The organism is Agrobacterium sp. CCNWLW32, from assembly GCF_037083425.1.
In the GTDB taxonomy this organism is placed as follows: Bacteria; Pseudomonadota; Alphaproteobacteria; order Rhizobiales; family Rhizobiaceae; genus Agrobacterium; species Agrobacterium radiobacter.
In genome coordinates, this window is sequence record NZ_JBAOJM010000004.1 from 171751 (window position 1) to 229150 (window position 57400).

Genomic DNA, 57400 nt, shown 5'->3' on the forward strand with positions numbered 1-57400 from the left:
CGCTTTGCCATTCTCGCACCAGCGGAGGCTTGCGCCTCCGCGAGCCCCAAGTGGTGAAGGCAAAGCGTCGGCAGGGCCATTCCACCGCAACATAAAACGAAAATTCAGGCGGATAATGTGAGCAGCACGAGCGAATTTCTCTGGTACATCCCCAATGACATCAAACCCGGCCACCGGGGCGACGCCGTCAGCGAAAACCACAACAGTCTCGATACATTGACGAGCCATGCCAGGGCGCTTGAAACCCATGGCTGGAAAGGCGCGCTGATCGGCACCGGCTGGGGACGTCCGGATACATTTACGGTGGCGGCGGCGCTTGCGGCGCGCACCACCACATTCGAGCCGCTGATCGCTATCCGTCCCGGCTACTGGAAGCCGGCCAACCTCGCATCGGCCGCTGCCACCCTCGATCAGCTTTCCGCCGGCCGGGTGCGGATCAACATCGTTTCCGGCAGGGATGAGCTTGCCGCCTATGGCGACGAAGAAGATGATCAGGCGCAGCGTTATGCGCGCACGAAAGAATTCATGCGGCTGGTACGGCGGCTCTGGACCGAGGAAAACGTCACGTTTAATGGCGACCATTTCCGGGTGACGAACTCCACCGTCTCACCACGTATCACCGCACGCGAAGGCCGACCGCATCCCAAACTCTATTTCGGCGGCGCTTCCGAAGCAGCCGAGCAGGTTGCCGCAACCGAGGCCGATGTGCAGCTTTTCTGGGGAGAACCGCTCGCCGGCGTGCGCGAACGGATCGAGCGGCTCAGGCACTTCAGTGAAAAGCTCGGCCGCGATCTGCCGCCGCTGCAATTCGGCCTGCGGATCACCACGCTGGTACGCGAAACCACGGCCGAGGCTTGGCGCGATGCGGAAGCGAAAGTTGCCGAGATGGCCGCAAACAGTGGCGTACGCTGGAACGACCACCTTCAGGCCGTAGCTGTCGGCCAGCGCCGTCTGCTGGATTTGCACCGTCAAAGCGACGTGCTGGACGACAATCTTTATACCGCGCCGGGCAAATTCGGCGGTGGCGGTGCGGGAACCACATGGCTTGTCGGTTCGGCGGAGGATGTCGCCGCGTCACTGCGTAAATACCGCGCGCTGGGCATCACCCATTTCGTGCTTTCCGACACGCCCTATCTCAAGGAAATCGAAAGGCAGGGCGACAGCTTGCTGCCGCTGTTGCGGGATTGATTGGCGTGGCTTGAACATGGGCGGCCCGCCCCAGACAAGGCCGCCCTGTTGCTTCATTGATCAGCCACCCGCCGCCTTGATGCTCTGACGGCCAAGAATCGTACGGATCATATGGCTCTGCGGCGCATGTGCCCTTGCCGTGATGGCATCGCGGTGATGGCGTTCAAGGTTGTAGTCCCGGCGCAGGCCGCGATTGCCGCCAAGCTCCAGCGCCAGATCCGTCACCGCCACCGCATTGTCGATCACCACATGGCGAACGGCGAGCGCATCGGTTCCCACCCTCTCGCCCGCATCGACGTCGCGGGCGACGGAGAGAAGGAGGCGCCGGTTCGCCGCCAGCAGCACCTCGATCTGGCCGAGACCTTCCTGAATCCGAGGAATGGAGGACAGGGGTGCGCCAAGGCTTGCCGGAACATGGCCGTTCAGATGGCTCAACAGATCGTCCCGCGCCGAAAGCGCGACACCGTGGTAGACGGAAGCCAGCAGCACGAAGAAATTATAACCATCTGCCTCATCGCGCCGCAGCGGCTCATCCGCCGGCTGTTCGGCAACGACGTCGGCAAGCGGCACCTTCACCTCTTCCAGCACCAGATCATGGCTGGCGGTGGCGTACATGCCGGTCGCTTCCCACGCTTTTTCCTCGGCGATACCAGCCGCATCGAGCGGCACCAGAAGCTGGACGAGGCGCGGCGTCTCTTCCATCGTCACGGCAAGCACGATCGCCCATTTCAGACCCGGCAGGCCGGTGACGAAGCTCTTGCGGCCATTGACCACCCAGACATCGCCCTCGATCCGCGCCGTCGTTTCCGGCAGGCCGCCATGGGCCGGCGAACCGACACCCGGCTCCGCCTGCGCATTGTTCAAAAGCGCCGGCTCCGTGCTATTGGCGGCCAGTACCTTTGCAGCAAGTGCTGCCGGCCACTTGCCACGCCGGATCGCGGCATGAACGCTGTAGTGCATGGCGAGAATGAGAGCGGTCGACGGATCGCCCTTGGCGATGGCCGTAATGACGGCATGGGCCGTTTCCATACCCTCGCCCCAGCCGCCATCCTTTTCAGCCGTGACGAGACCAAGCAGGCCTGATTTGAAAAGCGCCTCGAAATTACCGGCGGCGAATTCGCCGCTCTTGTCGTGGTCCGCAGCCGTCAGGCTGAAATCCCCGGCCAGCGCGGTTGCGATGGCAACGGGATCGGGCCGCTGCGCCGGCGTGTTCGCAACGGCGGAAAGTGCAACGCTCATGCCACCGCCCTTTCATTTGCCGTGACGAAACGATCGTCAATCCAGTCGCCAAGATCGAAGTCGTTTTCAAGGAAGCCCCATTGGTGCAGGAAGTCTTTGTAATGGCCGACAGCGCCAACAAGATCGGCATCGAGGCCGAGACCAAGATGACGGTGAACCTCAGCTCCGTTGGCAGCCAGAACCTGTTCCTCCGTCGCGCCGGCCTCGCGCGCGATGAAACGGCGCGTTTCTTCCGGATGTTGCTCCGCCCAGAGAGAGGCCCTGGCGATGGCGTCAACCAGCCGCTCCACCAGATCGGGGCGCTCATCGGCAAGCCGTCCGTCGACCGTCAGCACCCGGGGCGAACCGGAATTGATGCGTATTTTCGGATCGGCATGAAAACCGAACTCCGCCACCTGCACCGCACCGATCAGGTTCGCGGCGGCAATGCCGGCCGTTCCCTTGATGAAAATCGCATCGACCTCGCCACGCAGCAGCGCGATGATTTCCTCGCCGAAGGATTGCCGGCGCTTCAGGCCGAACAGCGACGGCCCTTCCTGCGAGGCTAGCACCGAATCCTTGATGACAATATCCTTGAGCTCGACATCCTCGACCTTCAGCCCTTCCAGCGAAAGCGCCGAGACGATACCCTTCAGCGCCGTCGCGCGCATGAAATCAACGATGCCCTCCGGCCGGCGCGGCACACCGAAACGGCGGCCGACGAGATCGGCAAGCGAACGGATACCGGTTTCCGGCAGGGTGATGATTGCCTGAAACTCGTCCGTCCAGGTAACCCCGATGAGACGCGTATTGCGCCCTTCCGAGCGGGCGCGGATGGGAGGTACATTGCCGCCGTGGCGGAACGACCATTCCAGCGTGTGGTTGAAATGGCTCTGGCGAACGGAACGGTCAGGCGAATCGATGATGGATTTCAGCGCTATGCCGACCTCCTCGAAGGTCTGCGAAAGATAACCGAGCTGTGCCGCCAGCCCTACTGGGGTGGGCACCGGGCAGCGTGTGTACCAGATTTCAGAAAGTTTCGTGCTCATGGCTTTGGCCTCGATGAAAACGATGGCACCGGAAAGCGATGCTGCGGCGCCTGTCGACTGAAGGGACATCCCGGCCCGCACCAAAGGGCGAGCCGGGTTTGGCGAGACGATCAGGATGCGGCGATATGCGCGAAAGCGAGGCTTCCCGCCACGCCTTCTGCGCCGATGGTGTGATCGGAAATGCGCTTGTTGAAGATGGTAATCTCAGGTGCCGCGACGATGTCGATGGCCGGCACGTCTTCAACCAGGATCTGCTGGATTTCCTTCCATTGCGCGACGCGCTTGTCCGGATCAATCTCGATGGCGGCGGCTTCGAGAAGCGCATCCACCTTGGGATTGCTGTAAGCCGCGCCATTGGAGAAAGGCACGCCCTTCTTGAAGTTCTTGGACCAGTAAAGCCGCTGCACGCCGACGGTCGGATCGAAGAGATTACTCATGCCCTCATAGGCAAAATCGAAATCGCGATCCGTGTAGATGCGCTTGGTATAGGTGGCGAAATCCTGCGTCCGCACCGTCACATCCACGCCGACCTTCGCCAGCGCCTGGCGAATATAGTCCGCACCACGCGGATAGGCTTCGGTGCTCGGCACGTAATCCAGATTGAGCTTGAAACGGATGCCATCCGCGCCGCGCTTGTATCCGGCCTCATCCAGCAGCGCTTCCGCCGCCTTCAGATCGATCGGATAGGTCTTCAGATCATCCACGAACCATTTCGTCAGCTTCGGATTGATCGGGCCGGTGATCGTCGCGCCATAACCGTAATTGACCGTGTTGAAGATGACGTTGCGGTCAATCACATGCGCGAAGGCGCGGCGAACGCGCACGTCCTTGAATACGTCCTTTTCGAGGTTGAATTCCACGCGGCTGATCGAGTTGGTATATTGATAGCCGTTGGTCTCAAAGCCGAGGCTCGGCAGTTCTTTGAGACGGTCGAGATCGCTATAGGCGACCGGCGTGCTGGGGGCGAGATCGATCTCGCCGGTTTCTATGGCAATCGCGCGGGCAGAAGCGTCAGGAATGAAGCGGACGATGAGCTTGTCGAGATAGGGGCGCGGCGCATCCCAATAATCGGCATTGCGCTCGAAAACGATATGGCTGCCGCGCACCCACTCCTTGAACTTGAACGGGCCGGTGCCCACAGGCGCGAGATTGACCGGGTTTTCGGTAACCTTCGTACCCTCATAAAGATGTTTCGGCACGATTGGCGTTTCGGCCGCCGCGAGCGCCGTTATGAGGTACGGCGCGGGTTTGGAAAGAACCAGAACCGCCGTCAGCTCGTCCGGCGTCTCGACAGCAGTGAGGTTCAGGAATGTATTGCGGCCGCGCGGATGCACTTCCTTGATGGTGTTTATGGAGAATGCCACATCGGCGGAAGTGAAGGGCTTGCCGTCATGCCATTTCACGCCGGGCCTCAGCTTGAAGGTATAACGAAGACCATCTGCGCTCACGTCCCATGATTTGGCCAGCAGCGGTTTGGGATTGAGATCGAAACCATAGGTCAGCAGCCCTTCTGTGACCTTGGGCGATATATAGACGGAATTATAAGCCGTGTGCGCGATCGTCGTCAGCACCGGCGGCTCTGACGAGATCAGCAGCGTGGCCGTGCCGCCACGGGCCGGCTCTGCAGCCTCTAGCTTCAGCCCCGGCAATGACACCACGCCAAGCGCCACCGACGCCAGCAGAAATCCACGCCGCGTCGTCTGGTTGAAAACAGTCATGCGATACCCTCTCCTTGATTGAACCGGCGAAAAACCGACAAATCTCAACAGTTGCGCTTAGGAAGAAGTTTGTTCCGCAGACGAGAGCGAGCTTGGCATGAAGAACCAGTCGTTCTCATAAATAGGAATTATCTTTTCTTTATTGCGCTTATTTTCGTAAATTTCAGAAAATAATTCTATTACTCTTTGACAAATTCCATAAAATTAGTCAACTAATACCAACGCCCCAGCGGGGCCGATTTCCTGATTTCACGCTTACGGACTGGAGCCGATGTCGAATTCGAAAAGGATTTTATCGCAGGCGAGGCGGGTGGCCATTCAGGCCATTCCGACGGTTCTCGGTATCGTCATCCTGAACTTTTTCCTGCTGCAGCTGGCGCCGGGCGATGCCGCCGATGTGCTGGCCGCGGAAGCGGGTTCGGCGACGGTCGAGACCATGGCGGAAATCCGCAATCGTTTCGGACTGGACCTGCCGGTTCTGCACCAGCTGATGAATTATCTCGGCAATCTCGCGCAGTTCAGCCTCGGCTTTTCGCCCCGTTACGGTATGCCGGTTGCTGATCTCATCGGCCAGCGACTGCCCGGTACGCTTGCGCTGATGGGAGCAGCGCTTGGCATAGCAATTTTCGTGGGCGTGTTCCTCGGCTCCATCATGGCGCTTTTCTCAGGCAAGCTGCCGGACCGGATCATTTCCATCGGCTCGCTGATCTTTTATTCCGTGCCGGGCTTCTGGATCGGCCTGATGCTGATCCTGACCTTTTCGGTGAAGCTCGGCTGGCTTCCCTCGGGCGGCGACAGCACCATCGGCAGCAGCCTCACCGGTTTTTCCGCCCTGCTGGACCGGTTACGTTACATCGTTCTTCCCGCCCTTTCGCTGGCGCTTTATTTTCTGGCGATCTATGCCCGCCTCACCCGCGCGGCGATGCTGGAAGTGAAATCGCAGGATTATGTGCGCACGGCCCGCGCCAAGGGCGTTTCGCCGATCAGGCTCACCACACGCCATATCCTGCGCAACGCGCTCATCCCCATCACCACCATGGCCGGCATGCACATTGGCGGCCTGCTCGGCGGCGCTGTCGTGGTTGAAACCGTCTTCAGCTGGCCCGGCCTTGGCCGTCTAGCTTTCGAAGCCGTCATGGCGCGCGATTTCAGCGTGCTGCTCGGCATTCTGCTCCTCTCTTCCCTCGTCGTCATCATCGTCAATGCGGCCGTGGACCTGTTGCAGGCATGGCTTGATCCCCGCATCGGAGAAAGCCGATGAATTCCTCCCATACGTCAGCGGTTCTCGACACGGCCGAACTCGGCACTGGAGAGACCAATCCCAAACCGAAAAAGCCGGAAGAAAAGGTCTGGCCCTATATCCACGCACCGGATGCGCTTTCGGCCCGCTCCGTCTCCGTGCCGCGGCGCGGCCTGCGGCGGGAACTGAAGATTTTCCTCACCAATCCCAACGCCATCGTCGGCCTGCTGTTTCTCGCCACCGTCATCATCACCGCACTGATCGCCCCCTTGATCTATCCCGGTGATCCCTTGGAAATGGTGGCCCGCCCGTTCCTCTGGCCCGGCCAGAATGCCGCCTATCCGCTCGGCACCGATTCCATGGGCCGGGATGTTCTGGCCGGCATCGTGCATGGCGCGCGTATCTCGCTCACCGTCGGCGTCGTGGCGACGTTGATCGGGCTCACCATCGGCATCGCCGTCGGCGCCTTCGCCGGTTATTTCGGTGGCGTCATCGACGATATTCTCGTGAAGCTGATCGAAATCTTCCAGACCCTGCCGAACTTCGTGCTGCTCGTCGTGCTCGTCGCCATCGCCCAGCCCTCCGTCACCACGGTCACATCGGCTATCGGCATCATCACATGGCCGCTGGTGGCACGCCTTACCCGCGCGGAATTCCGCGCCATCCGCGAAAAGGACTATGTGCTCGCCGCCCGCAGCCTCGGTTACGGCCATGCGCGGATCGTCTTTCAGGAAATCCTGCCCAACGCGCTGCCGCCTATTATCGTCACTTCCTCCGTCATGGTGGCGGGTGCAATCCTCATGGAAGCAGCCCTTTCCTTCATGGGGCTTGGCGATCCCAACCGCGTCTCCTGGGGATCGATGATCGGGTCCGGCCGCGATGTCATCCGCACCGCCTGGTACCTGACCGCCCTTCCCGGCCTTGCCATCGTCTTCACCGTCATTTCGCTGAACCTCATCAGCGACGGTCTCAACGATGCGCTCAACCCCCGCTTTTCGGAGGAACGCCGATGAGCAAACTGATTGAAGTCCATGATCTGTCCGTCAGCTTCGGCTCGGCCCAGCCTGTCAAAGGCGTCAGTTTCGATGTCAGCCCGGGCGAGATGCTGGCAATCGTCGGCGAAAGCGGCTCCGGTAAATCCCTGACAGCGCTCGGCCTGATCGGCCTCCTGCCATCACACGCCAAGACCGGCGGGCGGGTTCTGCTCGAAGGCCGCGAGCTGCTACCGCTTTCCGAGCGGCAATGGCGCGGCATTCGCGGCCGCGATATCGGCATGATCTTTCAGGAGCCGATGACCTCACTGAACCCGGTTTTGACGGTCGGCGAGCAGATCATCGAGGTACTGCGCATCCACGAAAAGATCGACCGGCACCAGGCGCGCAAACGTGCCATCGAGCTTCTGGAACTGGTCAATATTCCCGATGCCCCCCGCCGTGTGGATGATTATCCGCACCAGCTTTCCGGCGGCATGCGCCAGCGTGTCATGATCGCCATCGGCGTCGCCTGCAATCCGAAACTGCTGATCGCCGACGAGGCAACGACGGCGCTCGACGTGACGATACAGGCGCAAATCCTGCAACTGCTCGACAATCTGCGCCGCGATCTCAACATGGCCGTCATTCTCATCACCCACGATCTCGGCATCGTGGCGCAATGGGCGGACCGGGTGATGGTCATGTATGCCGGCCGCAAGGTGGAAGAGGGATTGCCGGAACCGGTTTTCTCCAATCCCTACCATCCCTATACGCGCGGCCTGCTTGCCGCCTCGCCGCGCGCGGAAGACGGCCAGCATTATCGCGATGGGCCGCTCATTGAAATTCCAGGCTCCATCGTTTCCGCCACGGGGGAACGCGGCTGCGCCTTCCGACCGCGCTGTCCGAGCGCCCGCGGCTTTTGCGGGCAATTCGTACCGCCGCTGAGGCAGGTTTCGGAAGGCCGTTACGCTGCCTGCCCCTTCGTTGCTCCCACATCCCAGGAGGTGCCCGATGGCGCTCTTGTCAGTGCATAGCCTGTCCACCCACTATTCGGGAGGGCGCGGCACCGTGCGCGCCGTCGATGACGTCTCGCTCGATATCGAGGCTGGCGAAACCGTCGCGCTGGTGGGCGAATCCGGCTGCGGCAAGTCTTCGCTCGGCAAGTCGCTGATGCGTCTGGTTGAGCCATCTTCCGGCCGGATCACCTTCAAGGGCGCCGACGTCACGGCAATGACATCGTCCGAACTGCGCGGCATCCGCCGCCGCATCCAGATGATCTTTCAGGACCCCTTCGCCTCGCTCAACCCGCGCCAGACCGTGCGCACCATTCTGACCGGGCCGCTGAAGGTGCACGGTATCGGAGACCGGGCGCGCCAGCGGGAAATCGTCGAAGCCATCGTCACGCAGGTCGGTCTGCCGGCGGATTCGCTCGACCGGTATCCGCATGAATTTTCCGGCGGCCAGCGCCAGCGCATCGGCATTGCCCGCGCGCTGGTTCTGGAACCGGAACTGGTGGTCTGCGACGAGCCGGTTTCAGCGCTCGATCTGTCGATACAGGCGCAGATTCTCAACCTTCTGGTGGAGATGAAGAAGCGGCTTTCGCTCTCCTATCTCTTCGTTTCCCACGATCTGTCCGTGGTGCGTTATTTCTCCGACCGCGTGCTGGTCATGTATCTTGGCAAGATCGTGGAAAGCGCACCGACATCGGAACTCTGGGCCTCACCCAAACACCCCTATACCCGCGCGCTTCTCGCAGCCGTTCCCGATCCCGCGCGCCGCAAGCAGGCAGCCCCCATTTCCGGCGATCTGCCGAGCCCGCACGATCCGCCATCCGGCTGCCGGTTTCACACCCGCTGCCCGCTCGCCACCGATCTCTGTCGCGAAAAAGCGCCGGATTACACCCTCTTCGGCAAGAACCACGCCGTGGCCTGCCACCATGCCCAATAAACTGAAGGAGCAACCATAATGGTCGACTATCGCTATCTCGGACGCAGCGCGCTGAAAGTGTCACCGCTGAGCCTCGGCACGATGATGTTCGGAGGCCCGACGCCGGATGACGTGGCCTTCCGCATCATCGACAAGGCGCGCGAGCAGGGCATCAACTTCATCGACACAGCTGATGTCTATCACGACGGCAAGTCGGAAGAAGTCGTCGGCCGCGGCATCAAGGCCAATCGCGATCACTGGGTTCTGGCAACGAAATTCGTCAATTCCCACACCAAGGGCCCCAACCTCGGTGGGCATTCCCGGAAGTGGGTGATCGAGACCGTCGAGAATTCGCTGCGCCGTCTCAACACCGACTATATCGATATCCTCTATTTCCACCGCGCCGTCTTCGATGCGCCGCTGGAAGAGCCGGTGCGCGCCATCGCCGATCTCATCCATGCAGGCAAGCTGCGTTACTTCGGCGTGTCGAATTTCCGCGGCTGGCGCATCGCTGAAATTTCGCATCTGGCCGACCAGCTCGGCATCGACCGGCCCGTTGCCAGCCAGCCGCTCTACAATATCGTCAACCGCACGGCGGAAGCCGAACAGCTGCCGGCCGCCAACCATTATGGCCTTGGCGTGGTGTCCTATTCACCGCTCGCACGCGGCGTGCTGACAGGCAAATATCAGCCGGGCGAACAGCCGGGCGCCGATACCCGCGTCGGCCGTGGCGACAAGCGTGTTCTGGAAACGGAATGGCGTCCGGAATCGGTCGAAATCGCCCAGAAGGTCGCGGCCCATGCCGCATCGAAGGGCGTTTCGGCGGCGGATTTTGCGCTCGCCTGGGTGCTGAACAACAAGTTCGTCACCGCCGCGATCACCGGCCCGCGCACCGAGGAGCATTGGGACGGTTACGTCCGTGCGCTCGATGTGAAGATCGATGCGGAAGATGAGGCGCTTATCGATAGCCTCGTCACGACAGGCCATCCCTCGACGCCGGGCTTCAACGATCCGAGCCACCCCGTCGAAGGCCGCGTGCCGCGCAATCTCGAACCGGCACACCGCCCGGCGCTCAAGCCGCGCGCGGTCGCCTGATCGTCCAGAAGTACAAATGCCTGCGGCGCGACCGCGCCGCAGGCCTTCACATCCGCTCAGGGAAAAGCGCAATGTCCAATCCGAAACTGCAGACAACCACCACCGACAATGCCGGCGTGCCAAGCCGGGACGAGATTCTGGCCCGGGCAAAGGACATTGCGGCTATTGCGGCAAAGGATGCCGCCCGTCGCGAACGCCAGCGGGAACTTCCCTTCGACATCTTCGCCCTTATCAAGGAGGCGAAGATCGGTACGCTGCGTGTTCCCGAAGCCAAGGGCGGACCGGGCGGCTCGATTGCGGACTACATCGAGGTGCTGATGATCCTTGGCGAAGCCGACAGCAATATTCCGCACGCACTTCGCAGCCATTTCAATTTCACCGAGAACCTCGCTCTCTCCCCCATCGAGCTGGAGGACCGGCGGCATCTTGAACATGTTCTCGCCGGCAAGCTCTTCGCGGGCGCCAGCACTGAACAGGGCACCAAGCGCCCCGGCGAAATCACCACGCGTCTCAGCGCCGATGGCGAGCGTTATCGCCTGAATGGCCGCAAATGGTATGCGACCGGCACGGCCTTTGCCGATTTCGGCACCTTCAGCGCCATCGGTGACGACGGCCAGCCGATCGGCGTGCTCATTCCGCTTGATCGCACCGGCATCACCATTCTCGATGACTGGGACAGCATGGGCCAGCGCATGACGGCAAGCGGCGGCGTCCTGCTTGAGAATGTCGAAGTGTTGCCGCATGAGTTGACGACCCGCAAGCTCGGCAGCCAGATCGGCCGCCACAGCTCGGCCATGCGGCAGCTGCACCTTGCCGCCTCCGCCGCCGGCGCCGTTCAGGGCGCGCTCAAGGACGGCGTCGATTATGTCTTGCGGCAGGCGCGCACCACGCTCCACAGCAGCGCGGAAACAGCCAATCAGGATCCCTTCGTGCAGAAGATGCTCGGCGAAATCAGCGCCGGCGCTTTCGCCGTCAAGACCCTGATCCGCGAAGCGGCCAGGACGCTCGACCGCACCGCCATCGCGTTTGCCACCGGCGACGAAGAGGCCATAGAGGCAGCCCTGCTGGAAGGCTCGCTCGCCACCGCCCGCACCCAGATCATCGCCTCGCAGCTTTCGCTGACGGTCGCCACCAATCTCTACGAACTCGGCGGCGGCTCGGCGACGTCAAGCGAGTGGAATTTCGACCGTCACTGGCGCAACATCCGCACGGTCTACAACCACAATCCGCTTGCCCACAAGGCGCGCGTGATCGGTGACTATTACCTCAACGGCACCACGACGCACCTTAGGGAAGGCCGGGTATTCTGACCATGCGGAGGATACAGGCGGCAATGGAGAATCAGCAATGAGAACGGAGTTTGTCGCTCCCGCCGGGAGCCGGACGGCTTTTCGCCTGCCGACACTTTCCCGGCTGCCGCCGCTGACGGCTTTGCGCGCCTTTGTCGTGGCCGCCCGCCACGCCAGCTTTTCGCGGGCGGCGGAAGAACTGCATGTTTCGACCGCTGCCATCGGCCAGCAGGTCCGCATTCTCGAAACCCATCTCGGTCAGCCGCTTTTCAGCCGCCAGCGCGGAGAGTTGCTGCTGACTGATGCCGGCAGCGCGCTTTATCCCGGCCTTGCGGATGCCTTCGAGACCATGATCGGCAGCCTTTCCGACCTGATGGTTTCGAACGCCCGACCGCAGCTGAAGGTTCTGGCCGAGGGCTGCTTTGCCGCCCGCTGGCTGGCGCCGCGGCTAGGAAATATCGTTCCGGCGCTGGGAGACGTCGAGCTTTCCATCGAATCCCTTGATGGTGAAACCATCGACCTCACCCATTTCGATGCCGATTGCGCGATCGTCGCTACCCCGGTGCAAATTCCCGGTTTCATCCATGAGCCACTTTTCACCGATACGGTCAGCGCCGTCTGCACGACGGATTTCGCGACCCGCCATGGGCTTGCAGGCGAACCGGAGCGATTGCGGGATCTCGGTTTTGCGATGCTGCGGGGCAATGGTCTGGACCCGGCATTCGAATGGGCAAACTGGCTTCGCGCCTGCCGCATTCCACTCAGGATTTCGGCGACGGGTCCGCGTTTTTCACGCCAGACCGCACTGATAGAAGCGATCTCATCTGGCCACGGCATCGGTCTTGTGCGTCACTCGCTGATTTCCGAAGACCTGAAAACCGGGCGCCTGATCGCCCCCTTCGGCGCGCCACAGCCGACCGCCAGCCGTTATCACCTGTTGACCAGTCCTGACAGGCGGCGGCTGCCGGAGGTTGCATCTCTACTCGCTTTGTTGCGCGAGGATATGCACTCTCTTGAGGCCGCCGCCTGAACACGCCCGTCCCACCTCAGGCGCGTTCCCTTTGCAACTCTCTGGCCGCGTAAATGTTCTCCGGTCGGGGCAGGCCATAGTGGTCACGCAGCGTATCACCCTCATATTCCTCGCGGAACAGACCACGCCGTTTCAGGATCGGAACCACCTCGCCCACGAAGATATCGAACCCGCCGTTCAGCCAGGGCGGCATGATGTTGAAGCCGTCGGCCGCGCCCTCACGGAACCAGGTTTCTATCCAATCCGCCACCTGTTCCGGCGTTCCGGAAATCACCTTGTGCCCGCGTCCGCCGGCAAGCCGGTGCAGCAATTGCCGGATCGTCGGGTTCTCCCTGTCGATGACGTCGAGAACCAGTTGATGGCGGCTGCTATCCGCCTGCGCCCGCGTCGCCTCGACGGCCTCTTTCGGCAAAGGCTTGTCGAGATCGGCGGATGAGAGATCGATGCCGGTGATGCGCTGCAATTGCTTGAGCGAAAAGGCCGGCTGGATGAGATCGTTGAACGAAGCCTCCAGCTTGCGCGCCTCCTCTTCCGTGGAGGCGATGAAGGGGCTGATGCCCGGCAGGATTTTCACATGGGCGGGGTTGCGCCCGGTGGCTGCAACCCGCCGCTTGATATCGGAGTAAAAAGACCGCGCACTCTCCAGAGTCTGATGCGCGGTAAAGATCGCTTCGGCATAATGGGCGGCAAAGCCGCGCCCTTCCTCCGAAGAGCCGGCCTGCACGTAAACCGGCCGTCCCTGCGGTGAACGGGGCACGTTCAGCGCGCCGCGCACCCGGTAAAATTCGCCGTCGTGATTGGCGGGATGGATGCGGTCGGTCTCGGCAAACAGACCGCTCTCCTTGTCTGCGACGATGGCGTCATCTTCCCAGCTATCCCATAGCTTCGTCACCACGTCGACAAATTCAATGGCCTGACGGTATCGATCGGCATGCGGCGGGTGCTTCTGGAGGTTAAAGTTGCCGGCCGCAGCATCGGCCGAAGTCGTCACGATGTTCCAGCCCACGCGGCCGCCGCTGATATGATCGACCGAAGCGAACAGCCGGGCGAGATTATACGGCTCATAATAGGTAGTGGACGCCGTGGCGATGAAGCCGATTTTTTCCGTGACGGCGGCGAGAGCCGAAAGCATGGTGATAGGCTCCAGCCGGTGGCGGGCGGCATAGCGGATATTGGCGTCCAGCACCGGCGCATCGGCAAAGAAGATGGCGTCCAGCTTTGCTGCCTCGGCCTTGCGGGCAATATCCTGATAGAGCTTTATGTCGGTGACGCGGTGGGGCTCCGAGTCCGGATGCCGCCAGGCCGCCTCATGGTGTCCGCCCGGATAGATGAACGCATTGAGAACCAGCTTTTCGGATTTTCTGCTCATGGAAATGACCTCTTCTTCGCTCTACGAACCGAAAGGTGAGGAGGCTCACGCCTCCTTCGTCACCCAGGCCTTGGCGAGATTGCCGCTCAGCCCCTCCGCCCCGGTCGCATAATCCTTGATGCGAACGCTGCCGACGACCGGCTGGATGGGTGAGACCAGATTGATGACGGGAAGATCCTTGGCGACAACGGCCTGAAATTCCTTGAAGAAGGCGGCGCGCTTCTCGATGTCAGGCTCCACCGCCGCCGCTTCCAGCAGCCGGTCGACTTCCGGATTGGCGTAATGGCTGGCATTGGAGAACGGCAGGCCGATCTTGAAATTCTTGCTCCAGTAGACGCGCTGCACGCCGGCCGTCGGATCGAAGGTATTGGAGAGGGATTCCACCGAAAGATCCCAGGCGCGGTCGGTATAAACGACCTTCACATAGGTGCCGAAATCGAACTTCTGGATATCCGCCTCGATGCCAATCTTCGACAGCGCCTGCGCGATGAAATCCGAATAGGTCTGCGGATTGAACGGGTTGGTGGTGACCCTGAGCTTGAAGCGCTTGCCGCCGTCCTTGCGCGGAAAGCCTGCCTCATCCAGCAGTTTTTCCGCCAGCGCTATATCGAATTTGGCAAAACCGATGTCGGAATTGTGGAACTTCGCAAGGCCGGGGCTGATCGGCGTCGGCGACGGCACGGCATAACCGTAAAGCACGGTATCGATGAGCGCCGGAACATCAATGGCATGGGCAATCGCCTGCCTGACCTTCAATTCCTTCAGATATTCGTTCTCAAGATTGATCACCAGCTGGTTCTGCTGGCCGGCATAGGCATAGATGCGGTCATCCACTTTCAGCGTCGGGATGGATTTCAGCCGTTCCAGATCGGCAAGAGCCACCGGGTTGGGGCCAATGTCGCCTTCCCCGGTTTCCAGCGCCGCCGCGCGCGCGCCCGCATCATTGATGAGGCGGATGATGACGCGGTCGAGATAAGGGCGCGGTGCATCCCAGTAATCGGCATTTTTCTCCAGCAGAATATGGCTGCCCGGCACCCATTCCTTCAGCACGAAGGGACCGCTGCCGATGATCTGCGCCCGCTTCGGATTATCAGTCGGTTTGAAGGTCTCGAAGATGTGCTTCGGCACAACAGGTGATTCCGAGGAGGCGAGCGCCGTGATCAGGCCCGGCGCCGGCTTGGAAAGTTTCACCTTCGCAACCAGCGGATCGGATGTATCGACGCTCTCGACATTTGCGAAAGTCGCCCGGCCACGCGGATGGGCCTCCTTCAGCCGCAGGATGGAAAATGCCACATCCGCCGATGTCACCGGTTTGCCATCATGGAATTTCGCCTTTGGCTGCAGGTGAAAGACATATTCCAGCCCGTCGGCCGAAACGCTCCATTCCCTGGCAAGGCTCGGCTTGGGCGAAAGTTCGTAATCGTAAGTCAAAAGCCCGTCATAAATCTTCGAACCGATGAACTGCGGGCCACCCGCGCTGGTATTGATCGCCACGAGCTGCGTCGGCTCCGGAAAATAGACGATCTTGAGCGTGCCGCCCGAAACGGGCTCTTCGGCAGCGGCGAAAGAACCGCCGGGAAGCGCCACGAAAGCGCCGGCGGCGAGTGCAATTTTATGAAACTGGCGTCTGGAAAAGGTCATGTCTGTCTCCTAAAAAATCCGATGTGCGGGGTGCGGCAGCTCAATGCAGCTGCGGGAACCCGTGGCGCTCGGCGAGGATTTGCAAAATACGTTTGGTGTCCTGAATGAAGTGCGTGTCGCCCCTTGCGGTCGCGTCACCGGGTGCATCCCCAGCAAAGATGAGCAGCGGCAGCGACTGGTTTTCCTCACCCACGGCGGCGATGACCGCCTCGCGCGGGCGCTGAAAATCGACTCGGTGGATATCGATGCCGGCGGCAAGATCCGGAAAGGCGGCAAGCAGGCCTTCGATCTGGTTACAATGCGGGCAGACGAAGCGGACACCGGGGTGCTTTGGGTCCTCAAAACCGGGGGCGATCAAAAAAAGCGTATCCTTGGCCATGGCGTCCATCATTTGCGGTGAGATTTCCAGCGCACAGTGCAGGCGGCCAAAGCGTGGGTCCAGAAAGCAATTCTTGCTTTGAGACGAAGAATTCCTTTGCGCTAAATTATTGATGAAACTTATTTTTTCGAAATTTCCACTGGTGACATCGCCGTTTCGGCCGACATGTTTCATGCGCAAAGTTTTTCTCGAAAACGGGCGTGCCGCGCGAAGGCGCAAAAAGGATGGAGGGCGAATTTCGACAATAAAAAACCCGGCAGAATTGCCGGGTTAATGTTGATGATCGCAGACCCCCTCTTCCGTCATGCCAGGCTTGACCCGGCATCCAGCCACGGCGCGCCTGTGCCGTGAAGAAAGTCTCTCGCGATCAAGGACTTGAGCGCGCTGAATCCCGGATCCAGTCCGGGGTGACGGAGTTGGATGAAAACGCTCACTCCTTCTTCCAGGCCGTCGCCAGATCCCCATAGGCAATGTCGATGGTCGTCACGAGCGACTGCAGACTGGTGTTGCGTAAAATGACTGTCGGCAGGGCGACGATCGAGAAATTCGGCAGATCGTCCCCGGTGATTTTCTGGATGTCGTGGAACTGCCCGGCCCGCTTCGTTTCATCCACCTCGATGGCAGCAGCACGGAAGAGATCATCCACCTTGGGGTTGTTGTAGTGGGCGGCGTTGACATAGGGAGCGGGGTTCTTGATGCCGTCGGACCAGTAGAGGCGCTGCACGCCCGCCGTCGGATCGAACAGCCGGCTGATGCCGTTCACCGTCAGGTCAAAACCGCGCTCCGTATAAACGCGCTTGATGAAGGTGGCGAGATCGCCTTCGACGATATCCACCTTCACGCCCAGTTTGCCGAAGGATGAACGCAGATATTCGGAGGTCTTGCGGAAGACGTCTGACGGCAGGAAGGCAAGCCGCAGCGAAAAGCGGGTGCCATCCGCGCCCTTCGGATAACCGGCCTTGTCCAGCAACTCATTCGCTTTGGCGAGGTCAAAGGGATAGGTGAAGGGCTTTTCGTCATTATAGGCAGTGAAGACCGCCGGGATGTTTGAACCGGCTGGTTTGGCCGTACCGAAAAAGATGGCATCGTTGATGAAATCGCGATCAATGGCATGGGCCAGTGCCTGCCGGACTTCCTTCTTCGCGAGGATCGGGTTCTCCAGATTGAACTCGAATATGGCGGCATTGTTGAGATAGGCGTCGGTATAGACCTCCACCGCAAGTTTCGGATTCTGCCGCAACCGCTCCAGATCGCTGTAGGAGACATCGGCGGTGTAATCCGCCTCACCGGTTTCGACCGAAATGGTGGTGGAGGCCGCATCGGCGACGAAGCGCGCCACGAAACCGTCGAGATAGGGCAGATCGGCCTGCCAGTAATTCGGGTTCTTCTTCAGCTTCACATAGCTGCCGCGTTTCCATTCCTCAAACACGAAGGGGCCGGTGCCGACAGGCGCGTTGCCGTTCGGGCTCTCATTGTATTTTTCCGAGGTATAGGCATGAGCCGGCAGAATGGGCGTTTCGCCGCCCGTCAGCGCCCTCAAGAGATAGGGTGCGGGTTTGGAAAGCACCACCACGGCCGTCAGTGGATCGGGCGTTTCGATATCGACAACATTGGCAAAGGTGATGCGTCCGCGCGGGCCAACCTTCTTGAAGGCCAGCAGGGAAAATTTGACGTCCTGCGACGTGAAATCCTTGCCATCATGCCATTTGACGCTCTTGCGCAGCTTGAAAGTGTAGCGCAGCCCATCGGCTGATGTTTCCCAGCTTTCGGCCAGAACCGGATGCGGTTTGAATTCGCTGTCGAACCGTACCAGTCCTTCGAGGATTTTCGTGGAGATGGCGCGGGTTCGTGTGTTGGAATCGGAAAGCGGCACCAGCGTCGTCGGCTCGCCAAGGCCTGCAAGAGTAACGATCCCGCCTTTCTTCGGCGTTTCCGCCGCCAGCACCGGCAAGGACGGCAGGAGCATGGCCCCGGCAAGGGCAGCACTCAGAAGCAATGTCTTACGTCTTGTAATATCCATGGATGTTTCCTCTTGCAGACTTGTTTTTAAAATTTTCAGGCAGCCTTCAGCCGGGTCTCCACCAGCCGGGCAAACAAGGTGGCGCCGACGGGCAGGATGTCGTCGTCAACGATAAAACCAGGATTATGGGCGGGCACGGTGCCGGAATGACCGAGGGTGAAAAATGCGCCGGGTGCGTGTTTCAGGAGATCGGCGAAATCCTCGCTGCCCATGAAGCGGCCGGGTTCCGTGGAAACGCGCTCATCTCCCAAAACCTCGCGCGCCACGCCGGCGACGATATCCACCGATGCGTCATCATTGGTCAGGACCGAGAATATGTCGCGAATCTCCACCTCGGCGGTAAGGCCATGGGCGGCAGCAACGTGATCCGAGATGGTGCGGATGCGCTGCCTTATGGTTTCGCGCACGCTGTCGGAGAAGGCCCGCACCGTCCCGGCAATCGCCGCCGTTTCGGGAATGACATTATAGGCTGATCCCGCCTCGATACGCGTGATCGACAACACGGCGGGATCGGTCGGCGACACGTTTCGGCTGACAATGGTCTGCAGCGCCTGGATCAGTTCGCCCGTCGCCGGAACCGGGTCGCGAGAGACATCGGGATGCGCAGCGTGAGCGCCCCTGCCCTTCAACCGGATATCGAAGAAATCCGCTCCTGCCAGAATGGTGCCCGGCGAAACCTTCAGGTGATTGGGCGCGGCATGGGTGGAATTGTGCAGCCCGTAAATCTCGTCAACGGGAAAATCCTTGAACAGCCCGTCGGCAATCATGGCGCGTGCGCCGCCCAGCCCTTCCTCGGCCGGCTGGAAAATGAACACCACCGTACCGGCAAAATCCCGGGTTTCCGCCAGATAGCGGGCGGTGCCGAGCAGGATGGTGGTGTGCACATCATGCCCGCAGCCGTGGAACTTTCCGGGATAGACGGACGCATAGGGCAGACCGGTTTCCTCCGGCATCGGCAGGGCATCCATATCGGCCCGCAGCCCGATGGAGCGGTTGCCTGCATGCCGGCCGCGCAACACACCGACCACACCGGTCTTGCCATAACCGCGATGGACCTCGATGCCCCAGGAAGCGAGCTTTTCGGCGACGATGCCGGAAGTGCGCACCTCCTCGAAACCGATTTCGGGATGCTGGTGCAGATCGTGGCGGATGGAGACAAGTTCGGGAACATAAGTCCCGATCCGATCAAGGATTTTAGGAGCAGGCGTTTTGATGGGATCGACGGCGATATTCACGGTATCTCCTCAGGGCAAAAAATATCGTTTTCGCAATCGGGCGATTGCGAAGGGTTGGCTTCGGATATGGAAAATCAGGGCTGGAAAGACGTCAGAGCCTCAGGCCAGCCTCCTTCATCAAGGGCAGAATGCGCTCGGCGAAATAGTCGAGGTCTTCGCGGAAATCGTAGAAATTGAGCTGAACGCCATCGATCCCTGCCTTTTTCAGACCGACAAGCTGCTCGACCACCTGCTCGGGCGAACCGATGATTTCGATATTACCGCCGAGATTGCGCCCCTGCTTGTGGCGCGCATCGCCGCGTCCGCGCCAGGCATGGGCATCGCTGTCATAATTATTGGTGGCGAAGGCGCGGGTGCCGGGCTGCGGTTTTCCGGCCTCGATGGCATCGGCATAGGCTATCGCTTCCTTCTTCGTGTCGCGGCTGACGATGATCGGATTGATGATCGTCTTCACCTGCCGGCCATAGGCTTTGGCGCGGTTCTTGACGGTGGCGACATGATCGGGAAGCGTTTCGAGCGCACTGTCTATATGCGCACCACCTGGCGAGGTGACGAAAACCAGATCGGAATGACGGGCGGCGAAATCGATACCAGCGGGCGAACCGGTCGCCGTCACCAGCGGCGGGCGGCCAAAGGCGGGCTTCGGCGTGATCCAGCCATTGTTGATCGCCCAGGGATTGAGCTTGCCTTCATAGGAGAAGTTTTCTGTTTCGCCCCACAGGCGATGAAGCACATCGAACAATTCTCCGGCCATATCGTAACGCTTGTCATGGTCGATGCGCTGCCAGCCGAACATTTCATGCTCAACGGCGCGGTGGCCGGTGACGATGTTGATGCCCCATCGTCCTTTGGCAATGTGATCCAGCGTCGCGCCATATTTGGCGAGATGCAGCGGATGCAGAGGCCCATAGAGCACATGGATGGTGGAGATCAGCAAAATGCTCTTCGTGACCGCCGCCATGGCGCCGAGCGCAATGAAGCTGTCGAGCGAGGATTCGCCATCATAACCACCCTTGGGCAGCCATTGCGTTCGGCTGAAAGCAATTTCGAAACCAAGCTCTTCCGCACGCTTCACCAGTTCGACGTTGTAATCGAAGGTCCAGCTGTTGCTGGTCGGCAGGCTGGAGAAATTGATGTCCTGCAGATTGAGGAACAGGCCCAGCATCAGCGGCTGCTTCGCCGCGCGGCTGAGCGGGCTGTCGTCGAAATCGGCCGGGCTTTTCAGTTCAAGACCTTTCAGCTCGGGACCTTCGGGCAATGGAACAGTCAGCGCCATGTCTTTTCTCCCTCGGAATTGCCGCCCTGCGGGGCGGTCGCCGCCAGCCGGGCGCGCAGATAATCTTCGACGCCGCGGGGCAGCCGGTCCGTAATCTGGTGGATGGTATCGGTGACCGATGCGGCGAGACCTTCGCGGATGAGCTCTCCGAATTCACCGATCGCCGTCTGTTCAAACGCACCGAGATGGGGCGGAAGGGCCGGGGCGGCATGATGGGAAATCCCGACAGGGCGATGCAGGATACGCGCCGCGATGCGGGCGATTTCCAGCGCCGTCAGGGCTTCGCCGCCAGTCAGCACAAAAGTACCGGAAACCGGCGCGCTTGATGTCAGGGCGTGAACGGCGACATCGGCAATATCATCGGCATCAATGAAGGAGACGGCCGCATCGCCAAAGCGGGCGGGCACATCCTCCCCCTTGCGCAGCGCGGCGACAACGGGCTCCAGCGCAACCTGCATCCAGGCGTTCGGCCGCAGCACCGCATGCGCGATGCCGCTTGCGGCCAGATGCTGTTCCACCTCTGCATGGGCCGCCCCCGAAATGGAGCGTGCGGCATTTTTAATGGTCCAGTCGGAACCGGATATTTTCACGATCCGCGACACACCGGCGGAAAGAGCGGCATCGATGACCGCCTTCTGGTCCGCCGCCAGCGTCTCTCCGATGGGGGAAAGCAGGAACAACCGGTCTATTCCCCGCACAGCTTCTTTCAGGCTGGCAGGATCGGAAAAATTGCCTTCCGAAATATCGACCCTGTCGCCCCAGAGCTTCAGCGCATCTTCTCGCCGGCGGGTCAGCACGCGAACCTCTGCGTGATTTTGCAAAAGACGGCTGACGACCCGTTGCCCGAGCTTGCCGGTTGCACCTGTCACAAGAATGGTGGATGCCATGGCTCCCTCACTTTCCGGCGCTGTGTTGCGTGGCGTCTTGCAGTAAAGAAAGGGCGCGTGGATCAGCCCATTCCTGCGCGTCGAAATCTTCGGGGATGAATTTCCATTCCAGCAGGAAATCCTTGAAGTGGCTGAGCGCATCCAGCTCGGTCGGATCGAGATCAAGCCTCAGATTGCGATGCACATCCGCCCCATTCGCAGCCAGAACCGCCTCCTCGCTGACGCCGATCTCGCGGGCGATGAAACGCACGGCTTCGGCCCGATTGTCATTTGCCCATTGGGCGACACGCTGAACCGTAGCCACCAGTTCCGCCACCAGATCGGGCCGCTCATCGGCAAAGGTGGCGTCCACCGTTAAGGGACGCGGGGTGCCGTTGTTGATGCGGATTTTCGGATCGGGGTGAAACCCCGTCGACACCACGACCTGCGCGCCGATGAGATTGGCGACGGTGACGCCTTCCGCTCCCTTGACGAAAAACGCGTCGATCTGGCCCCGGTGCAGCGCTGCAATTTCTTCGCCATAGGGAAGCCGCCGGCGCAGACCGTGAAACCGCTCATCCGCTGGGCCGAGCAACACCGGTTCTTTAGCCGTGAGATCGACAAGCTCGACCTCCGCGACGGAGAGACCCGAGACCGTCAGCGCCGACACGATGCCCTTGAGCGATGTGGCGCGCTGGAAATCGATGGTTTCGTTCGGGCGCTTCGGCAAACCGATGCGCCGCCCCTTCAGGTCGCTGCCCTTGCTTATCCCGCTTGCGGGCAAGGCAATGACGGCCTGGAACTCATCGGTTCTCGTCAGCCCCACCAGCCGGGTTTTCCGGCCACCGGATTTCGCCCAGATCGGCGGGATATTGCCGCCCTGACGGAAGGACCAGTCCAGACGATGGTCGAAATGGCTCTGGCGAATGGCCGGGTCGGCCGCATCACGAATGGAGGAAACGGAGATGCCATGGGTGGCGAAACTGTCCTCAATCCAGCCGAGTTGCGCCGCGATGGAAAGCGGGGTGGGCGCCGGGCAGCGTGTATACCACACGGTTACGGGTTGGGTTACCTGGCGAAGGGCGGCATCAGCCATGGCGTTCGTCCTCGAAATTGCGATCTGAACGGCACGCTACACGTCGTGAGATATTTTCTATAGATAAAGTGTACTATTTCAGGTGCGATTGAGGAAATTCGTTTCCATCTTGTCACGTCTTCACCGGGATGACGGAATATCCTTTCGATGGTGGCCGGATTTCGGGTCGGATCATCGCCCGGACTCTATCCGCTCTTTAAGTCCACTGCAGCTTGGCTGCCGTACTGATGAAAGTTTTTCTTCTCCGAGCAGCAAGGATTTTTAACTCGCGGGCCGAACCCCGGCTGTTACGCTTTCATGCAATTGCACCGGCCGTGGCCGGAAATCCCAGCAGACCGAGAAGAAAAAGTAAAAGCATGAGCAAGACCAAACGCCGGCTCAATCTCAATGTCGGCATCAACACGACCGGATACCTCGCCAACGCCTGGAAATACCGGAGCGGAGATCGGCACGACATCAACGAGATCGGATATTACCGGCGGCTGACGGAACTGGCCCACAAGGGCCGTTTTGACGCCGTTTTCCTTTCCGACCATCCCGCATTGCTGACCGACCCGGCAAGCCGGCCGTTTCACACCATCGATCCGCTCATTCTCTCCACATCGCTTGCCGCGCAGGTGCCGGATATCGGCTTTGTGGCAACGATATCCTCCACCTATAACTCGCCCTATAACTTTGCCAGACGGACCCAATCCATCGATCTCGTCACCGGCGGACGGCTGATCGTCAACATCGTCTCCTCCTTCAATCCCAATGTCGCCGCCAATTTCGGCAACGACCCGCTGCCGCCGCGCAACGAGAGATATGCCAAGGCCACCGAATTTCTCGATGTTGCAAAAAAACTCTGGTCGAGCTGGGATCCGCGCCGCGAAGGCGAGGTGCCGGAAGAGCGTTTCTGGGATGCGGCGACGGCCGAAACCATCGATCACGAGGGGCAATATTTCCATGTAAAAGGGCCGCTCAATGTTCCGCGCGGACCACAGGGGCATCCCGTCATCGCGCAGGCCGGCGCCTCCGAAGGTGGCATCGATCTCGCCGCACGCCATGGCGAGATCATCTATTGCAACATATTGTCCCGGCCGGCGGGCCAGGCCTTCGGCAAAAAGGTCCGCGACCGCGCTGCCTCCCTCGGCCGCGATCCCTCCGGCATCCGCATCGTTCCCGGCCTCGTTGTCATTCTCGGCGAGACCCGGGAGGAAGCGTTGCGCAAACACGAGCTATACAGTGGAGCCGGTTCGGAAGACGGGCTGCTGGCGCGTTTCGCCAGGGAAAACGGCATTGATCCCCGCGATTTTGATCCCGATGCAAAGCTCGATGCAGAGCGTTTCATCCCGGACCAGAACCGGCAGTGGGCGGTGGGCATGGGGCTTGGCCTTTCCGACCTTTTGACCCACGAAAAGCTCACAGCCCGCGAGGCCGTACGCCGTTCGGAGGGACACCACCGGTTGCTACTCGGCACGCCAGAAGATGTGGCGGATGGCATTATCGATCTCTGGCAGGATGGCACGGTGGACGGCTACACCCTGCAGCCGCCGCGCGCGCCAGACGATATTGCTGAATTTGTCGAAAAGGTCGTGCCGGTGCTGCAGGATCGCGGTGTTTACCCGCGCGAATACGAAGGCGCGACAATACGCGACCGCTATGGCCTGCCCTATCCCGACTGAATAGGATGTGGCGCAGGTAAAGCGCCACACGTCCATCTATCGCCGCTTCCCGCTGGAAGCGGGAGTGGCGGGAACGGGAAATATTATTGGCCGGTCACCACTTTCAAAACGGGCCGCCCGCCGGAAAGCTGCGGCAGGACGGAAGCGAAATCCGTGACGATCTGGCGATAATCTTCCGGCTGGAACTCATAGGGTAGTTCAAGACGGAACTCCGAGACGAGCGGCAGAACGGGATCGCGCGACAGTTTCTCCAGAATTTCGTCCGTCGTCCCAACGATATCGGGCAGGAAAAGCGTGCGGCGCGCGCCATGCGCCGTGGTCGTACGCTTGTCGCGCTCGGCGGCGAATTCCTCGTAACGGCGGCGGGTCGCGGGGCTGGCGCTATCCGTCGGCAGGATCACGCGCCCGAGAGCAACACGCGGTTGACGCTCATGCGCCCATTCCTGCCGGAAGCGGGCAACGAGAGCAGCCTGCGCAATCAGAAAATCATCGGTATTTTCACCGCTGACGATATTGCCCGTCAGAAGATTGAACCCTGCCTTGCCCGCCCAGCGGGCGGAATTCTGAGATCCGCCGCCATACCATAACCGATCCGACAACCCTTCGGCGACGGGCCGCAGGCGCGGCACCTGCGCACCGGCCGCATTGCCCGCTTCCGTCTCGCTGGACAGCGGTTCCGATCTCAGAGCCCTCGCCAGCTTTTCGGCGCGGGCATGGCTGTAATCCGCATCGGGAACCGTATCGACATAATCCGAAATCAGATGGGCGAAGGGCGGTGCGCCCACGGAAACCCCGACATTCAGCCGCCCACGCGACAGCACATCCACGGTGGCCAGATCTTCCGCCAGCCTGAAGGGATTTTCGTAACCAAGCTGAATGACGGCGGTGCCTAATCCGATCCGCTTAGTGCGCTGCGATGCCGCTGCAAGAAAAGTGGCCGCCGAGGAAACGCCCCGTTCCAGGTGGCGCTGGCGAACCCAGGCGCTGTGATACCCCAGCGCCTCCCCGGCTTCAAAAAGCTGCAGGGTTTCTTCCAGCCCCTGCGCCGGATCGTCGTCCTGATAATTGCCGGGCACGAGAAAAGCAAAGTGGGAGATATGGGAAAGGGGCATGGTTGTGCATCCGGAAACGAGTGTTGAAGCTCAGCGGCGCAGACGCAGCCATCCTTGTTGCGGGACAGCCGTTCAATGCGGCGCATGCTCACGCAGAATGCATGATGACAGGCACGGCTGGCACGGCATGTTCGTTTATAGTCCCGGTCATTGTTGAAAGATCATTGCGCGATTTAATAGTCTACTAAAATTATAGATTAATCTCGGATAGCATAGGCCGCGCCCACCCGATTTTCTTCTGCGAAGCGGCAAAATCTCCCCAACCGCCCTCTTCACCGAAGATCTGTGCAACACCGCCTGTAAATGGCCTTGATTTTTCGCGGCAACATGTAATACAGATTATCATACATGTTGACAAATATCGCACACATGTATGACATTGCAGCAGCCGCAAACGCTGCCATACCTGCATGAGGGAGGAATTATGATCATCACCGACGTCGAGGTCCGTGTTTTCCGCACGACGACCCGTCGCCACTCGGACAGTGCCGGTCACGCGCATCCGGGTCCGGCGCATCAGGTGGAACAGGCCATGCTGACCATCCGCACCGAAGACGGTCAGGAAGGTCATTCCTTCACCGCGCCGGAGATCGTTCGCCCGCATGTCATTGAAAAATTCGTCAAGAAAGTCCTGATCGGTGAGGATCATCGCGACCGGGAACGGCTGTGGCAGGACCTTGCCCACTGGCAGCGCGGTTCGGCCGCACAGCTGACTGACCGCACGCTGGCGGTGGTGGATTGCGCGCTGTGGGACCTTGCCGGCCGCTCGCTCGGGCAACCTGTATACAAGTTGATCGGCGGTTATCGCGACAAGGTGCTGGCCTATGGCTCCATCATGTGCGGCGATGAGCTGGAAGGCGGGCTGGCGACGCCTGAAGATTACGGCCGCTTTGCCGAAACGCTGGTGAAACGCGGCTACAAGGGCATCAAGCTGCACACCTGGATGCCGCCAGTCAGCTGGGCGCCGGATGTGAAGATGGACCTCAAGGCCTGCGCCGCCGTGCGTGAGGCGGTCGGCCCTGATATTCGGCTGATGATCGACGCCTTCCACTGGTATTCCCGCACCGACGCGCTGGCTCTCGGGCGCGGTCTCGAAAAACTCGGCTTCGACTGGATCGAAGAGCCGATGGATGAGCAGTCGCTGTCCTCCTACAAGTGGCTCTCCGACAATCTCGATATCCCCGTCGTCGGCCCTGAAAGTGCGGCCGGCAAGCATTGGCATCGGGCAGAATGGATCAAGGCCGGTGCCTGCGATATTCTGCGCACCGGCGTCAACGATGTCGGCGGCATCACCCCGGCGCTCAAGACCATGCATCTGGCCGAGGCTTTCGGCATGGAATGCGAAGTGCATGGCAACACGGCCATGAACCTGCACGTTGTCGCCGCCACCAAGAATTGCCGCTGGTACGAGCGCGGCCTGCTGCACCCCTTCCTCGAATATGATGACGGCCACGACTATCTGAAGTCGCTGTCCGACCCGATGGATCGCGACGGCTTCGTGCATGTCCCTGATCGGCCGGGCCTTGGCGAGGACATCGATTTTACCTTCATCGACAACAACCGGGTGAGGTAACGGGCGATGAAAACCGTGCTCGCCTTCGGAGATAGCCTCACCTGGGGCGCAGACCCGGCAACGGGCCTCCGGCACCCGGCCGAACACCGCTGGCCGGAGGTACTGGAGGCAGAGCTCGCGGGAAAGGCGAAGGTTCACCCCGAGGGCCTTGGCGGGCGCACCACCTGTTATGACGACCATACCGGCCCCGCCTGCCGCAATGGCGCACGGGCGCTTGAAGTCGCGCTCTCCTGCCATATGCCGCTCGATCTCGTCATCATCATGCTCGGCACCAACGACATCAAGCCGGTGCATGGCGGGCGGGCGGAAACGGCGGTTTCCGGCATGCGGCGACTGGCGCAGATCGTCGAGACCTTCATCTACAAACCACGCGAGGCAGTGCCGAAACTGCTGATCGTCGCCCCGCCGCCCTGCGTTGCAGGTCCGGGCGAAGAGCCGGCGGGCGGGCGGGATATCGGGCAATCGCTGCGGCTTGCGCCGCTTTACCGCAAACTCGCCGCCGAACTGGGGCACGCCTTCTTCGATGCCGGATCGGTCGCCAGCGCTTCACCGGTGGATGGCGTGCATCTGGATGCGCCGGCAACGGCCGCAATCGGCCGGGCGCTCGCAGCCCCGGTCAGAGAGATTCTTGGCTGATCATGCGAAGCCTGTGGAGGAACCAGGCGCGTGGATCAAAACGTGGAAAGGCCGTATGAACCGGCCGTATTGGGAGGAAAAATGAAACATTTTCTTGCAACCGCAGCGCTTGGCGCCTTGCTGATCGGCGCGATGCCGCTCAGCACCTTTGCCGAAACGCCGAAGGACCAGCTCATTGTCGCCACGACCATGAGCAATATTCTGACCCTCGATCCCGCCGCCATTACCGGCCGCGAGACCGTGCAGGTTCTGAACAACGTTTATGACACGCTGGTCGTGCTTTCACCGAGAGATCGCAGCGTCCAGCCACGTCTTGCCGAACGCTGGGAAATTGCCGAAGATCGCAAATCCATCCGTTTCCATCTGCGCCGCGATGCGAAATTCGCCTCCGGCAACGCCGTGACGGCAAAGGATGTAGCGTGGAGCCTGAAGCGGCTGCTCGCCCGTAATCTGGCGCAATCGTCTTTCCTCAAAACGCGCGGTTTCAAGCTGGAAGAGGCCGACAAGCTCTTCGTTGCCGAAAACGACCAGACCTTCGTGCTCAATATTCCAAAGCCCGATGATCCCAATCTGCTGCTGATGATTCTTGCACAGAATGGTCCGGGCTCGATCATCGACAGCCAGACGGCGCTTGCCAATGAAAAGGACGGCGATCTCGGCGGCGCATGGCTGACGCTGAATTCCGCCGGTTCCGGTCCCTTCAAGCTCACCCAATGGAAGTCCAACGAATATATCATCCTCACCCGCAACGACGATTATTGGGGTGAGAAGGCCAAGATGAAACGCATCCTCATGCGCCATCTGCCGGAATCGCAGTCGCAGCGCCTGATGTTGGAAAAGGGCGATATCGACGTTGCCTACTCCCTGCAGGCCCCGGACCTGAAATCGCTTGAGGCCGACAAGGCCGTCACCATCGAATCCACGCCCGGCTCCGGTTTTTATTACCTCAGCGTTTCGATGAAGGATGAGAAATTCGCGAACAAGAAGGTGCGCGAGGCCCTGCGTTACCTGATCGATTACGACGGCCTCGACAAGGCGGTCATGCCCTATTACGGCAAGCTGCATCAGCGCTCCCTCAGCACCGGTGTCATGGGCGCGCTGCCCGATCAGGGCTACAAGCTCGATGTCGAAAAAGCCAAGGCGCTTCTGGCCGAGGCTGGTTATCCCAATGGTTTCAAGACCACGCTGCGCGTTCTTTCGGAAGATCCCTTCATGAAGGCGGCAACGGCGATCCAGAACACGCTTGCCCAGGCCGGCATTCAGGCTGAATTGATCAGCGGCTCGGGCGACCAGATTTACGGTGCAATGCGCGAACGGAATTTCGAACTGCTGCTCGGGCGCGGCGGCGGCGGCCAGCAGCCGCATCCGGACAACAACCTGCGCTCGATCGCCTATAACCCCAACAATGCCGACGATGCCAAGCTCACCAATTACCAGAGCTGGCGCACCAGTTTCTTCGATGAGAAACTGAACAAGATGATCGAGGAAGCGCTGGTCGAGCGCGATGTGGCAAAACAGACGAAGCTTTATGAGGACCTGCAGGGCTATATGGACGAGACTGTCATGTCGATCCAGCCCTTCTCCGAAGTCATCGACACCGCCGCCTTCCGCAGCGACATCAAGGGCATGATCGTCAGCCCCTGGCTTTCGCGGTTTGAAGAGGTGAGCAAGGAGCGGTAATCGGCCGTCCTATCTGCGAATAAAAAGGCGCGGCTAACCCCGCGCCTTTTTGCTGTAACAAAGCCCCACTCACCCAATGTGTTAGGCGCAAGCGAAGCCTCCGCACTCCGTCACCCCGGACTAGATCCGTGGTCTAGTGCGATCAAGTCCTTGATCGCGAAAGAGTCTGTTCACGGCGCAGACGCGCCGTGGCTGGAGGCCGGATCAAGTCCGGCATGACGGAAAGGCCGGTCTCGCACTATGTCAGCAGCCTAGGCGCAGTTGGCGGCCCGCCATCCCGCCTAGCTACCTCCAAAAAAATGCCCGGCGGGGAGGCCGGGCAAGGAAGGAGGATGTTATTATCCGTGACGCCCCGGAGGAGGACGGTCACGTTCTTGGAGCCGTCACGCGCCTTCATATTCCAGCGAAGCGCCGATCAATTCACGCGCATAGGGATGCGTCGCGCGATTGTCGGCGATGGCCTCGCGCGGCAGGATTTCGGTGATTTCGCCGCGCAGCATCACCGCGAACCGGTCGCACATGTGATCGACGACGGCGAGGTCATGGGTCACCATGATATAGGTAAAGCCGCGCTCTTCGCGCAGCCGCTGCAGCAGGTTGAGGATTTCCGCCTGCACCGAGACATCGAGCGCAGACGTCGGCTCATCGAGCAGTAACAGCGACGGCTCGAGAATCAGCGCCCGCGCAATCGCCACGCGCTGCCGCTGGCCGCCGGAAAGCTGGTGCGGGAAACGATCCAGAAACGATACGGGCAGGCCGACATCGGTGATGACCTTGCGCATGCGCTCTTCGCGGTCGCCAAGCTTGTGGATCGCAAGCGATTCCGAAAGCACGGTGCGCACCGACTGGCGGGGATGCAGGGAACCATAGGGGTCCTGAAACACCATCTGCAGCATGCGGCACCGCTCGATCAGCGGCATGTCGCGCACCGATCTGCCGTCGATAAGGATATCGCCGGTCCAGAAATCGTTGAGCATGGAGACGCAGCGAAGCACGGTGGATTTGCCCGAACCGCTTTCGCCGACCAGCCCGAAGCACTCGCCCGGCTCGACGCGGAAGGATACGGAAGGCAGCACTTTCAGCGCCGTGTGGCCGCTGCCGAAAGTGATGGAGAGATCGCGGGTTTCGACGGAAACGGCCATTATACGTTCTCCTCCAGCCATTCGGGGCGACGGTCCAGCACCGCAAGCGGCGCGCGTGTGCCACCGATGCGCGGCTGTGCCGCCAGCAGGCCGCGCGTATAGGGATGCTGCGCCTGATCGAGATCGCGCGCGGCCAGCGTTTCCACCACACGGCCGGAATACATGATGAGCACCCGGTCGCAGAAATTGCGCACGAGATTGAGGTCGTGACTGATCATGATCAGGCCGATGCCGCGATCACGCACGAGACCGTCGAGAATATTCAGCACCTGCAGCCGCACCGTCACGTCAAGCGCCGACGTCGGCTCATCGGCAATGACGAGATCGGGATCGGCAAGCAGCATCATGGCGATCATGACGCGCTGGCCCATGCCGCCGGAGATTTCATGCGGATATTGCTCGTAAACGCGGGCGGCATCGCGGATTTTCACTGCATCGAGCATGGCAAGCGCCTTTTCCCGGGCCTCCTGTTTCGAAGCCTTGAAGTGGCGCAGATAGGTTTCCGTTACCTGATCGCCGACCCTACGGATGGGATTGAGAGAGAATTTCGGATCCTGAAGGATCATCGACATGCGCCGGCCGCGAACCTTCAGCATCTCTTTCTCATCGAGCGAGAGAAGATCGAGGCCATCGAAATCCAGCCTGTCGGCGGTGATCGTCGCCGATGGCAAAAGGCGCAGCAAGGCGCGGCCGACGGTGGATTTGCCCGAGCCGCTTTCACCGACGATACCAAGCCGTTCCCGGCCAAGGGTGAAGGAAATGCCCCGCACCGCCTCGGTGGGTGAGCCGCCATAACGGATGCGGAGATTTTCGACGTCAAGAATTGGTTTTTCCATGACCTATCTCCGGTTCATCTGCTTCGGGTCGAGCGCATCCCGCAGGCCGTCTCCCAGAAGGTTGAAGGCGAGGCTGACGGACAGGATCGCAACGCCGGGGAAGGTCACCAGCCACCAGCTATCCAGCATGTAACGGCGGCCGGTGGCGATCATCGCCCCCCATTCCGGCAGCGGCGGCTGCGCGCCGAGACCGAGAAAGCCGAGGCCGGCGGCGGTGAGAATGACGGTCGCCATGTTCAGCGTCAGGCGGATGAGGACCGAGGGCAGACACATGGGCATGATCGATTTAACGATGATGCGCAGAGGCGACGCGCCCTGAAGCCGCGCAGCGGCAATATAATCCGCCTTGCGGAAGGTCATGGCTTCGGCGCGCGCAAGGCGCGCGATCGGCGGCCATGAGGTGAGCGCGATGGCAATGATCGCGTTGTTGAGGCTGGGGCCGAGCGCTGCGACGAAGGCGAGCGACAGGATGAGGCTCGGGAACGACAGGAAGATATCCGTGATGCGCATCATCACCGTGTCGAACTTGCCGCCGAGATAACCGGAGGCCGTGCCGACCAGAAGGCCGACGGGACCAACAATGATCGATACCAGCGAGATGATGGTGAGCGTGATGCGCGCGCCCCAGAGAAGGCGGCTATAGATGTCGCGCCCCAGCTCATCCGTGCCGAAGACATGGCCGTTGCCGGGCGCCTGCAGCGTATTGGCGAGATCCTGCGCGTAGGGGTCATGCGTCGCAAGCCAGGGCGCGAAAACAGCGGCGATGACGAGAAGCAGCAGGACGGCCAGACCGAAAGCCGATGTCGGGCTTTTCAGCAGGAAAACAACGATGTTCTTCAGCGCGTTCAAGGGCACGGGAAGGCGAGAGGAAGTTTCTGCACGGGCCGTCATCAGCGGGTCCTCGGATCGAAAAAGCGGTAGAGAATGTCGGACAGGAGGTTGAGCCCGATGAAGATGACGCCGACGATAAGCACGCAGGTCATCACGGCATTCATGTCGCCGATGATAAGATTGCTGGTGAGATATTGCCCGAAACCCGGCCAGGCGAAGACGGTCTCAATGAGAACCGCGCCTTCCAGCAGCGAACCATAGGCAAGGGCGATGATGGTGACGAGCTGCACCCGGATATTGCCAAAGGCATGCAGCCACACCGTCTGCCGCTGCGACAGACCTTTGACGCGCGCTGTCGTCACATATTCCTGGCCCAGCTGGTCCAGCATGAAGCTGCGCGTCATGCGGGTGATATAGGCCGAGGAGGAATAACCGAGCAAAGCGGCGGGAAGGATCAGGTGGTTGATGGCCGACCAGAAAACCTCCATATCGCCCGCAAGCAGGCTGTCTATCAGCAGAAAGCCCGTCCGCTCCTCAACCAGTCCGATATAGAATTGGTCCATGCGGCCACCGCCGCCGACAAGGCCGAGATAGGCGTAAAAAACGATCAGCGCGATCATGCCGGTCCAGAAGATCGGCATGGAATGGCCGAACAGGCTGAGCACACGTACCAGATGATCCTGCCAGCGGTCTTTATTGACCGCGGCATAAACACCCATGGGAATGCCAAGGCCGGCACCGATCAGGATCGCAAAGGTCGCAAGCTCCATCGTCGCCGGCATGACCCTGATGATATCCTCGATGACCGGACGACCGGTGCGGATCGAGGTTCCAAAATCGCCGCTGAAGACATCACCGAGATAATAGATGAACTGCTGCCACAGCGGACGGTCGAAACCGAGCGCATGATAGACCTGTTCATAGGTTTCGCGCGTCGCATCCTCGCCAACGATGGCCCGCACTGGATCGGCCGGCATCAGGCGACCGATAAAAAAGGTCAGTAGCAGCAATCCAAGCAGCGTAACGGCAATACTTCCGATCTGGCCGGACAGGCCATAAAGCGAAAGGCGTCTTTTTGACATGATTCCTCCCTTGCCAGAGATCGACTGCGCAAGTGACCAAGGCGCAATCCTGTCTGACAACTATTCGCAAGTTGTCACAGGTGTTGAGAGCTGTCAAGCGCGTGACTGTGAAATCCGCATCGCCCAGGGCTCTGAAAGGCGTGCCTCGAGGAGGAATCTCATGCTGAAATCATCCGGCTTTCGTGTTGCTTTGGGAAAAAGCACTTGTGTTGCGGCACCCGTAAAAGCCTGTATTCTCCGACTTCGCGGAATGCGCGGAGGCTAGCTGGGCGGTGGCACCGATGACATCCGTGCCGACAGGGGGAGGAAAATATGGCTGACGTGACACTTCTGGCGTTTGCGGTGGTCGCCTTTATCGGCATTGCCACGCCCGGCCCTACCGTCTTGCTCGCGCTTGCAAATGGTTCAAGATTCGGAGTACGCCGCGCCATGATTGGCATGGCTGGCGCTGTCCTCTCGGATTTCGTCCTGATCGGCGCAGTAGCACTAGGATTGGGTGCCTTGCTCGCCGCCTCCGAATTCTGGTTCAGCGTCGTCAAATGGGTGGGCGTCTGTTATCTAGCCTTCCTCGGCATCATGCTTTTGCGCTCAAGAGGCACGCTCGATGGTGCTCTTCAATCCGCGGAGGCCAACGGGGTCGCTTCCGCCCGCTCGATTTTCCTCAAGAGCTTTCTCGTGGCGGTCACCAACCCCAAGGGATATCTGTTCTTTTCGGCTTTCCTGCCGCAATTCATCGATCCCGCCGCGCCGCAGATCCAGCAATATGCGGCGCTTGCGCTGATCTTCGCCGGCATCGATTTCATCGTGATGTTCGGATATGCCCTGCTCGGCTCGCAGGCCGTCCGGCTGTTGCGGAAAACCGGAGCCCTGTGGCTCGACCGGATTTGCGGCGGCGCGCTTCTGACGCTTGCCGCCTCCCTGGCCTTCTATCGGCGGGCGACTGCGTAACCCATTGACCTCTAGGCCATTTCCGGCTCATTCAGCGGCAGTGCGTGAGCGCAGAAGCACCTTGTAGCGCTCAAGACTGCCGCGCAGATGCGCCGCCATATGTTGACGGGCGGCATCGGCATCACCTTCGATGATGGCATCGACAATCCTCGCATGCTCCTCCTGGAGATGCAGGTTGTAGTCCTTCGGACGCGACCCGGGCGCTGCCCCCTGCAATTCGCCGCGGGGAATGATGCCGGAGCGAATGAGCTGAAGAAACTCGGGAAACCGCCTGTTTTGCGTCGCCTGCGCAATTGCCAGATGGAACTCGAAATCAGCATCCCGCGTCGGCAGCCCGGCGGCAAGACAGTCGCCGACGCGCCGGTGCGCATCCACAATCGCCTCCACCTGCACGGCGGAACGGCGCGATGCCGCAAGCCCGGCGGATTCGACCTCGAAGACAGTGCGCAATTCCAGCAATTCGATCACCGAGGAAATTCGCCCCACGGCCAGATCGTTAAAAGGCAGTTCCTTGGCCGGTTTCACTTCAACGGCGAAAACGCCCGCGCCCTTGCGGGCTTCAACGAGACCATCGGCGCGCAGAATGGCGATGGCTTCGCGCACCACCGTGCGGCTGACGGAATATTCCCGCGTCAGGGCGCTTTCGCTCGGAAGACGATCACCGGGGCGGAAAACGCCTTCCGCCAGATCCCGCCGCAATGCCGAACTGATTTTCGCCGCGAGCGATACCCCCTGCTTCGTGCTGCTCTCAACGTCCATTCCGGCCCACCTGTTTTAAACTTGTCTGGCATGTTAGCAAACACCCGCCACATTGCAAGGGCCGGACCTCTGCACCACCGCGACTGTTGCCGCCCTCACGCCGCAGCCATGGCCGAACTGCTGGAAAAGCGGCTTCTATATTCACCCGGTGAGAGGCCGAGAATGCGGTGGAACACCCGGCGGAAGGCGGCGGCATCCTCATAACCCACTGACCATGCGATCTGATCGACCGAACGGCGGGTGAATTCCAGCAATTCCCGCGCCTTCCCGACCCGCAGATGCTGGACATATTCGATGGGCTTCATGCCGGTGGCGGCCTTGAAGCGGCGCAGGAAGGTTCGCTCCTCCAGCCGGGCATGGCCGGCCATGTCGGCAACGCTCGTCGCCCGCCCGGCGCGGGCCTGCAGCCAGTGCTGCACCTTCAGGATCGGCTCGTCGCCATGCGTCAGCCTTGGGGCGAAGCTGCTATAATGGCGCTGTTCACGCCCCGAGGGATCGATCAGCAGGAATTTGCCGGTCTCGATCATCACCGAAGGTCCAAGCAGCCGGTCGACGATGCGCAGGCCAAGATCGGTCCACGCCATCAGCCCGCCAGCCGTGATGATATCGCCATCCTCTATGACGATCTTGTCTATCTCCAGCCGGATATCGGGAAAACGCTCGCGGAACCGCTCGGCAAACAGCCAGTGGGTGGTGGCCGGGCGACCAGACAGGAGGCCCGTGGCCGCAATCATGAAGGAGCCGCCGCAACTGGCTGCGAGCGTCGCCCCCTGCGCATGCCGATCCAGCAGCCAGCGGGCGTAAGGCTCGGCTTCCTCGATCTCAGCGGGCCCCGTCAACCGGCCGGGTACAACGAAAATGTCGGGATGTCCTGACTGCCCGGAATGAGTGTCGTGACAGCGGGAAAATTCACCACCCTCGCCCATGCTCCAGTGGCTGACCCGCAATTTCGGCCCGCCGCGATCCTGTGAAAATACCGATGCGATGGCAAAAAGATCGGTGATGCCATGTACCATGGCCATCTGACAGTCCCGATAGAGGACCAGACCGACTTCCAGCGCGCTTCCCGTTACACCCGCCATGCGCCCACACCCCCGTTTTGTCGGTTTCGGCTCGCTTTCTGTCAGAAGCGCCAATCCAGCCCCGGCTGCCTCCAGAGTATCTCTATTCCCACGGGACGCAAGCAAGCTCCCTGCAACAGGAGAGAGAGCCATGACAACGATCACCACCAGAGACGGAACGCACATCTTCTACAAGGACTGGGGTCCGAAAGACGGCCAGCCCATCATCTTCTCCCACGGCTGGCCGCTCAGCGCCGATACATGGGATGCGCAGATGGTGTTCTTCGCCAACAACGGTTTCCGCACCATCGCCCACGACCGCCGCAGCCACGGCCGCTCCGACCAGGTCTGGCATAACAATAACATGGATCAATATGCCGACGATCTGGCCGAACTGATCGAACAGCTCGATCTTCACGACATCATTCTGGTCGGCCATTCCACCGGCGGCGGCGAGGTCACACGCTATATCGGTCGCCATGGTACGGCCCGCGTCGCCAAGATCGCCCTCATCGGCGCGGTGCCGCCGCTGATGCTGAAGACGGAAAGCAATGTCATCGGCCTGCCGATCGATGTTTTCGACGGCATCCGCAAGGGCACCTACGACAATCGCAGCCAGTTCTTCAAGGATTTGACCATTCCCTTCTACGGTTACAACCGCGAAGGCGCCGTGATTTCGCAAGGCATCCGCGACGAATTCTGGCGTCAGGGCATGATGGGCGGGCTCAAGGGTCAGCTCGACAGCATTCGCGCTTTCTCGGAAAGCGATTTCCACCAGGATCTGAAGGCCTTCGACAAACCCACGCTGGTTCTGCACGGTGATGACGACCAGATCGTGCCGGTCGGCGCTTCGGCACTCTCCACGGTCAAGATCGTCAAACACGCGGTCCTCAAAATCTACGAAGGCGCCGACCATGGCCTGACGCAGACCCATCAGGACCGCTTCAACGCCGACCTCCTCGCCTTCATCAACGCCTGAAACCACCGGACACAGGAGACACGGGACATGACACAGAATACATTTCTCATCACCGGCGCATCCGACGGCATCGGCGCGGTCTATGCCGAACGTCTGGCAAAACGCGGCCATGATCTCATCCTCGTGGCGCGGCGCGCCGAAAAGCTGAAGACACTGGCAACCCAACTGGAGAAGGATCACCATATCGCGGTCGAGGTTCTCTCCGCCGACCTTTCCAGAGCAGAAGACCTCGAAAAGGTCGAGGCACGACTGCGCGATGACCGGCGGATCACAGGCCTCGTCAACAATGCCGGTATTGCCGGTGAAGGCGCCATCACGGCGCTGGACCCGGCCTATGTCACGACGATGATCAACCTCAATATCCTTGCCGTCACCCGGCTTGCAGCGGCGATCGCGCCGCGGCTTGCCGCCGATGGCAAAGGCACGATCATCAACATCACATCGGTAACGGCCCTGATGCCGGCGGCATTTACCGCCGTCTATCCGGCAACCAAGGCCTTTGTGCTCGCCTTCACCGAAGCGCTGCAGGCGCAGCTTTCCCCGTCCGGCGTGCGGGTTCAGGGTGTCCTGCCGGGTATTACCCGCACGGCGATCTGGGAAGAGGAGCGGCTCGAGGCCATTCCGGCCGCCATGGTCATGGATGTTTACGAGATGGTGGATGCGGCCCTTGCCGGTCTCGATCTTGGCGAGACCCTGACCATTCCTTCGCTGCCGGATGCGGCCGATTTCGAAAATTTCCTTGCAGCCCGCGCAGCATTGAGGCCCAATCTGTCGCATGCACTTGCCGCCAGCCGGTATCGTGCAACTCAAACCGAATAGAGGGAGACGCATCATGATCCTCGGACTGACCATTCCCCAATTCACGACATTGCACGTTGCCCTGAGCCTCATTGGCATCGTAACCGGACTGATCGCCCTGCCCGCTTATGCGGCGGGGCGGTGGATGCCGCGCATGATGGCGCTTTTCCTCGTCACCACGCTCGCCACCACACTCACTGGCTTTCTGTTTCCAATCGGAAATTTCACACCGGCACTCGGCGTCGGCATCATCTCGACCCTCGTTCTGGCAATCGCACTGGTTGCGCTTTACGGATACGGTCTGAATGGCAGGGCGCGCATTATTTATACGATCACCGCCACGATCAGCCTTTATCTCAATATGTTTGTGTTGATCGTTCAGGCCTTTCTCAAGGTCGAAACACTCAACAACCTGGCACCGAACGGCAATGAACCGCCCTTTGTAGTCGCCCAGACGGTTCTGCTTGTTGCAGCCATCTGTCTCGGCTGGAAAGCGACACGCCGCAGGCTCGCCGTCTGAAACGAGCCGAAGTTCGAACCGGCTTCCGGGGAAATGCCTTGTGCCTGAGTGCTTTCAGGCACTAGGCATGTTTTTGCATGCCGAATACAGGCAATCTCCGCTCATCCGTCACAAAACGAAGAAATCCCGTCTCTAGGGTTTCCTCCCGAATCTCTCTTGAAATCCAGCGGGAGATATCCGGAACGAAGACGCTTTTCGCCTCTTGCAAACAAACAATATACATTATATAATAATATATATTAATTTATTACAACAGGAGATGCCGATGAATGCCGTGAAGATCAACGAGCGTCTGACCGTTGCGGGCCAGCCGATGATCGCCGATTTCCAATCGCTCTCCGCCCAGGGCTATAAAAGCATCATCAATGCCCGGCCTGATGGTGAAGAGCCCGGTCAGCCAGGCAATGTGCAGGAAAAAAGCGCCGCCAGCGCGGCAGGCATGGAATATGGCTTCATCCCGGTCAGCGGCCCTGCCATCACCGAAGCCGATATCCGCGCCTTCCAGCAGAAAATGGCGGAAGCGGACGGCCCCGTTTTTGCCCATTGCAAGGGCGGCACGCGCGCACTCACGCTTCATGTTCTCGGCGAAGCGCTGGATGGGCGCATCGAGTGGGCCGACATCGCGGCTTTCGGCAAGGCGCATGGCTTTGACCTTTCCGGCGCCACCCGCTGGCTGGAGCGACGCGCGGCGGCGGTTCCACACGTCAAGGCCTTCTTCGATCCGCGCACATGGAGCGTGCAATATGTCGTTTCCGATCCTGCGACCAAGCGCTGCGCCATTATCGACCCGGTCTATGATTTCGATGAGAAGTCCGGTGCAACCGGAACCATGAATGCCGACGCCATTCTGGATTATGTGGCGAGCCAGGGCCTGTCGGTGGAATGGATTCTCGATACCCATCCCCATGCCGACCATTTTTCCGCCGCCCATTACCTGAAGCAGAAGACCGGTGCGCAGACGGCGATCGGCGCGAAAGTTACCGGCGTACAGAGGCTCTGGCAGGAGAAATATAACTGGCCGGATCTCGAAACCGACGGCTCGCAATGGGACCGGCTGTTCGAGGCGGGCGACAGGTTCGATATCGGCTCCCTGGAAGCGCGCGTGCTGTTTTCACCCGGGCATACGCTGGCCTCCGTGACCTATGTGGTGGGAGATGCCGCCTTTGTGCACGATACGCTTTTCATGCCCGATTCAGGCACTGCGCGCGCCGATTTTCCGGGCGGCAGCGCCAGAGAACTCTGGGCGTCTATTCAGGATATTCTCGCCCTTCCCGACGAAACACGGATTTTCACCGGCCATGACTATCAGCCCGGTGGCCGCGCTCCGAAATGGGAAAGCACGGTCGGCGAACAGAAGCGCAGCAATCCGCATCTGGCCGGCATGACGGAGGAGGGCTTCATCCGCCTCAGGGAAACACGGGATCGCACATTGCCGATGCCAAAGCTCATTCTGCACGCCCTGCAGGTCAATATTCGCGGCGGCCGCCTGCCGGAGCCGGAAGCGAATGGCAAACGTTATCTGAAATTCCCGCTCGACGTGCTGGAGGGCAGCACATGGTAAAGGAAAACGCGCTGGAAAAGACTCCGCACATTGCTGAAATTCCCCTTCCCGCCATGGAGGAGAGGGCTGTCGAGGTCGCGCTGCTTCTGAAAACACTTGCCCACCCGGCGCGGTTGATGCTCGCCTGCACGCTGGCGCAGGGGGAATTTTCCGTCGGCGAACTGGAGGTCAAGCTGGATATCCGCCAGCCGACGCTTTCCCAGCAGCTGGGCGTGCTGCGGGAAGCCGGCGTGGTCGAAACCCGGCGCGACGCCAAGCAAATCTTCTACCAACTGAGCGAAGCGAAAGCAGCGCAACTGATCGAGGCCCTTTACACCATATTCTGCGCGCCGGAGGAGGAGACCCTGTGAGCCCCTACTGGCCCTCTCTTTTCGGCGGCATGTTGCTCGGTCTTGCCAGTATTATGCTGTTTCTTTTTAACGGCCGTATTGCCGGCATCAGCGGGATCATGGGCAAAATGCTCGGCAAGGAGCGGCGTCTTGCCGATCTCACCTTCGTCACCGGCTTGCTGGCCGGACCTTATATCTATGCCGCGGCATTCGGCCGGCTGCCTGCCATCACCCTCGTTGCACCATGGCCGCTCATCCTCATTGCCGGCCTGCTGGTGGGTTTTGGCACACGCATGGGCTCCGGCTGCACGTCCGGCCACGGCATCATGGGACTGGCGCGATTTTCCCGGCGCTCCATCGCCGCGACCGTAACCTTCCTGATATCAGGCATCTGTGCCGCTACGATAGCAGGAGCCCTGTCATGAAAAATCCGGCCGTGGCCCGTGTTGCCCTGGCATTGGCCGCAGGAGCGCTGTTCGGCTTCGGCCTCTCGCTGTCAGGCATGGTCGATCCCGCCCGTGTTTCCGGCTTTCTCGACGTGGCAAGCGGCCATTGGGACCCGAGCCTGATATTCGTTCTCGGCGGTGCTGTGATGGTCGCCGCGCCGGGTGTGCTGCTCAGCCGACGTCTTGCCAGGCCCGTCCTCACTGAGGATTTCAACCTGCCCGCAAAAACCCGCATCGACCGGCCGCTCATAACAGGCTCGGCCATTTTCGGCATCGGTTGGGGGCTTGCCGGTTTCTGCCCCGGCCCGGCACTATCGGCTCTCGCCCTCGGGCTGATGCCGGTCGTTCTTTTCGTCTGCGCCATGATTGCCGGCATGCTGGTCCACGACCGTCTCTACGCAAAACAGCCATAGCAAAGACGCTCGTCCCGAACGCGGGAAACGGGCAGTCGCGCGGGGCTGGAACGCTCCCGCGCGACTCGTTTGATTAGAGGTCGATCAGGCTCTTGCCCGTCATTTCCGGCGGCAGCGGCACATTCATCAATTGCAGCAAGGTGGGCGCGACATCGGCGAGAATACCGGCATGCAGCTTTGCACCTTCCGGCCCGCCAAAAAGGATCACCGGCACCGGATTGGTGGTGTGGGCCGTATGCGGGCCGCCGGTCACCGGGTCGACCATGGTTTCGCAATTGCCGTGGTCGGCAATGACAAGCATCGCGCCACCCACTTTTTCGAGCGCGGCAACGACCGCACCAAGTCCGCGATCCACGGCTTCGCAGGCCTTGATTGCGGCCTGCAGATCGCCGGTATGGCCGACCATGTCAGGGTTGGCGTAATTGGTAACGATAAGATCGTAACCCTTGCCGATCGCCTCGACGAATTTCTCCGTCACATCGGGCGCGCTCATCTCAGGCTGCAGGTCGTAGGTCGCAACCTTCGGCGATTTCGGCATGAAGCGGTCTTCGCCGACTTCCGGCTCTTCCTTGCCGCCATTCAGGAAGAAGGTGACATGCGGATATTTTTCCGTCTCGGCGAGGCGAAACTGCGTGAGCCCCTGTTTTGCCACCCAGGCGCCGAGCGTATTGACGATATCGCGCTTGGGGTAGGCCGTCGTCATGAAATGGCTGTGGCGGGTGGAATATTCGACCATACCGAGCAGCGCCGAAAGCACGGGCTTTTCGCGCGGAAAACCGTCGAAATCATTGGCACCAATGGCAAGCAGGATTTCACGCGCACGGTCGGCGCGGAAATTCAGGCAAAACAGGCCGTCGCCAGCCTTGAAACCTTCATAACCATCGATCACAGTCGGCAGGATGAATTCGTCGGTGACATTGTTTTTGTAGCTCTGGGCAACGGCGCTCACCGCATCCCGCGCGTGTTCGCCTTTCGCCAGAACCATGGCGTCATAGGCTTTCTCGACGCGCTCCCAGCGATTGTCGCGATCCATCGCATAATAACGGCCGATTACCGTGCCGATGCTGGCGCCTTGCGGCAGGCTCGCTACCAGCGCCGCCACAAAATCTTCAGCCGATTGCGGCGCGACGTCGCGGCCATCGGTGATGGCATGCACCACGACCTTCAGGCCGTGGCTGATCATCAACCTCACCGCCGCCTGGCCGTGAAGGATATGGCCATGGACGCCGCCATCGGAAACCACGCACATCAGATGCGCCACACCGCCCGCGGCTTTTACCCTGGCTGCGAAATCAAGCATCGCCGCATTGCGGAAAAAGCTGCCATCCTCGATCGCCAGATCGATCTGGCCGAGATCCATGGCAACGATGCGGCCCGCGCCGATATTGGTGTGGCCCACTTCAGAATTGCCCATCTGCCCGGTGGGCAGGCCGACATTCGGGCCGAAGGTGGTCAGCGTCGCATTCGGGCAGGTGGCAAAAAGCCGGTCCATGGTCGGCGTGTTCGCCAGAACAGGCGCATTGCTGGATGTATCCTCACTCAGCCCCCAGCCATCGAGAATAGTCAGGACAACGGGTCTGGGAGTTTGCATGGGAGGACCTTCTTCGTTCGGTTGCCGGCGGAGGGCGGACCGCCGGGCACCGGAGCGCCCTCTTCCGCCACTATGATCATGATGAGAAAACATGCTTCTCGTTCTTCTCTTCTATACCCGAAGATGACGAACGCAAGCCTATACCGACACCGAAACAGTTCCGTGAAGGTTGAAAACGCGAGCTCAAAAATGCCGTCATGACACGCATGCGCCCTCATTCCTGTGCTCGTCACAGGAATCCGGCCTACGCGCGTCTGCGCGGCGGGGAGAGTCCTTTCAGCCCAATGACTTGGGCTGGCTGGATCCCTGTGACAGGCACAGGGATGAGGGAGCACGGGTCGCCTTCACTCGATGAAAATCAGCGCCGGCTTTTCCAAGAGAGCCTTGAGGGCCTGGATGAAGACCGCCGCATCCCAGCCATCGACGACCCGGTGGTCGAAGCTGGAAGACAGGTTCATCATCTTGCGAGGCACAAAGCGAATCCCATCCCAGACCGGCCGCGTCATGATCTTGTTGACGCCGATGATCGCCACCTCGGGATGGTTGATGATGGGCGTCGAGACCACGCCGCCCAATGCTCCTAGCGAACTGATGGTGATGGTGGAGCCGATCAGTTCTTCCCGATGGGCCGTGCCGGTGCGGGCGGCTTCTGCAACGCGTGCGACTTCCTCTGCGCATTCCCAGAGGCCGAGCGTTTCCGTGTGGCGTACGACCGGGACCGTCAGGCCCGACGGCGTCTGCGTGGCGATGCCGATATGAACGGCTTCATAGTGGCTGACGACCCCTTTTTCGTCATCAAAGGTGGCATTCATGCCGGGATGATCCGCAACGGCTTTCACCAGCGCGCGCATCAGAAACGGCAGGATCGTCAGCTTCGGTTGCCCGGAACGGCGGTTGCCGTTCATGGTCGCCCGCAAATCCTCCAGATCGGTCACGTCGACTTCCTCGACATAGGTGATGTGGGGAATGCGGGAGGCGGAAAGCACCATCTTCTCGGCAATCTTGCGCCGCAGCCCTGTCAGTTTCACCTCCTCGACGGCGCTATCGTGGGGCGCTATCGGCTCGGGGCGTTCCGGCCGCCCCCGCACGGTTAAAAACCCATCGAGATCGGCATGGGTAATATGCCCATCCGGGCCCGTTCCCTTGACCTGTGCGAGATCGATATCGAGATCGTCGGCGCGCTGGCGGACGGCGGGGGATGCCAGCGGTTTGTGGTGCAGTTCGGCTGCGGGCGCCGGTGGCCCCTCCTCGGTCTGGCGCACCGTCGGCTGGGTTTCAACGGGTGGCGGCGTGTCCGTCATGTCGGCAGGCGCTTCCGTTATCTGGGCGGGCGCTTCCGTTTCCGGCACGCTGCCATTGAGCGCGACGGCAGCGACATCGGTTTCAATGCGCAGGAGCGGCGCCTTCACCGGCACGGTGTTTCCAACCGTCACGGCGAGCCAGGTGACCACGCCCGCCACGGGTGAGGGGATTTCCACCGTCGCCTTGTCCGTCATCACCGCGGCCAGCACCATGTCCTCATGGACGAGATCACCCGGTTTGACGTTCCATTCCACCAGTTCGGCTTCCGCCACACCTTCACCGACATCAGGCATAGTGAGAACAAATTCCGCCATAATCAGGCCTCCATGACTTCGACAAGGGCTCGCCCGACGCGGGCAGGTCCCGGAAAATAGTCCCATTCCTGCGCATGGGGATAAGGCGTATCCCAGCCGGCGACGCGGACGACGGGGGCCTCGAGATGATAAAAACAATGTTCCTGCACCAGCGATACGACTTCCGCCCCGAAGCCGGAGGTCAGCGTTGCCTCATGCACCATGACGCAGCGGCCGGTCTTCGAAACCGATTTCACGATGGTATCGAGATCGAGCGGCAAGAGGCTGCGAAGGTCGATAATCTCGGCATCCACGCCGGTCTCTTCCGCCGCCGCCAGCGCCACATGCACCATGGTGCCATAAGCGATGACGGTGACACCATTTCCGGGGCGGCGGATTTCGGCTTTGCCGATGGGAATGGTGTAGTGACCTTCCGGCACCTCGCCCATCTCGTGTTTGGACCAGGGCGTTACCGGCCGGTCATGGTGCCCGTCGAAGGGGCCATTATAAAGCCGCTTCGGCTCCAGAAACATCACGGGGTCGGGGTCTTCGATGGATGCGATCAGCAGCCCCTTGGCATCATAAGGATTGGAAGGGACCACCACCTTCAGCCCGCAGACATGGGTGAAGAGGGCTTCCGGGCTCTGGCTGTGTGTCTGCCCGCCAAAAATCCCGCCGCCGGTGGGCATGCGGAGAACGATCGGGCAGGTGAAATCGCCATTGGAGCGATACCGGATACGCGCCGCTTCCTGGGTGATCTGGTCATAGGCGGGATACATATAATCGGCGAACTGGATTTCGACGCAAGGCCGCAGACCATAAGCGGCCATGCCGATCGCCGTGCCGACAATGCCGGATTCGCTGATCGGCGCGTCGAAACAGCGGGTCTTGCCGTATTTTCCCTGCAGCCCCTGAGTGGCGCGGAACACGCCGCCAAAATAGCCCACATCCTCACCGAAAACCACGACATCGTCGCTGCGCTCCATGGAGACATCCATGGCGCTGCGGACGGCTTCGATCATCGTCATTCTTGTCATGTCTCACCACCCTGCCTTCTGGCGCTGGCGGACGAGATGCGGCGGCATCTCGGCGTAGACGCCTTCGAAAATATCCTTTTTCGGCGGTTTTCCACCCTCATGCAGCGTACCGTGGCTTTCCGCCTCGCGCTGGGCTTCCAGCACCTCATCGGCGATTTCCGCCTCCGCCTGCCGGTGCCGTTCATCCGACCAGACGCCGCGCAGGACGAGATGTTTCTTGAGCCTCAGAACCGGGTCGCCCAGGGGCCACGCCTCGGACTCCGTCTTGGGGCGATAAGCGCTCGGATCATCCGAGGTGGAATGGGCGCCGACACGATAGGTGACATATTCGATCAGCGTCGGACCGAGGTTGCGGCGCGCCCGTTCCACGGCCCAGCGCGCAACGGCATAAACGGCGAGATAATCATTGCCATCGACCCGGAGTGCGGGAATGCCGAAACCCAGCCCGCGCGCCGCAAAGGTGCCAGAACCGCCGCGCGCAATGCCCTGAAAGGTGGAAATCGCCCATTGGTTATTGACGATGTTGAGGATGACCGGCGCCTTATAGGTGGAGGCAAAGACCATTGCCGAGTGAAAATCCGACTCCGCCGTCGAACCGTCGCCGATCCAGGCGGCCGCGATTTTCGTATCGCCCTTGATGGCAGATGCCATCGCCCAGCCGACGGCCTGCACATATTGCGTGGCGAGATTGCCTGACACGGTGAAGAAGCCGTGTTCCTTCGAGGAATAGAGAACCGGCAATTGCCGCCCGTGCAGCGGGTCGAGCTCGTTGGAGTAAATCTGGTTCATCATGGTGACGAGCGGATAGTCATCGGCAATGAGCAGTCCCGCCTGCCGGTAGGTCGGGAAATTCATGTCGCCTTTGGAAAGCGCCTTGCGGAAGGCGCAACTGACAGCCTCTTCGCCCAGATGCTGCATGTAGAAGGACGTCTTGCCCTGCCGCTGCGCCATCAGCATGCGGGCATCGAAAGCCCGCAGCCGCATCATGTTTTTGAGGCCCACCAGCAATTCCTCGTCCGAGAGCAGCCCGGCCCACGGCCCGACGGCCTCACCCTGATGATTGAGGACACGGATGATGGAATAGGCGAGATCGCGCATGCTTTCAGGGGCGGCATCCACCTCCGGGCGTGGCACGGAGCCGGCCTTGGGTATTTTCACATTGGAGAAATCCGGCTGGTCACCGGGCCGCACCGCTGGCTCCGGCACATGCAGGCTGAGATGCGTGGTTTCGGTAATATCCATTCTACTCCTCCCATCGCCATCTCCTCCAGACGACGAAACAATTTTCAGAGGTTGCGCGCGATGACCATCCGCTGGACATCGCTGGTTCCCTCGTAAATCTGGCAGATGCGCACATCGCGATAGATCCGCTCCACCGGATAATCCGCCATGTAGCCGTAACCGCCGTGAATCTGGATGGCGTCCGAGCAGACACGCTCGGCCATTTCGGAAGCAAAGAGCTTGGCCATCGAGGCTTCCGAAAGGCAGGGTTCGCCCGCCTCCTTCAGCGCCGCCGCATGCAGCACCAGCTGCCGCGCCGCCGTAATCCGCGTCGCCATATCCGCAAGCCGAAACGCCACCGCCTGATGCTCGATGATTGCCTGCCCGAAGGCCTTGCGCTCGCGGGCATAATCCCGCGCCGCCTCAAAAGCGGCCTGCGCCATGCCGACCGCCTGCGCGGCGATACCGATGCGGCCGCCTTCCAGATTGGCGAGCGCAATGCGATATCCCTGCCCCTCTTCGCCGAGCCGCAATTCGACTGGGACTGCCATGTCGGTGAAGGCGATCTGGCAGGTATCGGACGAATGCAGGCCGAGTTTTTCCTCAACCCTGATTACCTCGTAACCCGGTGTATCAGTCGGCACGATGAAGGCGCTGATGCCCTTCTTTCCCGCCGCCGGATCGGTGACGGCAAAAACGATGACGACGTCGCCATTCTTGCCTGATGTGATGAACTGTTTCGCGCCATCCAGAATGTATCGGTCGCCATCGCGCCGGGCGCGTGTCTTCAGATTGGAGGCGTCGGAACCAGCCTGCGGTTCAGTGAGCGCAAAACCGCCGATCCATTCGCCGGCGGCGAGCTTGGGCAGGAAACGCTGCTTCTGATCTTCCGTGCCGAATTTCAGGATCGGTACGCACCCAACCGAATTGTGGACGCTCATGATGGTGGAACAGGCGCCGTCACCGGCGGCGATCTCCTCCAGCGCCAGGGCATAGGCGACGGCACCGGTTTCCGACCCGCCATAGTCCTCCGAGACCAGCATGCCGAGGAAACCGAGCCCGCCCATTTCTTTCAGCTCGTCTTTCGGGAACCGGCTTTCCCGGTCGCGCGCGCTAGCACCGGGGGCGAGCCGCTCGCGGGCGAAATCGCGGGCCATGTCCCTGATCTGCTGCTGGGCTTCATTCAGGATCATCGCCGCCTCCCCTCAATGTAGCTCGATACCGAGCGCGGTCGCTTCGCCGCCGCCGATGCAGACGGCGGCCACGCCGCGCTTCAGCCCGTGACGCTGCAAGGCGGACAGCAAGGTGACGACGATGCGTGCACCCGAAGCCCCGATGGGATGGCCGAGCGCACAGGCGCCGCCATGCACATTCACCTTCTCATGCGGCAGATCGAGATCGCGCATCGCCGCCATCGCGACTACGGCAAAGGCCTCGTTGATTTCGAACAGATCGACATCCTTCGCCGCCCATCCGGTTTTTTCGAACAGCTTTTTCATCGCGCCGATGGGAGCCGTCGGAAATTTTGCAGGCGCATCCGCATGGGAGGTCTGGCCGATGATCGTTGCCAGAGGTGAAAGACACCGCCTTTCCGCTTCCGATCTGCGCATGAGAACAAGAGCGGCCGCGCCATCCGAAATGGAGCTGGAATTGGCCGCCGTCACCGTTCCACCATCGCGAAAGGCGGGCTTCAGTTGTGGGATTTTTTCCGGGCGGGCCTTCCCCGGCTGCTCGTCTACGGCAACATCGCCGACAGAAATGATTTCCGCCTCGAAAGCCCCTTCCGCGATAGCGCGTCGGGCGCGTTCCAATGATGCCAACGCGTAATCATCCTGCATGGCGCGCGTGAACTGATAATCTTGCGCGCAATCTTCCGCGAAAGTGCCCATCAGCCGGCCCTTGTCATAAGCGTCTTCAAGGCCGTCGAGAAACATGTGGTCGGTGAGCTTGCCGTGGCCGAGACGATAGCCATTGCGGGCGCGATCCAGCAGATAGGGCGCGCTGCTCATGCTTTCCATGCCGCCCGCAAGCACGATGGAAGAGCTTCCCGCAGCAAGCTGGTCATGCGCCAGCATGATCGCCTTCATGCCCGAGCCGCACATCTTGTTGATGGTCGTCGCGCCAACCGAGTTGGGAATGCCGGCGGCAATGGCCGCCTGTCTGGCCGGAGCCTGCCCCTGTCCGGCCGAGAGCACGCAGCCCATCAGCACATCGTCGATATCAGCGGGTGAAATTGCGGCCCGTTCGACGGCCGCGCGGATCGCCGCCGCCCCGAGATCGGGCGCCGCTACCGATTTGAATTCGCCCTGGAACCCACCCATAGCAGTACGGGCGGCCCCGACGATAACGACAGGGTCATGCGCAGCCAAATTCACCTCCCTGGGCCATCCTCCCACAGAGAGAACGACCATCATCGCAATCTCCTCCAGACCGCGACTGATGTGAACGCTATCACTATCTCGAATTCATTTCAAAGCTATTTTGATTGACAGTTTTTTGATTGACGATATCTTTGATCCAACAATTAGTCATATCATAGAGCAAATGATCCATGATTGAGCTCGACAGTTTCGACCAGAAGATTCTCCATGTGCTCGGCGATGACGGGCGGGTGAGCTGGCGCGATCTGGCGGCCCGGATCGGCCTTTCCTTCACGCCGACGCTGCGCCGTGTCCGCAAGCTGGAAGAGGAAGGCATCATTCGCGGTTATACCGCCGTGTTCGATGAGAACCGGCTGCTCGGCAATATGGGCGTCTTCATTTCCGTCACGCTGGAACGGCAGATCAAGGAAGCGCTGACGACGTTCGAGCACCATGTCGCCTCCATTCCGGAAGTGGTGGGCGGCTACCAGACGAGCGGCAGTTCCGACTATCTCATTCATGCCATGGTGCGGGATCTACCGCATTATCAGCAGCTTCTGGATTTCCTGACCACGGTTCCCGGTGTGTCGCGCATCCAGTCCAATTTCGCCATCAAGACATTCGTTCGCCGTTCCGCCGCCTTCACCGGAGGTGACGCGCCATAAATGAGAGTTGCCAGCACGGAGGAGGTGCTGGCCGCTGACGAGAGGGACGGAGATAAACGGCCGTCCGGAGGAGGAGACGCGATGAGTTTGAACCTCGCCGCCATTTTCGACGCCGATCTCGGCCCGGAAATCGCAGCGCTGCGCGACAGCGTGAGAGCATTCGCCGACGATGAAATCGCCCCGCTAGCGGCGGAGATCGATCGCGACGACCAATTTCCAAGAAAGCTCTGGCCGCAGATGGGCGAACTGGGCCTGCACGGCATCACCGTTTCGGAGGAATTCGGCGGTGCTGACATGGGCTATCTCGCCCATTGCGTGGCAATGGAGGAGATAAGCCGGGCATCGGCTTCCATCGGCCTTTCCTATGGCGCGCATTCCAACCTGTGCATCAACCAGATTCATCGCTGGGGAACGGAAGAGCAAAAACGCCGATATCTGCCAAAGCTGGTTTCCGGCGAGCATGTCGGTTCGCTCGCGATGAGCGAGACGGAAGCCGGGTCGGATGTCGTCTCGATGCGGCTGAAGGCGGAACGCAGGGGCGACCGCTATCTCCTGAACGGCGCGAAGATGTGGATCACCAACGGCCACGAGGCCGATACGCTGGTTGTCTACGCCAAGACGGATATGTCCGCCGGCCCACGCGGCATCACGGCCTTTCTGATCGAGAAGGGCTTCAAGGGTTTTCGCCCCGCCCAGAAACTCGACAAGCTCGGCATGCGCGGTTCACCCACCTCGGAACTGGTTTTCGAGGATTGCGAGGTGCCCGAGGAAAACATCCTCGGGCGTCTCAATGACGGCGTGACGGTGCTGATGAGCGGGCTGGATTACGAGCGCGCCGTGCTGGCCGCCGGCCCTGTTGGCATCATGCAGGCGGCAATCGATCTGGTGTTGCCTTACGCCCGTGAGCGCAAGCAATTCGGCAAGCCGATCGGTGAATTCCAGCTGGTGCAGGGAAAGCTCGCCGATATCTATTCGGCCATGAACGCCTCCCGCGCCTATGTCTATGCCGTGGCACGCGCCTGCGACAATGGCCGCATCACGCGGCAGGATGCGGCAGGCGCGATTCTTTTTGCTGCCGAGCGGGCGACGCAGGTGGCGCTGGATGCGATCCAGCTTCTCGGCGGTTCCGGCTACGTCAATGAAAGCCCGGCCGGACGGCTGCTGCGCGACGCCAAGCTTTATGAAATCGGCGCGGGCACCAGCGAAATCCGCCGGATGCTGATCGGCCGCGAACTGGTCAAAGGCAACGGGTGAGGAACGCGATGAAGCTTACATCCAGTCTGAACCGCGATCCCACCTTCACCGCCAATACCGCGTTCATGTCTGGTCTGGTGGACGACCTGAGGCAGCACGTCGAAAAAATCACGCGGGGTGGCGGCGACAAGGCCCGCGAACGGCATCTGTCCCGTGGCAAATTGCTGGCGCGCGACCGGATCGAAGCGCTTCTCGATCCCGGCAGCCCATTTCTCGAATTCTCGCAATTCGCCGCTTACGAGGTCTATGACGAACCCGTTCCCGCCGCCGGGATCGTCACCGGCATTGGCCGGGTGTCGGGCCGTGAATGCGTCATCGTCGCCAATGATGCGACGGTGAAGGGCGGCACCTATTATCCGCTAACGGTCAAGAAACATCTGCGCGCGCAGGAAATCGCCGCTGAAAACCGCCTGCCCTGTATTTATCTGGTGGATTCCGGCGGTGCGAACCTGCCCAATCAGGACGAGGTATTTCCCGACCGCGATCATTTCGGCCGTATCTTTTACAATCAGGCCAATATGTCTGCGGAGGGCATCGCGCAGATCGCCGTGGTGATGGGCAGCTGCACGGCTGGCGGGGCCTATGTGCCCGCCATGAGCGACCAGTCCGTGATCGTCAAAAATCAGGGCACGATCTTTCTCGGCGGCCCGCCGCTGGTGAAGGCTGCAACTGGTGAAGTGGTGAGCGCGGAGGAACTGGGCGGCGCGGATGTGCATTCGCGGCAATCGGGCGTCACCGATCATTACGCCCATGACGACCGCCACGCGCTTTCACTGACCCGGCGGATCGTCTCCACGCTCAACCGCCGCAAACAGGTGGAGCTGGACATTCGCGAACCGATGGAGCCGCTTTATCCGCCGGATGAACTTTACGGCATCGTTCCCGCCGATACGCGAAAACCCTTCGAGGTCCGCGAGATCATCGCACGTCTGGCGGATGGTTCCGAATTCGACGAATTCAAGGCGCTTTACGGCACCACGCTGGTCTGCGGTTTCGCCCATATTCATGGCTATCCCGTAGGCATCATCGCCAATAATGGCATTCTCTTCTCGGAATCGGCGCTGAAGGGCGCACATTTCATCGAACTCTGCTGCCAGCGCGGTATTCCGCTGGTCTTCCTGCAGAACATCACCGGCTTCATGGTCGGCAAGGCCTATGAGGCCGGCGGCATCGCCAAGGATGGCGCAAAGCTTGTCACCGCCGTCGCATCGGCAAAAGTGCCGAAATTCACCGTCATCATCGGCGGCTCCTTCGGTGCGGGCAATTACGGCATGTGCGGTCGCGCCTATTCGCCCCGCTTTTTGTGGATGTGGCCCAACGCCCGCATTTCGGTCATGGGCGGCGAACAGGCGGCCTCTGTTCTGGCACAAATCCGCCGCGATGGTATCGAGGCCGATGGCCGCCACTGGTCGAAGGAAGGCGAAGAGGCGTTCAAGCAACCGATCCGGGAAAAATACGAGCGGGAAGGACATCCCTATTATGCCAGCGCGAGGCTGTGGGATGACGGCATCATCGATCCCAGGGATACCCGCCTCGTGCTTGGCCTCGGTCTCTCCGCCGCGCTCAACGCACCGATAGAACCCACCCGTTTCGGCATATTCAGGATGTGAGGCGACGATGTTCTCGAAAATACTGATCGCCAACAGGGGCGAAATCGCCTGCCGCATCATCCGCACCGCCGCCAAGATGGGCATACGCACCGTTGCCGTCTATTCGGATGCCGACCGTGACGCCATGCATGTGGCACTGGCCGACGAGGCAATCGCCATTGGCCCCGCGCCCGCACGTGCCTCCTATCTCGACGGCGAAAAAATCATCGCCGCCGCAAAAGCGACCGGCGCGGAAGCGGTCCATCCGGGTTATGGTTTCCTCTCGGAAAATGCCGGTTTCGCCGAAGCCTGTGCCGCCGCCGGTCTTGTTTTCATTGGCCCGCCGGCGGCAGCGATCCGCGCCATGGGCGGGAAAAGCGAGGCGAAAGCGCTGATGGCGAAGGCGGGCGTTCCCGTCGTTCCCGGCTTTCACGGTGAGGATCAGGCGGAAGAGCGGCTTCGCAGTGAAGCGGACGCCATAGGTTATCCCGTTCTGCTCAAGGCCTCGGCCGGCGGCGGCGGCAAGGGCATGCGCATCGTGCGGAAGAAACGCGAATTTGCGGCGGAACTTGCCGGCGCAAAACGCGAGGCGCTGGCCGCCTTCGGCAATGACCGCATGCTGATCGAAAAATATCTGGAGCGGCCGCGACATGTGGAAGTGCAGGTCTTTGCCGATGGCCACGGTAATTGTTTCTCACTTTTCGAGCGCGATTGCTCGATCCAGCGCAGGCACCAGAAGGTCATAGAGGAAGCCCCCGCCCCCGGCTTGCCCGATGCGCTCAGGCAACGCATGTATGAAGCGGCGGTCGCCGCCGCCCGCGCCATCGACTATCGCGGCGCGGGAACCGTGGAATTCCTGCTCGACCCTTCCGGCGAGTTCTATTTCATGGAAATGAATACAAGGCTTCAGGTCGAACATCCGGTGACGGAATATATTACCGGCCTGGATCTGGTCGAATGGCAGCTCCGTGTTGCGGATGGTGAGGCACTGCCGGAGGGCTGGGAGGATCTCAACATAAACGGCCACGCCATCGAGGCCCGGATTTATGCCGAAGACCCGGCGCACGATTTCCTGCCGTCGATCGGCACGGTCAGCCATCTCGTTTTTCCCGATCAAGGTCCTCACGTCAGGATAGACAGCGGCATCCGCGCCGGCGACGCCATTACCGTGCATTACGATCCGATGATCGCCAAGCTGATCGTCTGGGATCGTGACCGCCCATCGGCGGTGCGGCGTCTGCGGTTGGCGCTGGAAAATCTGGCGATCTGTGGCGTCGCCAGCAATGCCGCCTTTCTGACCCGGCTTGCGGGACTGGAGGCCTTCGCAAAAGCCGAACTCGATACGGGCTTCATAGCCCGCAGCGATGTCGTGCTTTTTGCCCCGGCCCCGAAGGATGGGAACGAGATAGCCACGGCCGCGCTTGGCCTGCTGCTCTCGCGGCAGAAAAACGGAAAGTCAGGTTCAGAGGCCGATCCCTATAGCCCGTGGAACACGGCAGCCGCCTTCCGCCTCAACGCGCCGTCGCGGGAAACGCTGTATTTCACCTTTGAGAACCAGCCGCTTAACGTCGGCGTCACGCATGAGGCGGACGGTTTGTCGCTTGCCATCGACGGGCGGACGATCAGCGCCCATGGCAGCCTCTCGGACGACGGCAAATTCCGTGCAACCATGGAAGACAGGAAAAGGCAGGGCCATTTTTTTGCAGAAGGCAGCAGTTACGCGCTTTTCCTGAATGGCGAGCATTATCGCATCGCCCAGCCTGATCCCGTCGATATCGAGGATTCCTCCACCCACACCGGCGGTCTGGAAGCACCCATGCCCGGCGTTATCCGTGCTTTGCTGAGCCGGAACGGTGCTGCGGTTGAAGCCGGCGAGGCGCTAGTGGTGATGGAGGCGATGAAAATGGAGCACACGATCCGTGCACCAGCGAAAGGCACGGTCACGGCCATCAATTGCGTCGAGGGCGATATGGTCGCGGCCGGTGCGGTGCTGGTGGATTTCGAACCGGAGGGGGCGTGAGATGAGCTGGCCCCAAACGGTAAAAATCGTCGAAGTGGGCGCGCGCGACGGCCTGCAGAACGAAAGCGCCGAGGTTCCAACCGCCATCAAGATCGAGCTGATCGAGCGGCTGGCCGCAGCCGGATTGACTGCGGTGGAAGCGGGCGCTTTCGTCTCGCCCAAAAAAGTGCCGCAAATGGCTGACTCGAAGGAGGTATTTCAGGGCCTCGAACGACGATCCGGCACCGCCTATCCGGTGCTCGTTCCCAATATGAAAGGTTTCGAGGCCGCCATTGAAGCCGGCGTGACGGAAATCGCCGTTTTTGTGTCCGCCTCCGAAGGCTTTAGCCAGCACAATATAGGCTGCTCGCGCGCCGAAAGCCTCGAGCGCCTGCGCGATGTCGCGGAGGCGGCGGGCGGGCGAAACATCCTCATACGCGGTTACGTTTCCTGCATTGCCGGCTGCCCCTATGACGGCGCGGTCGCGCCCGATGAGGTGGCGGCAATGGCCGAGGCGCTTATCGCGCTTGGCTGTTACGAAATCTCGCTCGGCGATACGATCGGCATCGGCACGGCCGCGCATATTCGCAAAATCATCGAACGGGTGTCGGCCAACATTCCGCGCAAAAAAATCGCCATGCATTTTCACGATACCTATGGCCAGGGCGTCGCCAATGTGCTGGCCTCGCTGGATGAAGGTATCTCCGTCTTCGACAGTTCCGTCGCCGGGCTGGGCGGCTGCCCCTTCGCGCCGGGCGCCAGCGGCAACGTCGCCACCGAAGACGTCGTTTATCTGCTGCAGGGGCTTGGCATTAAAACTGGTATCGACCTGATGGCAGTGGCGAAAACCGGCGACTGGATCAGCCTGCATCTCGGCAGACCGAATGCGGCCCGCGCCGGCAAGGCGCTGCTTGCGGCAAGACAGGAAGGGTGACGCGCATGGCGAATGAGCTGCTGAGCGAAAGGCGCAAGGACATTCTCTGGCTGACGCTCAACCGGCCGGAGGTACACAACGCGTTGAATGCTGCGATGACGGACGCCCTGGCGAAGGCCATCCGCGCGGCATCGAGTGATAGTGGCCTGCGCGCCGTGGTGATAACGGCCGCGGGAGACCGCAGTTTCTGCTCCGGGGCAGACCTCAAGGAAAGCGCCGGGGGTATGTTCCTCTCGCCTGATGGAACGAACCCCATTGCCGATGTGATGCGCGCCATCGAGGGCTGCAACAAGATCGTCATGGCCCGCATCAATGGCCAAGTTCTGGCCGGCGGGCTTGGCATCGTCGCCGCCTGTGATCTTGCCTATGCCGCCGCTCATGCCGAATTCGGTTTGCCGGAAGTGCGCGTTGGGCTTTTTCCGGCCATGGTGGCGGCGAAGCTTCTGGCGAAGATGCCACTGGGCCAGCTTCAGGAAATGGCCTATCTCGGCGTCGCGATCAGCGCTGCTGACGCGGAGCGTCTTGGCCTCGTCACTCGGGCCGTCCCGTCGGCCGAACTCGACGGCGTGGTTGTGGATGTTCTCGCCCGGCTGCGGCAGAATGCGCCGGGCGCGATCGCGGCCGGAAAGGCGGCATTGCTAGAGATGCGCGATATGTCGTCCGCCGAGCGGCTTGCCTTTGCCGAAAGCGTCATTGCCACGATCAGCGGCAGCAACGAGGCGCGGGAGGGGCGATTGGCCTTTGTCGAAAAAAGGAAGCCGCACTGGGTGGAGTGATCGCCGCCGCGCTGCCCGAGGACAGATTTTTTCGAAAGTCGTCCTGGGGTCAATCGATATAATCCCGATGCGTGCGTTGACCCCGTTGGGCAAATCGCGTTCTATCCAGCACCTTTCGCCGGACCGCGATTGGGGGAGCCGGAGGAGACCCATGCAGCTTGTAAAAACCGTCGCCGAATTGCGGGATGCCACCGCTGCCTTTCGCCGTGCGGGCAAAACCATCGGCTTCGTGCCGACCATGGGCTTTCTCCATATCGGTCATCTGACGCTCGTTGCCCAAGCCAAAGCGGAAAACGGCGTGACAGTGGTTTCGATCTTCGTCAACCCGCTTCAATTCGGCGCGAATGAGGATCTGGCCCGTTACCCGCGCGATCTCGCCCGCGACAGCGCATTGCTGGAAGAGGCTGATGTCGACATTCTTTTCGCGCCCGAAGTCTCCGAGATGTATCCGCGCCCGATGCAGACCGTCGTGGATGTGCCCGAACTGGGTAGCCAACTGGAAGGCGCGGTGCGGCCGGGGCATTTCGCCGGCGTCACGACCGTCGTGACCAAGCTTTTTAACCTCGTCCAGCCGGATGCCGCCTATTTCGGTGAGAAGGACTATCAGCAGGTGACACTGATCCGCCGCATGGTCGAGGACCTCGCCCAGCCGGTCAGGGTCGTGCCCGTCGCCACCGTGCGCGAGGCGGATGGGCTCGCCTGCTCCTCGCGTAACGTTTATCTAAACCCCGCAGAACGCGCCGCCGCCGTGATCGTGCCGCGCGCGCTGGACGAAGCTGAACGGCTTTATGCTGAAGGCTTCGACGACCCAGCCGCATTCGAGGCAGCCATAGAAAAACTCATCGCAGCCGAGCCGCTGGCCTCACCGGAAGTCGTCGCCGTGCGCGATCCCGATACGCTCGCCCCCATTGCTTCATTGCAGGCGGGGCCGGTGCTGGTGGCGCTGTTCGTCAGGGTCGGAAGTACACGGCTCCTCGACAACCGCGTCATCGGGCGCGTCAAGATCGATCAACGGGAGGCTGCCCAATGAGCGCCCATGGAAAACACAAGCGGCTGACAACAGCCTCCATCCGGCAGATGAAAGGCGAGGCGCGCATCGTCTGCCTGACCGCCTATACGACGCCGATTGCCCGCCTGCTCGATCCGCATTGCGACCTGCTGCTGGTTGGCGATTCAGTCGGCATGGTACTTTATGGCATGGACACGACGGTCGGCGTCACCCTGGATATGATGATCGCCCACGGCCGCGCCGTGATGCGTGGTGTCGAACACGCCTGCGTCATCGTCGATCTCCCCTTCGGGACCTATCAGGAATCAAAGGAACAGGCGTTCCGCAACGCCGTGCGGCTGATGCAGGAAACCGGCTGCGACGGCGTTAAGCTGGAGGGCGGCGAGGAGAT

52 protein-coding genes (1 of these 52 cut by a window edge) are annotated in these 57400 nt (G+C 60.8%); 28 read left to right on the forward strand and 24 right to left on the reverse strand.

The window, feature by feature from the left end:
* Positions 1–117 precede the first annotated feature (117 nt).
* Positions 118–1188 (forward strand): LLM class flavin-dependent oxidoreductase, encoded by a 1071-nt coding sequence (locus V6R85_RS11220; protein ID WP_111833860.1) that lies wholly within the window; start codon positions 118–120, stop codon positions 1186–1188.
* 60 nt (positions 1189–1248) lie between these two features.
* On the opposite strand, the gene V6R85_RS11225 is transcribed toward V6R85_RS11220, so the two are convergent.
* The 3 genes from V6R85_RS11225 to V6R85_RS11235 all read right to left on the reverse strand — a co-directional run bounded on the left by V6R85_RS11225 (position 1249) and on the right by V6R85_RS11235 (position 5173).
* Entirely contained in the window at positions 1249–2427 is a 1179-nt protein-coding gene (locus V6R85_RS11225; protein ID WP_111833861.1) for an acyl-CoA dehydrogenase family protein, read from the reverse strand.
* Positions 2424–3455 carry an ABC transporter substrate-binding protein gene (locus V6R85_RS11230; RefSeq protein WP_111833929.1) on the reverse strand — a complete coding sequence of 344 codons (1032 nt, stop codon included), beginning with the start codon at positions 3453–3455 and terminating at the stop codon, positions 2424–2426. The genes V6R85_RS11225 and V6R85_RS11230 overlap by 4 nt, the downstream gene beginning before the upstream one ends.
* Before the next feature lie 110 nt (positions 3456–3565).
* On the reverse strand, positions 3566–5173 hold the full coding sequence (locus tag V6R85_RS11235; protein ID WP_020808992.1) for an ABC transporter substrate-binding protein: 1608 nt from the start codon (positions 5171–5173) through the stop codon (positions 3566–3568).
* Positions 5174–5444: 271 nt separating this feature from the next.
* Here V6R85_RS11235 and V6R85_RS11240 point away from each other — a divergent pair, with 271 nt between their 5' ends.
* From V6R85_RS11240 to V6R85_RS11270, 7 genes are all read left to right on the forward strand, one after another.
* Positions 5445–6434, forward strand: a complete 990-nt coding sequence (locus V6R85_RS11240; protein ID WP_020808993.1) for an ABC transporter permease — start codon at positions 5445–5447, stop codon at positions 6432–6434.
* On the forward strand, positions 6431–7426 hold the full coding sequence (locus V6R85_RS11245) for an ABC transporter permease (protein ID WP_111791662.1): 996 nt from the start codon (positions 6431–6433) through the stop codon (positions 7424–7426). Before V6R85_RS11240 ends, V6R85_RS11245 begins: the two co-directional genes overlap by 4 nt.
* Positions 7423–8421, forward strand: coding sequence for an ABC transporter ATP-binding protein (locus tag V6R85_RS11250; RefSeq protein WP_111833862.1), 999 nt, complete (start codon positions 7423–7425; stop codon positions 8419–8421). The genes V6R85_RS11245 and V6R85_RS11250 overlap by 4 nt, the downstream gene beginning before the upstream one ends.
* Positions 8399–9334: an ABC transporter ATP-binding protein gene (locus V6R85_RS11255; RefSeq protein WP_003506918.1), complete on the forward strand. Its 936-nt coding sequence runs from the start codon at positions 8399–8401 to the stop codon at positions 9332–9334. The genes V6R85_RS11250 and V6R85_RS11255 overlap by 23 nt, the downstream gene beginning before the upstream one ends.
* Before the next feature lie 18 nt (positions 9335–9352).
* A complete protein-coding gene (locus V6R85_RS11260; protein WP_060724862.1) occupies positions 9353–10408 on the forward strand; it encodes an aldo/keto reductase in 1056 nt (351 codons plus the stop codon).
* 71 nt (positions 10409–10479) lie between these two features.
* Entirely contained in the window at positions 10480–11718 is a 1239-nt protein-coding gene (locus V6R85_RS11265) for an acyl-CoA dehydrogenase family protein (RefSeq protein ID WP_111833863.1), read from the forward strand.
* Between the two features lie 37 nt (positions 11719–11755).
* Complete coding sequence (locus V6R85_RS11270) at positions 11756–12727, forward strand: LysR substrate-binding domain-containing protein (RefSeq protein ID WP_111833864.1); 972 nt, start codon at positions 11756–11758, stop codon at positions 12725–12727.
* A 16-nt stretch (positions 12728–12743) separates the two neighbouring features.
* On the opposite strand, the gene V6R85_RS11275 is transcribed toward V6R85_RS11270, so the two are convergent.
* The 8 genes from V6R85_RS11275 to V6R85_RS11310 form a co-directional block, all read right to left on the reverse strand.
* Positions 12744–14096 (reverse strand): LLM class flavin-dependent oxidoreductase, encoded by a 1353-nt coding sequence (locus tag V6R85_RS11275; RefSeq protein ID WP_111833865.1) that lies wholly within the window; start codon positions 14094–14096, stop codon positions 12744–12746.
* A 45-nt stretch (positions 14097–14141) separates the two neighbouring features.
* The gene (locus V6R85_RS11280) at positions 14142–15737 is read right to left on the reverse strand and encodes an ABC transporter substrate-binding protein (protein WP_111833866.1); all 1596 of its coding nucleotides are present in this window, start codon (positions 15735–15737) and stop codon (positions 14142–14144) included.
* Positions 15738–15777: 40 nt separating this feature from the next.
* Entirely contained in the window at positions 15778–16128 is a 351-nt protein-coding gene (locus V6R85_RS11285) for a DUF3088 domain-containing protein (protein WP_003506929.1), read from the reverse strand.
* A 418-nt stretch (positions 16129–16546) separates the two neighbouring features.
* Positions 16547–18136, reverse strand: coding sequence for an ABC transporter substrate-binding protein (locus V6R85_RS11290; RefSeq protein WP_111833867.1), 1590 nt, complete (start codon positions 18134–18136; stop codon positions 16547–16549).
* A 35-nt stretch (positions 18137–18171) separates the two neighbouring features.
* Complete coding sequence (locus V6R85_RS11295) at positions 18172–19371, reverse strand: M20 aminoacylase family protein (RefSeq protein WP_087745744.1); 1200 nt, start codon at positions 19369–19371, stop codon at positions 18172–18174.
* Positions 19372–19462: 91 nt separating this feature from the next.
* On the reverse strand, positions 19463–20647 hold the full coding sequence (locus V6R85_RS11300) for an LLM class flavin-dependent oxidoreductase (protein WP_111833868.1): 1185 nt from the start codon (positions 20645–20647) through the stop codon (positions 19463–19465).
* Positions 20638–21534, reverse strand: coding sequence for an NmrA family NAD(P)-binding protein (locus V6R85_RS11305; RefSeq protein WP_111833869.1), 897 nt, complete (start codon positions 21532–21534; stop codon positions 20638–20640). Before V6R85_RS11305 ends, V6R85_RS11300 begins: the two co-directional genes overlap by 10 nt.
* A gap of 7 nt (positions 21535–21541) precedes the next feature.
* Positions 21542–22609, reverse strand: coding sequence for an ABC transporter substrate-binding protein (locus V6R85_RS11310; RefSeq protein ID WP_111833870.1), 1068 nt, complete (start codon positions 22607–22609; stop codon positions 21542–21544).
* 356 nt (positions 22610–22965) lie between these two features.
* Between V6R85_RS11310 and V6R85_RS11315 the strand changes: the two genes are divergently transcribed.
* Entirely contained in the window at positions 22966–24273 is a 1308-nt protein-coding gene (locus V6R85_RS11315; RefSeq protein WP_020813150.1) for an NtaA/DmoA family FMN-dependent monooxygenase, read from the forward strand.
* A gap of 83 nt (positions 24274–24356) precedes the next feature.
* Here V6R85_RS11315 and V6R85_RS11320 read toward each other — a convergent pair whose 3' ends face one another.
* Positions 24357–25385 carry an LLM class flavin-dependent oxidoreductase gene (locus V6R85_RS11320; RefSeq protein ID WP_060724872.1) on the reverse strand — a complete coding sequence of 343 codons (1029 nt, stop codon included), beginning with the start codon at positions 25383–25385 and terminating at the stop codon, positions 24357–24359.
* Between the two features lie 424 nt (positions 25386–25809).
* Between V6R85_RS11320 and V6R85_RS11325 the strand changes: the two genes are divergently transcribed.
* The 3 genes from V6R85_RS11325 to V6R85_RS11335 all read left to right on the forward strand — a co-directional run bounded on the left by V6R85_RS11325 (position 25810) and on the right by V6R85_RS11335 (position 29274).
* Positions 25810–26958: a mandelate racemase family protein gene (locus V6R85_RS11325; protein ID WP_003506947.1), complete on the forward strand. Its 1149-nt coding sequence runs from the start codon at positions 25810–25812 to the stop codon at positions 26956–26958.
* Positions 26959–26964: 6 nt separating this feature from the next.
* On the forward strand, positions 26965–27594 hold the full coding sequence (locus V6R85_RS11330) for an SGNH/GDSL hydrolase family protein (RefSeq protein WP_111833871.1): 630 nt from the start codon (positions 26965–26967) through the stop codon (positions 27592–27594).
* Positions 27595–27675: 81 nt separating this feature from the next.
* A complete protein-coding gene (locus tag V6R85_RS11335; protein WP_111833872.1) occupies positions 27676–29274 on the forward strand; it encodes an ABC transporter substrate-binding protein in 1599 nt (532 codons plus the stop codon).
* 383 nt (positions 29275–29657) lie between these two features.
* Here the strand turns inward: V6R85_RS11335 and V6R85_RS11340 are convergent, their stop codons facing one another.
* Genes V6R85_RS11340 through V6R85_RS11355 form a run of 4 tightly spaced genes read right to left on the reverse strand, consistent with a single transcriptional unit; the run spans position 29658 to position 33165 of the window.
* Positions 29658–30416, reverse strand: a complete 759-nt coding sequence (locus tag V6R85_RS11340) for an ABC transporter ATP-binding protein (RefSeq protein ID WP_003506952.1) — start codon at positions 30414–30416, stop codon at positions 29658–29660.
* Positions 30416–31252: an ABC transporter ATP-binding protein gene (locus V6R85_RS11345; protein ID WP_020813146.1), complete on the reverse strand. Its 837-nt coding sequence runs from the start codon at positions 31250–31252 to the stop codon at positions 30416–30418. Before V6R85_RS11345 ends, V6R85_RS11340 begins: the two co-directional genes overlap by 1 nt.
* 3 nt (positions 31253–31255) lie before the next feature.
* Positions 31256–32143 (reverse strand): ABC transporter permease, encoded by an 888-nt coding sequence (locus V6R85_RS11350; RefSeq protein ID WP_003506957.1) that lies wholly within the window; start codon positions 32141–32143, stop codon positions 31256–31258.
* A complete protein-coding gene (locus V6R85_RS11355) occupies positions 32143–33165 on the reverse strand; it encodes an ABC transporter permease (RefSeq protein ID WP_003506959.1) in 1023 nt (340 codons plus the stop codon). The genes V6R85_RS11350 and V6R85_RS11355 overlap by 1 nt, the downstream gene beginning before the upstream one ends.
* A 312-nt stretch (positions 33166–33477) precedes the next feature.
* Between V6R85_RS11355 and V6R85_RS11360 the strand changes: the two genes are divergently transcribed.
* Entirely contained in the window at positions 33478–34113 is a 636-nt protein-coding gene (locus V6R85_RS11360; protein ID WP_003506960.1) for a LysE family translocator, read from the forward strand.
* Positions 34114–34140: 27 nt separating this feature from the next.
* On the opposite strand, the gene V6R85_RS11365 is transcribed toward V6R85_RS11360, so the two are convergent.
* Positions 34141–34872, reverse strand: coding sequence for a FadR/GntR family transcriptional regulator (locus V6R85_RS11365; protein ID WP_003506962.1), 732 nt, complete (start codon positions 34870–34872; stop codon positions 34141–34143).
* A 95-nt stretch (positions 34873–34967) separates the two neighbouring features.
* Positions 34968–35954, reverse strand: coding sequence for a GlxA family transcriptional regulator (locus tag V6R85_RS11370; RefSeq protein WP_111833874.1), 987 nt, complete (start codon positions 35952–35954; stop codon positions 34968–34970).
* 130 nt (positions 35955–36084) lie between these two features.
* On the opposite strand from V6R85_RS11370, the gene V6R85_RS11375 reads away from it, so the two are divergent.
* The 7 genes from V6R85_RS11375 to V6R85_RS11405 all read left to right on the forward strand — a co-directional run bounded on the left by V6R85_RS11375 (position 36085) and on the right by V6R85_RS11405 (position 40979).
* The gene (locus tag V6R85_RS11375) at positions 36085–36912 is read left to right on the forward strand and encodes an alpha/beta fold hydrolase (RefSeq protein WP_003506964.1); all 828 of its coding nucleotides are present in this window, start codon (positions 36085–36087) and stop codon (positions 36910–36912) included.
* 27 nt (positions 36913–36939) lie between these two features.
* Positions 36940–37731, forward strand: a complete 792-nt coding sequence (locus V6R85_RS11380) for an SDR family NAD(P)-dependent oxidoreductase (protein WP_080866904.1) — start codon at positions 36940–36942, stop codon at positions 37729–37731.
* Between the two features lie 13 nt (positions 37732–37744).
* Positions 37745–38230 (forward strand): hypothetical protein, encoded by a 486-nt coding sequence (locus tag V6R85_RS11385; protein WP_003506968.1) that lies wholly within the window; start codon positions 37745–37747, stop codon positions 38228–38230.
* A 265-nt stretch (positions 38231–38495) separates the two neighbouring features.
* Complete coding sequence (blh, locus tag V6R85_RS11390; RefSeq protein ID WP_060724880.1) at positions 38496–39791, forward strand: bifunctional sulfur transferase/dioxygenase Blh; 1296 nt, start codon at positions 38496–38498, stop codon at positions 39789–39791.
* Complete coding sequence (bigR, locus tag V6R85_RS11395; RefSeq protein ID WP_003506973.1) at positions 39785–40141, forward strand: sulfite-sensing transcriptional repressor BigR; 357 nt, start codon at positions 39785–39787, stop codon at positions 40139–40141. Before blh ends, bigR begins: the two co-directional genes overlap by 7 nt.
* Positions 40138–40545: a YeeE/YedE family protein gene (locus tag V6R85_RS11400; protein ID WP_060724881.1), complete on the forward strand. Its 408-nt coding sequence runs from the start codon at positions 40138–40140 to the stop codon at positions 40543–40545. The genes bigR and V6R85_RS11400 overlap by 4 nt, the downstream gene beginning before the upstream one ends.
* Positions 40542–40979: a YeeE/YedE family protein gene (locus tag V6R85_RS11405; RefSeq protein ID WP_060724882.1), complete on the forward strand. Its 438-nt coding sequence runs from the start codon at positions 40542–40544 to the stop codon at positions 40977–40979. The genes V6R85_RS11400 and V6R85_RS11405 overlap by 4 nt, the downstream gene beginning before the upstream one ends.
* 73 nt (positions 40980–41052) lie before the next feature.
* Here V6R85_RS11405 and gpmI read toward each other — a convergent pair whose 3' ends face one another.
* The 6 genes from gpmI to V6R85_RS11435 all read right to left on the reverse strand — a co-directional run bounded on the left by gpmI (position 41053) and on the right by V6R85_RS11435 (position 48744).
* A complete protein-coding gene (gpmI, locus tag V6R85_RS11410) occupies positions 41053–42570 on the reverse strand; it encodes a 2,3-bisphosphoglycerate-independent phosphoglycerate mutase (protein ID WP_087745790.1) in 1518 nt (505 codons plus the stop codon).
* Positions 42571–42914: 344 nt separating this feature from the next.
* Positions 42915–44186, reverse strand: a complete 1272-nt coding sequence (locus V6R85_RS11415) for a dihydrolipoamide acetyltransferase family protein (RefSeq protein WP_111833875.1) — start codon at positions 44184–44186, stop codon at positions 42915–42917.
* Positions 44187–44188: 2 nt separating this feature from the next.
* Positions 44189–45202 carry an alpha-ketoacid dehydrogenase subunit beta gene (locus V6R85_RS11420; protein WP_065695100.1) on the reverse strand — a complete coding sequence of 338 codons (1014 nt, stop codon included), beginning with the start codon at positions 45200–45202 and terminating at the stop codon, positions 44189–44191.
* Positions 45203–45205: 3 nt separating this feature from the next.
* Complete coding sequence (locus V6R85_RS11425; protein ID WP_111833876.1) at positions 45206–46444, reverse strand: 3-methyl-2-oxobutanoate dehydrogenase (2-methylpropanoyl-transferring) subunit alpha; 1239 nt, start codon at positions 46442–46444, stop codon at positions 45206–45208.
* Positions 46445–46488: 44 nt separating this feature from the next.
* Complete coding sequence (locus V6R85_RS11430) at positions 46489–47616, reverse strand: acyl-CoA dehydrogenase family protein (RefSeq protein WP_111833877.1); 1128 nt, start codon at positions 47614–47616, stop codon at positions 46489–46491.
* A 12-nt stretch (positions 47617–47628) separates the two neighbouring features.
* Positions 47629–48744: an acetyl-CoA C-acyltransferase gene (locus V6R85_RS11435; protein ID WP_049832337.1), complete on the reverse strand. Its 1116-nt coding sequence runs from the start codon at positions 48742–48744 to the stop codon at positions 47629–47631.
* 230 nt (positions 48745–48974) lie between these two features.
* On the opposite strand from V6R85_RS11435, the gene V6R85_RS11440 reads away from it, so the two are divergent.
* The 8 genes from V6R85_RS11440 to panB all read left to right on the forward strand — a co-directional run.
* Positions 48975–49448, forward strand: a complete 474-nt coding sequence (locus V6R85_RS11440) for an Lrp/AsnC family transcriptional regulator (protein ID WP_003500312.1) — start codon at positions 48975–48977, stop codon at positions 49446–49448.
* An 81-nt stretch (positions 49449–49529) separates the two neighbouring features.
* A complete protein-coding gene (locus V6R85_RS11445) occupies positions 49530–50702 on the forward strand; it encodes an isovaleryl-CoA dehydrogenase (RefSeq protein ID WP_111833878.1) in 1173 nt (390 codons plus the stop codon).
* Positions 50703–50710: 8 nt separating this feature from the next.
* Positions 50711–52312 (forward strand): carboxyl transferase domain-containing protein, encoded by a 1602-nt coding sequence (locus V6R85_RS11450; protein ID WP_111833879.1) that lies wholly within the window; start codon positions 50711–50713, stop codon positions 52310–52312.
* A gap of 7 nt (positions 52313–52319) precedes the next feature.
* Positions 52320–54311 (forward strand): acetyl/propionyl/methylcrotonyl-CoA carboxylase subunit alpha, encoded by a 1992-nt coding sequence (locus tag V6R85_RS11455; protein WP_111833880.1) that lies wholly within the window; start codon positions 52320–52322, stop codon positions 54309–54311.
* A gap of 1 nt (position 54312) precedes the next feature.
* Positions 54313–55224: a hydroxymethylglutaryl-CoA lyase gene (locus V6R85_RS11460; RefSeq protein ID WP_111833881.1), complete on the forward strand. Its 912-nt coding sequence runs from the start codon at positions 54313–54315 to the stop codon at positions 55222–55224.
* 5 nt (positions 55225–55229) lie between these two features.
* On the forward strand, positions 55230–56000 hold the full coding sequence (locus V6R85_RS11465; protein WP_111833882.1) for an enoyl-CoA hydratase-related protein: 771 nt from the start codon (positions 55230–55232) through the stop codon (positions 55998–56000).
* A 151-nt stretch (positions 56001–56151) separates the two neighbouring features.
* Positions 56152–57030 (forward strand): pantoate--beta-alanine ligase, encoded by an 879-nt coding sequence (panC, locus tag V6R85_RS11470; protein WP_060724892.1) that lies wholly within the window; start codon positions 56152–56154, stop codon positions 57028–57030.
* Positions 57027–57400 carry the 5' portion of a 3-methyl-2-oxobutanoate hydroxymethyltransferase gene (gene panB / locus V6R85_RS11475; protein ID WP_111833883.1) on the forward strand. It continues 466 nt past the right edge of the window, so only the first 374 of its 840 coding nucleotides appear in the window; its start codon is at positions 57027–57029; the stop codon falls past the right edge of the window. The genes panC and panB overlap by 4 nt, the downstream gene beginning before the upstream one ends.

What these genes read in the sequence shown, in the direction of transcription:
- V6R85_RS11420 (WP_065695100.1), bottom strand. Translation starts at nt 45,202, where the DNA reads ATGACAAGAATGACGATGATCGAAGCCGTCCGCAGCGCCATGGATGTC.
- V6R85_RS11345 (WP_020813146.1), bottom strand. Translation starts at nt 31,252, where the DNA reads ATGGAAAAACCAATTCTTGACGTCGAAAATCTCCGCATCCGTTATGGC.
- V6R85_RS11225 (WP_111833861.1), bottom strand. Translation starts at nt 2,427, where the DNA reads ATGAGCGTTGCACTTTCCGCCGTTGCGAACACGCCGGCGCAGCGGCCC.
- V6R85_RS11260 (WP_060724862.1), top strand. Translation starts at nt 9,353, where the DNA reads ATGGTCGACTATCGCTATCTCGGACGCAGCGCGCTGAAAGTGTCACCG.
- V6R85_RS11460 (WP_111833881.1), top strand. Translation starts at nt 54,313, where the DNA reads ATGAGCTGGCCCCAAACGGTAAAAATCGTCGAAGTGGGCGCGCGCGAC.
- V6R85_RS11415 (WP_111833875.1), bottom strand. Translation starts at nt 44,186, where the DNA reads ATGGCGGAATTTGTTCTCACTATGCCTGATGTCGGTGAAGGTGTGGCG.
- V6R85_RS11265 (WP_111833863.1), top strand. Translation starts at nt 10,480, where the DNA reads ATGTCCAATCCGAAACTGCAGACAACCACCACCGACAATGCCGGCGTG.
- V6R85_RS11335 (WP_111833872.1), top strand. Translation starts at nt 27,676, where the DNA reads ATGAAACATTTTCTTGCAACCGCAGCGCTTGGCGCCTTGCTGATCGGC.
- blh (WP_060724880.1), top strand. Translation starts at nt 38,496, where the DNA reads ATGAATGCCGTGAAGATCAACGAGCGTCTGACCGTTGCGGGCCAGCCG.
- V6R85_RS11255 (WP_003506918.1), top strand. Translation starts at nt 8,399, where the DNA reads ATGGCGCTCTTGTCAGTGCATAGCCTGTCCACCCACTATTCGGGAGGG.
- V6R85_RS11330 (WP_111833871.1), top strand. Translation starts at nt 26,965, where the DNA reads ATGAAAACCGTGCTCGCCTTCGGAGATAGCCTCACCTGGGGCGCAGAC.
- V6R85_RS11435 (WP_049832337.1), bottom strand. Translation starts at nt 48,744, where the DNA reads ATGGGTGGGTTCCAGGGCGAATTCAAATCGGTAGCGGCGCCCGATCTC.
- V6R85_RS11370 (WP_111833874.1), bottom strand. Translation starts at nt 35,954, where the DNA reads ATGGCGGGTGTAACGGGAAGCGCGCTGGAAGTCGGTCTGGTCCTCTAT.
- V6R85_RS11430 (WP_111833877.1), bottom strand. Translation starts at nt 47,616, where the DNA reads ATGATCCTGAATGAAGCCCAGCAGCAGATCAGGGACATGGCCCGCGAT.
- V6R85_RS11355 (WP_003506959.1), bottom strand. Translation starts at nt 33,165, where the DNA reads ATGTCAAAAAGACGCCTTTCGCTTTATGGCCTGTCCGGCCAGATCGGA.
- V6R85_RS11405 (WP_060724882.1), top strand. Translation starts at nt 40,542, where the DNA reads ATGAAAAATCCGGCCGTGGCCCGTGTTGCCCTGGCATTGGCCGCAGGA.
- V6R85_RS11350 (WP_003506957.1), bottom strand. Translation starts at nt 32,143, where the DNA reads ATGACGGCCCGTGCAGAAACTTCCTCTCGCCTTCCCGTGCCCTTGAAC.
- V6R85_RS11375 (WP_003506964.1), top strand. Translation starts at nt 36,085, where the DNA reads ATGACAACGATCACCACCAGAGACGGAACGCACATCTTCTACAAGGAC.
- V6R85_RS11315 (WP_020813150.1), top strand. Translation starts at nt 22,966, where the DNA reads ATGAGCAAGACCAAACGCCGGCTCAATCTCAATGTCGGCATCAACACG.
- V6R85_RS11320 (WP_060724872.1), bottom strand. Translation starts at nt 25,385, where the DNA reads ATGCCCCTTTCCCATATCTCCCACTTTGCTTTTCTCGTGCCCGGCAAT.
- V6R85_RS11385 (WP_003506968.1), top strand. Translation starts at nt 37,745, where the DNA reads ATGATCCTCGGACTGACCATTCCCCAATTCACGACATTGCACGTTGCC.
- V6R85_RS11250 (WP_111833862.1), top strand. Translation starts at nt 7,423, where the DNA reads ATGAGCAAACTGATTGAAGTCCATGATCTGTCCGTCAGCTTCGGCTCG.
- V6R85_RS11290 (WP_111833867.1), bottom strand. Translation starts at nt 18,136, where the DNA reads ATGGATATTACAAGACGTAAGACATTGCTTCTGAGTGCTGCCCTTGCC.
- V6R85_RS11455 (WP_111833880.1), top strand. Translation starts at nt 52,320, where the DNA reads ATGTTCTCGAAAATACTGATCGCCAACAGGGGCGAAATCGCCTGCCGC.
- V6R85_RS11300 (WP_111833868.1), bottom strand. Translation starts at nt 20,647, where the DNA reads ATGGCGCTGACTGTTCCATTGCCCGAAGGTCCCGAGCTGAAAGGTCTT.
- gpmI (WP_087745790.1), bottom strand. Translation starts at nt 42,570, where the DNA reads ATGCAAACTCCCAGACCCGTTGTCCTGACTATTCTCGATGGCTGGGGG.
- V6R85_RS11280 (WP_111833866.1), bottom strand. Translation starts at nt 15,737, where the DNA reads ATGACCTTTTCCAGACGCCAGTTTCATAAAATTGCACTCGCCGCCGGC.
- panC (WP_060724892.1), top strand. Translation starts at nt 56,152, where the DNA reads ATGCAGCTTGTAAAAACCGTCGCCGAATTGCGGGATGCCACCGCTGCC.
- V6R85_RS11245 (WP_111791662.1), top strand. Translation starts at nt 6,431, where the DNA reads ATGAATTCCTCCCATACGTCAGCGGTTCTCGACACGGCCGAACTCGGC.
- V6R85_RS11285 (WP_003506929.1), bottom strand. Translation starts at nt 16,128, where the DNA reads ATGATGGACGCCATGGCCAAGGATACGCTTTTTTTGATCGCCCCCGGT.
- V6R85_RS11440 (WP_003500312.1), top strand. Translation starts at nt 48,975, where the DNA reads ATGATTGAGCTCGACAGTTTCGACCAGAAGATTCTCCATGTGCTCGGC.
- V6R85_RS11360 (WP_003506960.1), top strand. Translation starts at nt 33,478, where the DNA reads ATGGCTGACGTGACACTTCTGGCGTTTGCGGTGGTCGCCTTTATCGGC.
- V6R85_RS11365 (WP_003506962.1), bottom strand. Translation starts at nt 34,872, where the DNA reads ATGGACGTTGAGAGCAGCACGAAGCAGGGGGTATCGCTCGCGGCGAAA.
- V6R85_RS11230 (WP_111833929.1), bottom strand. Translation starts at nt 3,455, where the DNA reads ATGAGCACGAAACTTTCTGAAATCTGGTACACACGCTGCCCGGTGCCC.
- V6R85_RS11235 (WP_020808992.1), bottom strand. Translation starts at nt 5,173, where the DNA reads ATGACTGTTTTCAACCAGACGACGCGGCGTGGATTTCTGCTGGCGTCG.
- V6R85_RS11305 (WP_111833869.1), bottom strand. Translation starts at nt 21,534, where the DNA reads ATGGCATCCACCATTCTTGTGACAGGTGCAACCGGCAAGCTCGGGCAA.
- V6R85_RS11310 (WP_111833870.1), bottom strand. Translation starts at nt 22,609, where the DNA reads ATGGCTGATGCCGCCCTTCGCCAGGTAACCCAACCCGTAACCGTGTGG.
- V6R85_RS11340 (WP_003506952.1), bottom strand. Translation starts at nt 30,416, where the DNA reads ATGGCCGTTTCCGTCGAAACCCGCGATCTCTCCATCACTTTCGGCAGC.
- V6R85_RS11240 (WP_020808993.1), top strand. Translation starts at nt 5,445, where the DNA reads ATGTCGAATTCGAAAAGGATTTTATCGCAGGCGAGGCGGGTGGCCATT.
- V6R85_RS11465 (WP_111833882.1), top strand. Translation starts at nt 55,230, where the DNA reads ATGGCGAATGAGCTGCTGAGCGAAAGGCGCAAGGACATTCTCTGGCTG.
- V6R85_RS11445 (WP_111833878.1), top strand. Translation starts at nt 49,530, where the DNA reads ATGAGTTTGAACCTCGCCGCCATTTTCGACGCCGATCTCGGCCCGGAA.
- V6R85_RS11380 (WP_080866904.1), top strand. Translation starts at nt 36,940, where the DNA reads ATGACACAGAATACATTTCTCATCACCGGCGCATCCGACGGCATCGGC.
- V6R85_RS11450 (WP_111833879.1), top strand. Translation starts at nt 50,711, where the DNA reads ATGAAGCTTACATCCAGTCTGAACCGCGATCCCACCTTCACCGCCAAT.
- V6R85_RS11270 (WP_111833864.1), top strand. Translation starts at nt 11,756, where the DNA reads ATGAGAACGGAGTTTGTCGCTCCCGCCGGGAGCCGGACGGCTTTTCGC.
- bigR (WP_003506973.1), top strand. Translation starts at nt 39,785, where the DNA reads ATGGTAAAGGAAAACGCGCTGGAAAAGACTCCGCACATTGCTGAAATT.
- V6R85_RS11425 (WP_111833876.1), bottom strand. Translation starts at nt 46,444, where the DNA reads ATGGATATTACCGAAACCACGCATCTCAGCCTGCATGTGCCGGAGCCA.
- V6R85_RS11325 (WP_003506947.1), top strand. Translation starts at nt 25,810, where the DNA reads ATGATCATCACCGACGTCGAGGTCCGTGTTTTCCGCACGACGACCCGT.
- V6R85_RS11275 (WP_111833865.1), bottom strand. Translation starts at nt 14,096, where the DNA reads ATGAGCAGAAAATCCGAAAAGCTGGTTCTCAATGCGTTCATCTATCCG.